We start from the raw sequence: 55,042 nt of genomic DNA on the forward strand, positions 1-55,042 counted from the left end.
AGCCACAACAGGCGCCGCTCGGGGATACGGCGCCTGCGGCGCCTCGCCTTCAGCTTGTCGCTGCCGATTGCGAATAAAGTCAGGCCGTTGACGGCCCACAGATAAATCACTGCGATCCACATGCCTGACGCTAACCGAACAACGGTGTGCACCCAAGTGAAAAAACGCTTGGAAATTTCACCGACTCAGGCCATCGTGAAAAAGTTACGAATAATTTCACGACAACCCCGGAGCGGCCAGTGAACAGCCAAGCCCCGCACAGTGCGACCCTCGGAGCGGACATCCGCGCCCTGCGCAAAGCCCGTGGGCTGACGCTGACCGAAATTGCCGCGCGGCTGGACCGGTCTGTCGGATGGCTCAGCCAGGTCGAGCGGGATATGTCCGATCCCTCGATTTCCGATCTGCGCCAGATCGCCGAATGTCTGGGCGTGCCGATGTCGATGCTGTTTGCGCATTCTGCCGCTCCGGCGGATGAGCAGGGCTATGTGGTGCGCGCAGGCTCGCGCCGACCAATGGGGTCGGGCGAGGAAGGCTTGATCGAGGAACTGCTATCGCCGGACCTGACCGATGATTTCGAGATGGTGCATTCGACCTTCGAGCCGCGATCGAAAATGCAGACCCCGGCGGATCGTCCGACGCAGGAGGTCGGGTATGTGGTCTCCGGCCGGCTGGACCTGACCATCGGCGGGCGCAGGTTCTCGGTCGGACCGGGGGACAGTTTCCGCATCAAGCATGAACCCTATCAATGGGCAAACCCTTATGATGAGCCCGCCGTAGCCATCTGGGTGATTGCCCCGCCGGTGTATTGATGAGTTTCGAGGGCTGGACCATATTCGCGCTGTTCTGGGTGGTCTTCGTGACCACGCCGGGCCCGAATGCAGTCAACTGCATCTCGAATGGAATGAGCCTGCCGTTTCCCAGGGCGATGTTGGGGGTGCTGGCGATCCTGACGCAAGCCGGCGCGTTTCTGGTCCTGTCGGCATTGGGTGTGACGGCGCTGATCGCCGCCTCGCCAACCGGGTTCTTCATCGCCAAGCTGATGGGGGCCGGGTTCCTGATCTGGTTGGGTATCCGTGGCTGGATGAATGCCGCAAAACCCGCACCGGCGTCCGAGCGTCCTGCGCGGCATGTCTATCTGCATGCGCTGGCGGTGGCGACGATCAATCCAAAAAGCGTCGCCGGATACCTCGCGGCCTTTTCGCAATTCGTGCAGCCCGATGTGCCGATCTGGCAGCAGATGGGGGTGATCATACCCACCGCGCTGATCATCACAACGCTCAGCTATACCGGGTTCACCCTGTTGGGCGCACTGATGGGCCGGGCCGCGCTGGGCGCTGTTTTCAACATCTGGGTGCGCCGCGTGATGGCGGCCTGTTTCATCATCTACGGCGTGGCGCTGGGCACCAGCACCGCGCCCGCAGCAAGGGGGTAATCACATGCATACCGGTTCCTGCCTGTGTGGCGGCGTCGCGTTCAGCATTGACGGGGAGTTGTCTGCGCCTTCGGCCTGCCATTGCGGCCAGTGCCGCAGGCAATCGGGCCATGTCTGGGCGTCGACTTCGACCCATAAGGACAACCTGAGCTTTGCGGCCAGTGACACGCTGAACTGGTATCGCGCCTCGGATATCGCCCGCCGTGGGTTTTGCGGCGCATGCGGCTCGTTTCTGTTCTGGCAGCATAAGGACGAGGACACGATTTCGATTTCCATGGGCGCGCTGGATGCGCCCACGGGGCTGCGCCTAAGCCGGCACATCTTTGTGGCGGACAAGGGCGATTACTATGACATCACGGACGACCTGCCCCAACGGGCACAGTAACAGGGATCAAGACAGATGAGCGATTTTCCGACAAAAGCCCGCGTGGTTATCATCGGTGGCGGCGTGGTGGGGGCCTCTTCGCTGTACCACCTTGCCAAGAAGGGCTGGACCGATTGCATCCTGCTGGAAAAGAACGAACTGACCGCCGGTTCGACATGGCACGCAGCGGGCAACGTGCCGACTTTCTCGACCTCCTGGGCGATCATGAACATGCAGCGCTATTCGACCGAGCTCTATGCACGGCTGGGGGATGAGGTCGATTACCCGATGAACTACCATGTCTCGGGTTCGATCCGGCTGGCGCATAACAAAGAACGAATGCAGGAGTTCGAGCGCGCCTGTTCCATGGGCCGCTATCAGGGCATCCCGATGGAGATGTGGACCCCGGAAGAAGCCAGGGAACGTTATCCGTTTCTGGAAACCCACGATCTGGAAGGGGTGCTTTACGATCCCACCGACGGCGATATCGACCCGGCACAGCTGACGCAGGCGCTGGCCAAGGGCGCGCGCGATCTGGGGCAGAAGATCCTGCGCTTTACCCCGGCCACCGGTGTGACCCAGCACGACGACGGCACCTGGACCGTGCATACTGAAAAAGGCGACATCGCCTGTGACTATGTGGTGAATGCCGCCGGGTATTATGCCCAGCGCGTCGGGGAATGGTTCAAGCCCTTTGGTGGCCGCACCGTGCCTGCGATGGTGATGAGCCATCAATACCTGCTGACCGACGAAATCCCCGAGATCGAGGCATGGTCCAAGGAACACGGCGGCAAGCTGCCGCTGCTGCGCGACGTTGATGTCTCCTATTACCTGCGGCAGGAGAAGAATGGCTTCAACCTCGGCCCGTATGAGCCCAACTGCAAGGGCCACTGGATGACCGAGGACGACCCGATGCCCGAGGATTTCAGCTTCCAGCTGTGGAACGACGATCTGGACCGGATCGAGGATATCGTCACCGACGCGATGGAGCGGGTGCCGCTGATGGCAACCTCGGGCGTGGGCCGGGTGATCAACGGTCCGATCCCCTATGCGCCGGATGGTCTGCCGCTGATTGGCCCGATGCCCGGTGTGAAAAACGCATTCGAGGCGCACACCTTCACTTTCGGCATCGCGCAGGGTGGCGGGGCTGGCAAAGTGCTGGCTGAATGGATCGTCGATGGCGCGACCGAGTGGGATATGTGGGCCGTCGATCCCCGCCGCTATACCGATTACACCGATCAGGATTACTGCAATCAGAAGGGCATGGAAGTGTACGGCAACGAATACGCCATGCACTTCCCGCACCATGAATGGCCCGCCGCACGCGATAAGAAGCTGTCGCCTGTCCATGAAAAGGTCAAAGCGCAGGGCGGTGTGATGGGTGCTTACAACGGATGGGAGCGCGCCAACTGGTTCGCCAAGCCGGGTGATGACACCTCGCTTGAGGCGACCCATACCTGGGGGCGTTCCGGCCCGTGGGAACAGCGTATCCAGGAGGAATGCGAGGCCGTGCGCGACCATTGCGGTGTACTCGATCTGCCGGGCTTCTCGCGCTTTATCGTCAAGGGCGAAGGCGCGGCAGAGGCGCTGCGCGGCCTTGCGACCGGCGGTTTGCCGAAAGTTGGCCGGATGAACCTGATCTATGTCTCAGACGACCGTGGCCGCATCCTGACGGAAATGTCCTGCATCCGTCTGGGCGAGGATGAATTCATCATGATCACCGCCGCAACCGCGCAATGGCATGACCGCGACATTCTGGTGAACGCGATGCCCGCCGGTGTTTCGGTCGAGGATGTGACCACCACGCGCGACACGCTGATCGTCACCGGTCCGAAATCGCGTGAGATCCTGTCGGGACTGACCGATGCCGATCTGACCGCCGGGTGGCTGACTCACCAGTCCGCCACCGTTGCGGGCCAGCCCGCCTTTCTGATCCGCGTTTCCTTCGCTGGAGAACTGGGATGGGAGGTTCATGCCCTGAACGAACATATGCCTGCGATTTATGACGCGATCATCGACGCCGGGGCAACACCGTTTGGGATGTATGCGCTGAATTCACTGCGCATCGAGAAAGGCTATCGCGCCTGGAAGGGCGACCTGTCGACCGACTACTCGCTACTGGAAGGCGGGCTGGAGCGGTTCGTCAAATTGGACAAGCAGCAGGACTTCCCCGGCAAGGCTGCAATTCTAAATGAAAAGCAGCAGGGCGTGAAAAAGGCTTTTGTCACCATGACGGTGGAGGCTGGTGACTGCGACGCGCCCTATATGTCCTGCATCTGGCAGAATGGCGAGATCGTGGGTGAAACCACCTCGGGCGCGTGGGGCTACCGCGTCGGGAAATCCATCGCGCTGGGCATGATCAAGGCCGAACTTGCCAACCCCGGCACTGAGCTTGAAGTGGAAATCTACGGCCAAAAGTGCCGCGCTGTGGTAGAGCAGGATCAGCCGCTCTGGGATCCCGAGAACGAGCGGTTGCGCGCTTAACTTCTCACGGAGACTGCCATGAGCAAACGATACGCCAAATTGGGGCCCGGTGAGGGTCCCAACTATGACTGGGAAAACGACCATACCTTTGTGAAGGTTTCCGGTCAGGACACCGCCGGCGCATACACGCTCATGGAAGACAATCTGAAGGCCAGCTTTGCACTTGGCCTTCATCGCCACGATAGCCATGCCGAGACCTTCTATTTTCTCGAAGGCGCGGTGGATTTCTATGTCGATGGCGATTGGCATCGCTGCACGACGGGTACGACAATGCATGTGCCGCCCGGTGTACCCCACGCCTGTCGTGTGGCCGAAGGCGCACCCGCCAGAATGTTGATGATCTTTCAGCCCTCGGGGTTTGACGGTTTTCTTGCCGAACTGGCAACGATGGATGAGGCAGACTTCGCGAATGAGGCGAAGATGGCCGAGCTGAACGCCCGTTATGACATTGTGCCGATGGGGCCGGTTCCAGCCCGTCCGGATGATCAGAATTAAAGGGGCGTAAATGGCTGTTCCTGCAACCATGTCTGGCGTTTACCTGACCGGCCACGGCGGGCCGGAGGTGCTGGAGTGGCGCGAGGATATTCCGGTGCCAGAACCAGGGCCGGGACAGGTTCTGGTTCGCGTGGCGGCGGCGGGGGTCAACAACACCGACATCAACACGCGCGTCGGCTGGTATTCTTCGGATGTGACCGGTGCGACGGGTGATGTCGATCAGGATGTCGACGCCGGTGGCTGGGGCGGCGCACTGAAATTTCCACGCATTCAGGGCGGTGATCTGTGCGGCATTGTGGAATCCGCCGGACCCCGAACCGGGTTTCGGCCGGGACAGCGCGTGACATGCCCGATCAACCTGCCGCGCCCGCGGCCGGGAAACCCGTCCGGCTTCGTCGCGCTGGGTTCGGAACTGGACGGGGCGTTTGCCCAGTACTGTCTGGTCGAGGCTGATGATCTTTACGATGTGTCGTCCTCGCCCCTGTCGGATGTGGAAATCGCCGCCATCCCCTGCGCCTTCGGCACCGCTGAAAACCTGCTGACCCGCGCAGGTGTGACATCTGGCCAAAAGGTTCTTGTCACGGGCGCGTCCGGGGGTGTCGGGCTTGCCGCCGTGCAACTGGCGAACCTGCGCGGCGCGACGGTCTGGGGGGTAACCAGCCCGGCCAAATCCGATGTGGTGATTGGGCAGGGTGCGACCGCCACCTTTGACCGCAACGCCCCGTTGCCGGCCGATATGTTCGATGTGGTGATCGATGTTGTGGGCGGCCCCGCTTGGCCGGGGCTGATCCTGGCGCTGAAACCTGGCGGCTACTATGCCGTCTCGGGCGCGATTGCCGGCCCAATCGTTCAGGCCGACCTGCGCGACATCTACCTGCGTGACATCACCATCCACGGCTGCACCCATCAGAGCCTTGACGTGTTCGGACGGCTGGTCGAGTTGATGAATGCGGGCTGGATCAGGCCGCTGATCTCGAAATCCTACGCGTTGAGGGACATTGCGACCGCGCAGGAGGATTTTCAATCGAAGGCATTTCCGGGGAAACTCGTGCTGATACCCTGAGGAGGCTGGAACATGGCAGATATTATACTTCTGGATGGCTCCGTCGGGCAGGAACTGGTCAGGCGCAGCGGCAAGAAGCCGACCCCACTGTGGTCGACTCAGGTGATGATCGACCACCCGGAACTGGTGGGCGACGTGCATGACGAATATTTCCGCCGCGGCGCGACCATTGCGACAACGAACACCTATGCCGTGCACCGCTCGCGGCTTGAGCGTGTGGGCATGGAGGACCGGCTTGCCGATCTGGTCGATGCGGCCCTGTCGCAGGCGGAACGGGCGCGTCTGGCTTCCGGCGGCCGGATCGCGGGGGCGCTTGGCCCGTTGCTGGCGACATACCGCCCCGACCTGAACCCGGATGTGGAGGAAGCGGCCGGGAAGTTTGCCGAACTCGCGCGCCTGATGGCGGACCGGATCGACCTGTTTCTGATTGAAACCGTGTCTTCGGTGCAGGAGGCCGAAGGCGCACTCCGGGGAACGGCTACAGAGGACAAACCCATATGGCTGGCGCTGTCTGTGATGGATGACGATGGCACCCGCCTGCGCTCGGGCGAGCCTTTGTCCGATATCGCGCTGGTGGTCGATCGCTTCACACCCGAGGCCGTTCTGATCAATTGCACCCGCCCCGAGGCCGTCGAACCCGCGCTGCAAATCATAGCGACGCTTGGGCGGCCTTTCGGGGCCTATGCCAACGGATTTACCGAAATCTCGCACGGGTTTCTCGAAGACGCGCCAACCGTCGACGCGTTGCAGCAGCGTCAGGATATGGGGCCAGAGGTCTATGCCGATCATGCGATGGCCTGGGTCGCGCAAGGGGCAACGATTGTCGGCGGATGCTGCGAGGTCGGACCGGATCACATCGAAGCACTGGCCAACCGGCTGCGCACGGCCGGTCACCGGATCGTCTGAGGGGATGGGTATGCACAAAGGGCGAAACCTGGAAACCCCTTCAGACAAGGCGCAAGTTCACTTCGATATCGTTGTCGCGCCCGGCTACGTATTGCTGGAACTGGCGTCGCTGGTCGAAGTGTTGCGTCTGACCAACCGGGTTTGCCCGCATCCGCCCTTTACCTACACCTACCGGTCGCTCAAAGGCGGCCCGGTCAACAGCAGCAGCGACGCGTTGATTCAGACCGAGCCTGTTTCACGCAACCCGCGCGCCGACTATCTGTTCGTGATCGGCAATTCTGACCCCGATCACCCCGACCTGTCGCTGGGCCGGGTGGTGTCCGACTATACATTTCGGGGCGCGCAAGTCTTTCTGCTGGCCGAGGCGGCCAGCCGTTACATCGACGAACATGGCACGGCCGATATGGCAACTCATTGGGAAAACGCGTCTTTCCTGCGCGAACGCGGCGCACGGTTCGAGGCCAAGCTGTCGATTGCAACACAGCAGGGGGCGGTGGTGACCTGCGCGGGGATGGAGGCAACGACCGATGTGGCGCTGTCGGTGATCGGGCGTCATGTCTCGGGCCCGGCCAAGATGACGGTCGCCGATATCATGCTGCACGAAAACATCCGCGACTTCTCCTCGATGCAGCCGTTTTCCGGCGCACAGCTGACGGCGACGGGGGATGCCAAGCTGGACCAGTGCATCAAGCTGATGCAGGCCAATATCGAAGACCCGCTGCCGATTCACCAGATCGTCGAGGCCCTGCATCTGTCGAACCGGTCTCTGGAGCGTAAGTTCAAGACGTTCTTCGGAACCACACCCAACGGGTTCTATCGCGAGATGCGGCTGGCCAAAGCCAACAACCTGTTGCTGAACACCACAATGAGCGTCCGCGAAATCGGTCTGGCCTGCGGTTTTCCCAACGGGTTTTCCTCGGTCTACAAAAGTTTCTTCGGCGTCACGCCCTTTGTTCTGAGGCGGGAAAAGCGGGCGTCTTCACATCGGTGATTTTTGCGGATGCCCTGACGTTTTTGGCGCATTTGTTGTCGATCTTCCGTGGCAATTTGGCGCAAAACCTGACACAGCGGAGATTTCAGGATGGTTGATCTTCCCAGCAAGGCCCGAGTGGTCATCATCGGCGGCGGCGTCATCGGATGCTCGGTCGCCTATCACCTGACCAAGAAGGGTTGGAAAGATGTCGTGCTGCTGGAGCGCAAGCAACTGACCAGCGGCACCACTTGGCACGCGGCGGGCCTGATTGCGCAGCTGCGTGCGACGGCGAACATGACCAAGCTGGCGAAATACAGTCAGGAACTTTATGGCTCGCTTGAAGAAGAAACAGGCGTAGCCACCGGGTTCAAGCGCTGCGGCTCGATCACCGTGGCCCTGACCGACGAACGCAGGGAAGAGATCTATCGCCAGGCCGCGATGGCGCGCGCCTTTGGGGTCGAGGTGGAAGAGATTTCCAATGAGCGGGTGCACGAGCTGTATCCGCACCTGAACGTCGACGGCGTCAAGGGCGCCGTTTATCTGCCGCTCGACGGGCAGGGTGATCCGGCAAATATCGCACTGGCGCTGGCCAAGGGTGCCCGACAGCGCGGTGGTATCGCCAAGGAACGGGTGAAAGTTACCGACATCGTCAAACAGGGCCGGAAGGTGACCGGCGTGGACTGGGTTGCCGATGACGGCAGTGCTTCAGGCCATATTGAATGCGACATGGTCGTCAACTGTGCCGGCATGTGGGGGCACGAGGTCGGCCGGATGGCCGGTGTGAACGTGCCGCTGCACGCCTGTGAGCACTTCTACATCGTCACCGAAGGCATTGACGGGCTGACCCAACTGCCGGTGCTGCGCGTGCCGGACGAATGCGCCTACTACAAGGAAGACGCGGGTAAAATCCTGTTGGGGGCATTTGAGCCGAACGCCAAGCCTTGGGCGATGAATGGCATCCCGGACAGTTTCGAGTTCGACCAGTTGCCCGAAGATTTCGACCATTTCGAGCCGATCCTCGAGGCGGCGGTGAACCGGATGCCGATGCTGGCCGAAGCCGGTATCCACACCTTCTTCAACGGGCCTGAATCCTTCACCCCCGACGATGCCTACCATCTGGGTCTGGCGCCTGAGATGGACAATGTCTGGGTCGCGGCGGGGTTCAACTCGATCGGAATCCAGTCGGCAGGTGGCGCGGGCATGGCGCTGGCCGAGTGGATGGACACGGGCGAGAAGCCCTTCGATCTGGGCGATGTGGACATCAGCCGGATGCAGCCTTTTCAGGGCAACAAGCAGTACCTCTTCGAACGGTCCAAAGAGACGCTGGGCCTACTCTATGCCGACCACTACCCTTATCGTCAGAAGGCCACCGCGCGCGGTGTGCGCCGGACGCCGTTCCACCACCACCTGCTGGAACAGGGCGCGGTCATGGGTGAACTGGCCGGGTGGGAGCGCGCCAACTGGTTCGCCAACGAAGGGCAGGAGCGCGAATACCAGTATAGCTGGAAACGCCAGAACTGGTTCGAGAACTCGGCTGCTGAACACCGCGCCGTGCGCGAGAATGTCGGCATGTATGACATGTCGTCCTTCGGCAAGATCCGGGTTGAAGGCCCCGATGCCGAAGCGTTCATGAACTATATCGGCGGCGGCGATTATTCGGTGCCGGAGGGCAAGATCGTCTATACCCAGTTCCTCAATCGCGCGGGTGGGATCGAGGCGGACGTGACCGTCACCCGCCTATCCGAAACCGCCTATCTGGTCGTCACCCCCGCCGCCACTCGGCTGGCCGATCAGACCTGGATGCAGCGCCATGTGGGTGATTTCCGCGTCGTTATCACCGACGTGACCGCGGGCGAAGGCGTGCTGGCCGTGATGGGCCCGAATGCGCGCGCGCTGCTGGAAAAGGTCTCTCCGGCGGATTTCTCGAACGCCTCTAACCCGTTCGGCACCGCGCAACAGATCGAGATCGGCATGGGCCTCGCCCGCGCCCATCGCGTGACTTATGTGGGCGAACTGGGCTGGGAGGTCTATGTCTCCTCGGAAATGGCCGGACACGTGTTCGAAACGCTGCATGCGGCGGGTCAGGACATGGGGCTCAAGCTCTGCGGCATGCACATGATGGACAGTTGCCGAATCGAAAAGGGTTTCCGCCATTTCGGCCACGACATCACCTGCGAGGATCACGTCGTTGACGCGGGCCTTGGCTTTGCGGTCAAGACCGACAAGGGTTGCGATTTCATCGGACGCGAGGCGGTGATCGCGCGGAAAGAGAGCGGGCCAAAGTCGCGCCTGGTCCAGTTCCGGCTGACCGATCCGGAACCGCTGCTGTTCCACAATGAACCCATTGTGCGCGACGGCGAATATGTGGGCTACCTGAGCTCAGGCAATTACGGGCACACGCTGGGCGGCGCGATTGGCATGGGTTACGTGCCCTGCGCCGGAGAAAAACCCGCCGATGTGCTGGGTTCGACTTACGAGATCGACGTGTGCGGCGTGAAGGTCCGGGCCGAGGCGTCGCTGAAGCCGATGTATGATCCGAAATCCGAACGCGTTAAGGTCTGATCCAATTGCCGGGGCGCCAAAGCGCCCCGGCTCTGTCTTCAACGGGGACAGATGCAGAGCGTGACATATCAGAAATCCTGATACCGCACTTCACAGTTTTCGCAGTTCCCTACCCGGTCGGATTTGCCGTAAAGAAAAGCGGTATCAGCCGGAGACCCGCTATGGCAGACGTAAACACATCCGCGCAGAATGCGGACACTCCGAAAGGGCTGGCTCTGGCGGTCACTGCCTATGTGCTATGGGGGTTCCTGCCGCTTTACATGAAGGCGATGGCCCATATCGGACCGGTCGAGATCGTGGCCCATCGGATCATCTGGTCGGTGCCGGTGGCAGGCTTGTTGTTGATCGCCCTTGGCCGCACGCGCGACCTGAAGGCGGCGCTGCGGAACCCGCGGATGCTGGGCATGGCCTGCCTGACCGCAGCGCTGATTTCGGTGAACTGGGCGATCTATGTCTGGGCGATTGCCAGCGGCAACGCGCTGGATGCGGCACTGGGTTACTACATAAACCCGCTGTTCAGCATCGCGCTGGGCGCGGTTCTGCTGCGAGAGCCGCTGAACAGAACCCAGTTGGTTGCCGTTGGTCTGGCCGCGGCAGGGGTGCTGGTTCTGGTGTTTGAGGCCGGAAGCCTGCCCTGGGCGGCGCTGGGGCTGATGGTCAGCTGGGGGTTTTATGCTTTCTTCAAGCGGTCGCTGCCCATCGGGCCCAATCAGGGGTTTCTGCTTGAGGTTCTGATCCTGCTGATCCCCGCGCTGGCTTATGTCACCTGGCTGGGCGCGCAGGGCACCGGGCATTTCGGGCTGGCGGCCCAGGACACTCTGCTGCTGGCCGGTGCCGGGATCGTGACGGCCATTCCGCTGCTGGTCTATGCCAACGGGGCCAAGCTGGTGCGGCTGTCGACGATGGGGATACTGCAATACATCGCGCCGACCATGATTTTCATCACCGCCATCACCGTATTCGGCGAAGAGATCGACCGCGGCCGCATGGTTGCGTTCCCGCTGATCTGGGCGGCCCTTGTGGTGTATTCGATCCCGATGATCCGGCAGATGCGGGCTCAGGCTTGACGCAGCAGGCGGGCGGCCTGATCGGCCCAGATAGCATAGGTTTTCGGGCTGGGGTGATACCCGTCCGGCGCGGCAAGCGCGGGGTCGTCCGGCAGGTTGAGCGTCAGGTGACGCGCCTGCGGGAACTGGGAAACGACCTGTCGCAGCCCGCTGTCCAGACGCGCGGCCTGCTGCCCCAGCACCCAGGCCAGCGGTTGCGGCAGCGCCGGAAACCTGCCCATCTGCGGCACGCAGGTGACAACGACCCGCCGAACCCCCAGCGATCCGGTCAGCAGGGACAGCAGCCGGGTTTGCCTGTCGATGAATTTCCGGCGGGTGACGCCGCGGGTGACATCATTGACGCCCAGCGCCGTGACCGCCATGTCAAACCGGCCCTCCAGCTTGCTCAGCCGGTCGATCGTGTCCTTCGTTGTGTGGCCCGTCACCGCTTCGAGAAGCCATTCAACTGTATAGTGTTTTCCCAGCGCGCGAACGAGTTGCCCAGCAAGCGCCTGCGCCTGTGTGCCCGCGCCGACCCCGGCCGCGGAACTGTCGCCGGCGATCAGCAGACGCCGCCCGGGTCCGCGCCCGTCGCGCCCGTTGCGCGGGCCGGTCGGCTCGGGCAGCAGTTGTGCGTTGCGGCGCACCGAAAGACCCTGCGCCGCCAGAACCGGCAGCAGGGGCAGGCGCAATATCTGATCGGCGGCGATCGGGGCGGGCATGATCAGCTCAGCGCGTTTTTGAATTCCAGAAATCGTGCGTCGGTCATTACCCGCGCCATCATCGCCTCGCGCAGGGCGCCGATGGTCTTGTAGGGGCGCATGACAACCTCGAACTCTTGGATAAGGCCAGCGTCGTTCAGGGTGATCAGGTCGACGCCCACCGCATCCAGATCACCGACCTTGCACTGGAACTCCAGCGCCCAGTCCTTGCTGTCGCCCATGATCCGGCGGTATCGGAAATCCGAGAAGACCTGACCGACATGCCCCAGCACCGCCGCCACGGGCGCGCGCCCGGTCCAGGTGCTGTAATAGGTCGGCGGCGAAAACCGCACATCTTCGGCCAGCAATTCGTGGATCAGGCTTTCATCGCCCTTGGCGACAACTTCTTGCATGCGCGCGATTGTGGGATGCATGGTTTCTCCTCGGCTTTGGTCCAAGATTTGCTGAACTGTTCCGTTCAGGCAAGGCCGACGTTGCGGGAGGTTGCGCCGTGCGGTAGGCAGGCGCGCATGAGCGAAACCTATGATCCCCCGACAACGCCCCTGGACGTGCTGCACGAAGACGCGCAGTTGATTGTGGTGAACAAGCCGTCTGGCCTGTTGTCCGTACCGGGGCGGGGCGCGCATCTAGCGGATTGCCTGCTGTCCCGCGTACAGGCGGCGTTTCCGCAGGCCCTGTTGGTGCATCGGCTGGATCGGGACACATCCGGCGTCATGGTATTTGCCCAGACGCCGCATGCGCAGCGGCATCTGAGCATGCAGTTCGAGAACCGCCAGACGCGGAAAACCTATCTTGCACGGGTCTGGGGAACGCTTGAGCCGAAAACCGGGACCGTCGATTTGCCGCTGATCGTGGATTGGCCGAACCGACCGCGTCAGATGGTGTGTCACGAAACCGGCAAACCTGCTATCACCGACTGGCGCGTGGTCAAGCATGAAGGCGAAACCACCCGTGTTCGCCTGTTTCCCAAGACGGGTCGGTCGCATCAGTTGCGCGTGCACATGAAGGCGCTGGGCCACCCGATACTTGGCGACCCTTTTTACGCCGAAGGTGCGGCGCGGGATTTCCCGCGCCTGATGCTGCATTCCGAGGAACTGCGGCTGAAAAGCCCCGAGGGCGGCGTTTCGATGAAATTCCGCGCCCCGGCGGATTTCTGCGCTTAGGCGGTACTGGTCCAGAACATTTTCAGATTGCCCAGTGAAAACCGTTTCATCCTTTTGCGCGGGGCGCAGGGCTGTCGGGCGGCCATGATCTCGCGCTCGATTTCAAAGGCGCGCAGGGTGTGATCCTGCGACCAGCGATCCAGTTTCAGTGTCATCATTACGTGATTGTCGCGGCTTGGCATGTGAATTCTCCTGTCTGCTGGGGCTCAACCTGACGCATCACTGCTGACACCACCCTGTCAGTGGGGTGTGCTAGAGTGTCAGCAGATCATCCCGGAGACCCCCATGCGCCGCTCGACCCGCCTGTTCGAAATCATCCAGATCCTGCGTGCCGCCGAAGCACCGGTGACGGCCGAGATGCTGGCCGACAAGCTCGAAGTGTCCGCGCGCACGGTCTACAGAGACATCGCCGCCCTTCAGGCGCAGCGAACCCCGATCGAGGGCGAAGCAGGCGTTGGGTATCTGATGCGGCGCGGCTATGACCTGCCGCCGCTGAATTTCGATGCCGAAGAGGTCGAGGCCCTTTGGGTCGGCCTGTCCATGCTGGCGCGCACCGGTGACAGCACACTGCAACAGGCTGCCGACCGGGTGTGCCGCAAAATCGATGCGCTGCGTGCGCCGGCCGATTGGTTGCAGGTCGCGCCATGGGGCGCGCCGATGGACGACCCGGCCAAGGGCTGCGTGCCTGTCGTGAATTATCGCGAAGCCATTCGCGACGAACGCAAGATTCGCATCACCTATGTCAATTCCGGCGGCGAGCGGACCGAGCGGATCGTGCGGCCCGTCGCGCTGATCTATCACATCGAATGCACGATGCTGGCGGCGTGGTGCGAACTGCGGAACGGGTTTCGCCATTTCCGCACGGACCGCGTCTGGGCCTGCGACCTGACGGACGAGCATTTTTGCGGGCAGGGTCAGCCATTGCGGGCGATCTGGCAGGAACAGAACCACTGGGACGCATCCTCGGGCGCCCATTGAACGGCAGTAAATTGCCGACTTCACCGGATTGTTGCTTGTGACTGCGTGCAACCGGCGCGATAAACTGTGCCTAACAAAGCGTACCCGGTGAACGGGTGCCTGAGCAGAAGGTAAGTCCATGACGATTTCCAAGTTTGTTTTATCCGCCGGGTTGTGTTCGGCCATGGTTTTGGGGGCCTGTACGGACCCCGGCACGCTGAACCTGCCTGCCGATCCCAACCAGAACACCAAGCAAGGCGCGATTCTGGGCGGTCTGGTCGGGGCTGGCGTTGGCGCGATTGCCAATGATTCCGACCCGTTGCTGGGTGCGCTGGCCGGGGGTGCCATCGGCGCAGCCGGGGGCGGCCTGATCGGCAACCAGCTGGACCGCCAGGCGGCCGAACTGCGTCAGCAACTGGCCAATGACGGCATCACCATCGTCAATGCCGGGGATCGTCTGATCGTTACCGTGCCAAACGACATCACCTTTGACACCGACAGCTCGACCGTGCGTCCGCCACTGCGGGCCGATCTGGTGCGGGTGGGCCAGAACCTGGTGCGCTATCCCAACTCGAACGTTCAGGTCATCGGGCATACCGACAGCGATGGCGAGGCGTCCTATAACCAGGCTCTGTCCGAACGTCGTGCCCGGTCGGTGGCGGATATCCTGCAGGCCAACGGTGTGAACGGCGCGCGGATCACCACTATCGGGCTGGGCGAAAACCGGCCCGCCGCATCGAACCTGACACCCGCGGGCAAGGCGCAAAACCGCCGGGTCGATATCGAGATCATCCCCAGCGGACGCACATAAAATGTCGGGGGGCGCCTGCAGGTGCCCCTTAATGCACATTGACCGTGCGTCACCTGGGCTTTGGCGGACGCACGACTTGGGCTAGCTATTGGGAACCATCATGACGGAGTTCCCAGATGTCCGAACCGATCCTTCTGAGCCTGTCGGGCTCGTTGCGCCAAAATGCCACCAACCGAAAGTTGCTGCGCGAGGCGGCGCGGTTGTTCGACCCCGGCACCCATATCGAGGCCGATCTGAACCTGCCGCTCTATGACGGAGACCTTGAGGAATCCGAGGGCGTTCCCCAGGCGGTGCAGGTGCTGGCCGATCAGATCGCGCAGGCGCATGCGGTGATCATCTCCACACCGGAGTACAACAAAGGCCCATCGGGCGTTCTGAAGAACGCGTTGGATTGGGTCAGCCGGACCAGCGGCCGACCCTGGGCGGACAAGCCCGTTGCCGTGATGTCGGCCGCTGCGGGACGTGCCGGTGGCGAGCGGGCGCAGATGGTCTTGCGCGGCTATATGGTGCCGTTCCAGCCGCGCATTCTGCAAGGACCCGAGATCCATCTGGCCAGCAGTTCGAACGAGTTTGACGATGACGGCAAACTGATCAGCGAACGCTATGAGACTGCGTTGAATACCCTGATGCAGAAACTGCGGTCAGAGGCGGGCTTCTGACCGCAGCGTGTGCTTGCCCCGACGGGGCGGGCTGCTACGCTGCCGCCATGGCAGAAGAAATCCAGACCGACGTGATGGACCCGGCCCGTGCGGCCGCATTTGAAACCGCGCTGGGGCGCGACGTGACGATTGCGGCAGGTGTGCCGCTGCCGCCGTTTTTTCACCAATTGTATTTCTGGTCGCCACGCGCGCCGGGCGATCTGGGCCGTGATGGTCATCCCAATGTCGGCGGTGGCCTGATCCCCGACTTGGGCCTGCCGCGCCGGATGTGGGCCGGGGGCCGGTTGAAGTTTCACGCGCCGATGATCGCAGGGACCAGTGCCCGGCGAATATCCGTTCTGGAAAGCGCGGTGTCGAAAACCGGGCGCAGCGGGCCGCTGGGGTTTGTCATGCTGCGCCACGAATTCCGACAGGGCCAGACACTGTGCCTGACTGAGTGTCAGGATCTGGTCTACCGACAGGACCCCTCAGCCGATGAGGTCAAACCCGAACCGCCTTTGGCCCCGACGGATGAAACGGACAGGCGCGAGACTGCGTTCGATTCCACCCTGCTGTTTCGCTATTCGGCACTGACGTTCAACGGTCACCGTATCCACTATGACCTCGACTATGCACGCGATGTCGAAGGCTATGCCGGGCTGGTTGTGCACGGCCCGCTGCTGGCGCAACATCTGATGCTGTTTGCCGAGGACCTGATGGGACCGCTGGAACAGTTCTCGTTCCGTGCATCCTCACCTTTGATGCATTTCGAAACGGCAACCCTGTGTCGCAAGGGCAAGGCGATGTGGGTGCGCGGCCCGGACGGGCGGCAATGCATGGCGGCCGAGGCCGAACCGCGCTCAGAGTGACGCTTCGGGCCGGAACGCGTCCGGAATGGCGTCGCGCCCGTCCAGAACCAGATCAGCCATGACCTTGGCCACTTTGGGCGCCATGCCAAAGCCGATCTTGAAGCCGCCATTGGCGATGAACTGACCCTTGTGCAGCGGATGCGCGCCCAGCATCGGCGCGCGGCTCTTGCTGCGGGGGCGTACGCCAGCCCACCTTTCGATCACTTCCGCACCGTGCAGCAGGGGAACAGCCTGCATGGCGCGGTCCAGCACGTCATCCAGGGCGGTGTCGGTGCTGGTCGGGTCGTCGTAGTCACGCTCTGACGTCGACCCGATCGCCAGCGTGCCGTCGGCATGGGGAACGATGTGAACGGCATCTGCAAAAAGCTGCGGGACTTCGCCCGCATCGAACCGAAGCAGCGCGGCCTGCCCCTTGACACCATTGCCCACCGTTCTGCCAAACGCTGCGCTAAGTTCCTGCAACCCGGCGAGCCCCGTCGCGTGGATGACCCGCCCCTTGTCCGCTGCCTCGGTCTGAACCCCGACCCCCATCACCGCCAGCGCGGAGACCAGAGCGGCACAGGCTCGGCGCGGGTGCATCCGCGCGCTCAGCGTGTCGTGGATCACGAAGCCGGTCGGGCTGGGCGGGCACCACGCGCCGATTTCGGCGGTTTCGACAACCCGCCAGTCGGCCCGCCCCTGCCACAGTTCTGCCGCCGAAACCGCACGTGCACGCGCCAGCGCCAGCGCGGCTGAATCCGGGATGGGCTGCAGTCGGCCCAGACGCGCATATCCGGGCGAGACGCCGCCGGTGGTCTCGACCTGTTTCCAGAACGGCTCGGCCAGGATCAGACTGTCGAACTGAAACGCTTTCTTGGCATTCCAGTTCTCGGGCACATGCGGGGCCAGCGCGCCGACCAGCCCGCCACTGGACCCTGAACCGGGACCAAAGGGATCGACGACCTGCACCTTTGCGCCGCGCCGGGCGCAGGTCCAGGCGATGGACAGGCCGAATATCCCCGCGCCGCGCACCGTCACATCGACCATTGCCATTCCCCTTTTCCTTGTTCAGTGTCGCGCCGCTTAGCTACAGGATTCCCCGATGGCAGACCAGCGTGCCGAACTGACATGGACCGAGGATCAGATTCCGGTCTCGGATCGTTTCGACGACCCGTATTACTCGTTGCAGAACGGGTTGGAGGAAACGCGGCACGTATTTCTGGCGGGCAACGATTTGCCGGCGCGGTTCGCACCGGGTTTTCACATTGCCGAGCTGGGTTTTGGCACCGGTCTGAACATGCTGACCGTGTGGTCCGAATGGGAGAAATCCGGCCAGACCGCGCCCCTGTCCTTCACCAGCTTCGAGGCTTTTTCGATGGCGCCTGCGGATATGTCCCGCGCGCTGGCCGCCTTTCCCGAGCTTGCCCAGTGGAGCGCGCGTTTCCTTGACAGCTGGCGGGGCGGAACCTGCGATCTGGGCACCTTGCGGCTGGAGGTGGTCGAAGGCGACGCCCGCCAGACCTTGCACAGGTGGGCCGGCGCTGCGGACGCGTGGTTTCTCGACGGTTTCTCTCCGGCGAAGAACCCGGAACTGTGGGGGGGCGATCTGATGCAGCAGGTTGCGGATCATACGGTCAGGGGGGGAACAGCGGCCACCTATACCGCCGCCGGTTTCGTGCGGCGCGGGCTGGAAGAGGCGGGGTTTACCGTCACCCGCGCGCCCGGTTATGGCCGCAAACGCCATATGACCCGGGCGGTCAAACCATGACTCAGCAAAACAACGCGCGGGCGGGGATCGGCCTGATGATCGCGGCGACCATCGTCTTTGCGCTGCAGGACGGTATCTCTCGCCATCTGGCCGGGACGTATAACACCTATATGGTGGTGATGATCCGCTATTGGTTCTTTGCGGCGTTTGTCATCGCGCTGGCCGCGCGTGCGCCCGGGGGCCTGAGGGCCGCGACGCGAACCAGCCAACTGGGGTTGCAGGTGTTTCGCGGCATATTGCTGGCGGCAGAGATCTGTGTTGCTGTTTTCGCCTTCACGGTCTTGGGCCTGATCGACACGATGGCGGTGTTCATTTGCTATCCGCTGCTGGTCGCCGCGCTCAGCGGGCCGGTTCTGGGTGAGCAGGTCGGATGGCGGCGCTGGTCGGCCATCGGGGTCGGTTGCATCGGGGTTCTCGTCATCCTGCAACCGGGGGTCGGCGTCTTTAACCCATGGGCCATCATTCCGCTGATTTCCGCACTGATGTTCGCGCTTTATGGGTTGCTGACCCGCTATGCGGCCCGCAAAGACAGTGCGGCGACCAGCTTTTTCTGGACCGGTGTCGCCGGGGCCGTTGCCATGACACTGGTCGGGATGTGGTTCTGGGAGCCGATGGCGCGCGCGGACTGGGCCTGGATGGCGTTGCTCTGCGTCAGCGGCGTTCTGGGCCATTGGCTGCTGATCAAATGCTATGAAATGGCCGAGGCTAGCGCCGTACAGCCCTTCGCCTATTTCCACCTGGTCTGGAGCGCGATCCTGGGCATTTCGATCTTTGGGGAATCGCTGCGCCCCGAGGTCGTGATAGGCGCAGCCCTGGTTGTGGCCGCCGGGCTGTTCACCCTATGGCGCGAAAGACGCCAGGGTTGACCCGACCAGCTCCTGCGAGAACGGGATCGGCAGTGCAGGCTGACCCAGCCGTGCGCGATAGACCGGCAGGCTTTCCGCCACCCGCATCACATAGTTGCGGGTCTCGCTGAACGGGATCATCTCGATCCAGTCGACCATGTCGATCTCACCTGCGCGCGGATCGCCGTACCGGTCCATCCACGAAATCGGCCGGCGTGGCCCGGCATTGTACCCGGCGGCCATCATCACGATATTGCCGTTGAAATCGGCCGCCAGACCGGACAGGTAATTGGCGCCCAGTTTGGCGTTATACTGCCAGTCCGAGGTCAGCTTGATCGTCTTGTGACCGCTGAGAATGCCCAGTTCCTTGGCCACCAGTTTGGCGGTGGCCGGCATCACCTGCATCAACCCGCGCGCACCCGCGCCGCTGATCACCACCGGGTCGAACTCGCTTTCGCGGCGGGCGATGGCCAGCGTCATCTCTTTAGCCATGGGCAGGCCGATATCGGCCACTGGGTGCACCGGGTAATAGGCGGCGGGCAGGACGATGCCGGTTGTCGCCGCGCGTTTGGCGATCATCACCGCCAGATGCGGCTCTTTCAGTTCGATCACCAGATCGCCCAGCTGCGTCGCCTGCACCTGATCCAGCTCTTCGACCAGATGCGTCAGGAACCGCTCGGACAGGTTGTCCTCACCCGCACGCAACAGCAGCAACCCGGCCTCCAGCACGCTGGACTCGGCAAAATCGGCCTGTTTCCAATGCGGCGCGCGCCGGGGATTCGCCAGTTCACCGTCAAAGGGCCGCCCGATCCGTTCGGCTGCCAGCAGCCCATAGAACGAGGTCTGGTAATCCGCGCCCATCGCATAAGCCTCATGGGCTTTTTCCGCGTCGCCCAGCGCGGCATAGGCCCGACCCAGCCAATAGCCGCCGCGCCCTTTGGAAATCGGCGACTGCACCGCGCCCGAGAAGTTCTGGAAATGCCGGACAGCGGTGGCCGGATCGTTCAGCCTGCGCAGGGCCAGAAACCCGGCCAGCCATTCCAGATCGGCATAGCCATAGCCCATTTCCGGCGTCATGTGGTGGTTGGCAGCGATCGCATAGGCGCGGTTTGCATCGCCATTGCGCATCTCAAGCCGGGCCAGACGGCGGCGGCCTTCGGCCCATTTGTCCGGCTCACCCAGCGCATCGGGCCCGGTGGACCGCGCCAGCATCAGGTCGATGGCACTGTCGTCCAGTTCCTTCCTGTCGCGCCAGACGAACCGGTCGAAGGCGAGGCCGGGCGAGTCGGCCAGAGATTTCGGAACCGCCGCAACCTTGCCGTCGACACCGGGCTGGCGTTTTTGCAGGGCGATCCGTGCTTCGGCCAGCTTGCGCTGATCGGTGCCGACCAGCGGCAGCATCTGTCCGGCGCTGATCAGGTGATTGTCCCACAGCATCCGGTCCAGCCGGGCCGCGTGATGGGGTTTCAGCAAATTGCCGAAGTTTTCAAGGTAATCCTTTTGCAGACCCGACCCCATCGGCATCGTGCGCCAGGCGGTGACGATATCCGCCTCGGCATCGCCGGGCCGCCCCCTGGCCTTCAGGGCGACAGCATGGTTCAGCGCGCCCTCGGCGGTTTGCGGCGGTGCGTCGGCGTAAAATCTCAGCACGCGATCAGGATCGGCGCCGGTAAAGGCCGGCTCGCTTTTGCGCCGCAGCCAGGCCAGACCGGGCCAGTCCGGACGACGGTCCAGAAACACCAGCACATCGCCGGAACTGCCAAACCCTTCGCGCAGCCAGTGCCAGACGATGATGTCGCGGGACACCGACCCGCGCGCGCCCGACTTGCGCAGCGCGGCGTTCCAGTCGCCCTTGCGCATCTCGCTCATACCGGCACGCAGATCACCGACCGCGTCGGCCTGCGCCTGTGTGAAAAACCCCAGAAACACCGCTATCAAAAGCGCCCGAACGCGTGTCATCCCTTGCATTTCCCAACCAACCAAGGATAGAGCCAATCAGGATAAACCTTGCACCGCCGGGATCAACTCACAAAGCCCAAATCGGGATGGTCTGTGGCGAAAAAATTACCACTGCACTCTAAGGAGCGTGCCATGTTCAAAGGCTCTATGCCAGCCCTCGTCACCCCGTTCAGCAACGGCGAGTTGGACCTGGACACGCTCAAACATCTGGTGGAATGGCAGATTCAGGTAGGATCGACCGGGCTGGTCCCCGTCGGCACCACCGGCGAAAGCCCGACCCTGAGCCATGAAGAGCACGAGACTGTCGTCGAAGAAGTCGTCAAAGCGGCTGCCGGGCGGGTGCCGGTCATCGCCGGAGCCGGGTCCAACAACACCGTCGAGGCGATCCGCTTTGTGCGATTCGCCCAAAAGGTCGGGGCGGACGCCGCGCTGGTTGTGACGCCCTATTACAACAAGCCGACCCAAAAGGGTTTGGTGACCCATTTTCGCGCGCTCCACGACTGCGCCGATATTCCGATCATCATCTACAATATTCCCGGCCGGTCGGTCATCGACATGACGCCCGCGACCATGGGCGAACTTGCAAAGCTGCCGCGCATCGTCGGTGTCAAGGACGCCACGGGCGATCTGGCCCGGGTCAGCCAGCAACGCGCGGCCTGCGGTGCCGATTTCTGCCAGCTATCGGGCGAAGACGCGACTGCGCTGGGCTTCAACGCCCATGGCGGCGTGGGCTGTATCTCGGTTACTGCAAATGTCGCGCCGAAACTGTGCGCCGAATTCCAGCAGGCCACATTGACGGGCGACTACGCCAAGGCGCTTGAGTACCAGGATCGCCTGATGCCGCTGCACGAAGCGATCTTTATCGAACCGGGTCTGGTCGGTGCCAAATACGCGCTCAGCAAACTGGGTCTGTGCAGCCCCGAAGTCCGCTCGCCCCTGACCACGCTGGACAGCGGCACCAAGGACGCTATCGATGCAGCGATGGCCCATGCTGGCCTGATCTGAACCGGAACCGATCTTCGGCCGGGCGCTGCCCGGTCCGTTCCGGAATCCGGCTTCATCTGGCTAAAAATACCTCGGGGGAGGCGCGGCATGCCGCGGCGGGGGCAGAGCCCCCTCATCGTTTGCCGTAGTACAGCCCGACGACATGTTCTGCCTGGGCGAAGAACAGCCAGCGCGAAATCGCGACGCCGGTCAGGTGCGACAGAACCGCAAACAGCGCGAAAAAGTGGTTGAAGGGCAGGAACAGCAGGATAACCGGGACGAAAAACGCCAGCAGAAACGAGATGACCCGCAGCTTTTCCGCGTGTTTGCGGCCAACCACGTGTACAAATTCCCGCAGCAGATAGTTGGTGCCGGTATGAGGCGGCTCAAACGCCCGGACCGCGCCCCGCTGCCCCAGGCCCGTTGCGGTTCCCAGCGATGTCCCGGATTTTTCGAACGCCTTGTCGCCCTGCCACCAGTAAAGCGCCTGTACAGTTGCGGCGATCAGCAAAAGCGGAAGGGCGGCGCCGACCTGTCCGGCCAACAGCGCGCCGCCGGCCAGGCTGTAGCTGAGAAACATGGCCGGGGTCAGTTTCATGTTCCAGCGCGGAATGGTCCTGAGCTGTGTGTAGATCATGGACGTGGTGAACACCGTGGCCAACGCAAACAGAGCGCCAATACCGCCGAGGATCCCCCAGTGCTGGCCGAAAAACACCGCGCCGATGGCATAAAGCCCCATGACCACCAGGGCAATTACCGCGCACCAGCCTTCCCGGCTGAGCCAGCTTGATTTCCACTGCGTGAAGGCTTTCCACGCCCGCTCGGGATGCCCCAGATGGAAGGTCGAGGCCATCAGGCCGCCGACGGACAGTCCATAGGCGATGACGTAGAACGCGAAGGCCACCCAGCCCGAGACGTCCGGCAAGCCAAGCCCCAGAAAGAACAGCAGGCCAAAGCCCAGACCGGACAGGGTTGTGAAGATGATGACGGAAGGGGCGGGATGCATCAGAGCTTCTCCAATGTCTTGTCGAGCCAGCCTAGAAAGCCCTTGGGTTCTTCGGCGACCGGAGCCAGCAGCGGCGCCAGAATGTCGATCTGGTCTTCGATCTGATCCTTGGGCCGCGGCGGCAGGTATTTGTTGACGGGTTTGGTGCCCAGTTCAGGCATCAGGTCCATGCCCTCGCGTTCGGCGACCAGTTTACTGACATCGCTGTCGGGGTCACCCAGATCGCCGAAATGCCGCGCGCCTGCGGGGCAGGTGCGGACACAGGACGGGACGCGGTCCACCTCGGGCAGGTTTTCGTTGTAGATGCGATCGACGCAGAGGGTGCATTTCTTCATTACGCCTTCGGCCATATCCATTTCGCGCGCGCCGTAAGGGCAGGACCAGGCGCACAGGCCGCAGCCGATGCAGTCGCTTTCATTGACCAGAACAATGCCGTCCTCGACCCGTTTGTAGCTGGCCCCTGTGGGGCAGACGGTGACGCAAGGCGCGTCCTCGCAATGCAGGCAGGACTTGGGGAAGTGGATGAGTTGGGCGTGGCCGTCTTCGGGCTGCACCTCATAGGAATGCACCCGGTTCAGGAATGTGCCCGAAGGGTTGCCGCCATAAGCGTCCTGATCCGACAGGGGCGCACCATAGTTTTCGGTGTTCCAGCCTTTGCAGGAGATCACGCAGGCATGGCAGCCGACGCAGGTATCAAGGTCGATGACCAGGCCCATCTTGCGCTCGGTGGATTGGGGAAGCTGGGTCATGTCAGGGCAACTCCGCTTTGGTGGGCGGGGCAGGGGGCCAGCCCCCTCTTGAGCCTGCGGCTCAATTCACCCCCGAGGTATTTCCGGCCAGATGAAGTGCGGATCCGGATCATTTGCCCACCTTCCACGCCAGATCCTTCGGACCGGTGCCCACGGGTGATTTGATCGCACCGAATTCGGGCTGGCTTTCGGCGTCTGCCGGAGGGGCGGCTTTTTCGATTTTCACCTTGAGGTCAAACCACGCGGCCTGCCCGGTCACCGGGTCTGAGTTTGCCCAGCGCATTCCGTCGCCCTTGGGCGGCAGAAGTTCGTGGATCAGGTGGTTGAGCAGGAAACCCTTGGTGGCTTCGGGGGCGTCTTCCTGCAGGGCCCAGGCGCCTTTGCGTTTGCCGATGGCGTTCCAGGTCCAGACGGTGTTTTCATTCAGCGCGGCCATTTCCATCACCGGCACGGTGATCGACCCGTGCGGAGAGCTGACCCTGGCCCAATCGCCGTCCTGCAGCCCATGCTCGCGCATCAGCTTGGTCGGAACATAGAGCGGGTTGCGCCCGTGCAACTGTCGCAGCCAGGCGTTCTGGGTGCCCCAGCTGTGATACATCGCCATCGGGCGCTGGGTCAGGGCGTTGATCGTGTACCCGTCGTTGCCCTGCTGATCGGTTTCGTACCAGATCGGCAGCGGGTCCATCGTGTCTTTGATCCGTTGGCGCAGGCGGTCAGGCGGTTGGCGGTCGCCGTGGCCTTCGGCGGCCAGTTGGAACTTGCGCATCGGCTCGGAATAGAGCTGGAACAGGTAGGGTTGCGGGCTGTCATAGATGCCCATGCCGACCGCCCAGTCCTGATAGGCCACGTTCCAGGGTTTGTAGTAATCCGCACCTTCGGGGATATGTGCGACGTAGAAGCCGCCGTTTTCGATATAACGGTTGAGCTGGTCGGGGTTGACCTCTCCGCGCCCTTCCATGTCGCCGTCCGCGCCCCGGAACCCGGCCAGCGGTCCAACGCCCGGGCGGCGTTCGTGGTTGACGATATAGTCGGCATAGTCCTTCCACTTGGCGCTGCCGTCTTCGTTGGTGAAGCCCGGCAGGCTCATGCGGTTGGCCAGTTCGATCAGCACCGACTGGAACCCGCGCACGTCGCGGTCGGGTTCGATCACCGGCCAGCGGATGGCGTCGGCGGCGGCGTCGGCCTCGCAGATCGGGCGGTCCAGAAGCGAGATACAGTCGTGCCGTTCCAGATAGGTGGTGTCGGGCAGGATCAGATCGGCATAAGCCACCATTTCCGAGGAATAAGCATCGGAATAGATGATATTGGGAATGACATAATTGCCGTCGTCGTCGCGGGCCGTCAGCATCTCCATCACGCCCCTGGTGTTCATGGAGGAATTCCACGACATGTTCGCCATGTACATGAACAGCGTGTCGATCTTGTAGGGATCACCGGCGGCTGCGTTTGAGATCACCATATGCATCAGCCCGTGGGCCGACATCGGGTTTTCCCATGTAAACGCCTTGTCGATGCGAATGGGGTTTCCGTCATCGTCCAGCAGCAGATCGTCGGGGCCGCGGGGGAAGCCCAGATGCGGCCCGTTCAGCGGGCGGCCCGGTCGGCGGTCGCCATGGGGGGTCGGGTGCGCCTCGACCGGTTTCGGATAGGGCGGTTTAAAGCGGAAGCCGCCGGGAACCTCGACCGTGCCCAGCAGGATCTGCAGCACATGCAGCGCACGGCAGGTCTGGAACCCGTTTGCGTGGGCTGAAATCCCGCGCATGGAGTGGAAGCTGACCGGGCGGCCGATCATTTTCGAATGCGTCTCGCCCCGGAAATCGGTCCATTCGTGATCCAGTTCGATTGCCTCGTCAAAGGCGACGCGGGCGATTTCGGCGGCGATGGCGCGGATGCGACTGGCCGGGATGCCACAGCGCTCGGCCACGGCCTCGGGGGCGTGATCGTCGGACAGGTATTTTTCCGCCATCAGGTGGAAAACGGGGCGATGGGAGACGCCGTCTTTTTCGTAAGTGGCCGACAGATCGGGGCGGACGCCGGGTTTGTCAAAGGCGGTTGGTTCGCCAGTGACCCGGTCGATTACCAGCGGTTTACCGTCGGCATCGCGCAGGAACAGGCCCTTTTCCGGCCCTTCAGCAGAATTCACCAGCACCGGCGCGTTGGTATAGCGGCTGAGGTAGTCGAGATCGATCTTGCCTGCCTTCATCAGCACATGGATCAGTGACAGGATGAACAGACCATCGGTGCCCGGAGTAATCCCGACCCAGTCATCGGCGACAGCATTATAGCCCGAGCGGATCGGATTCACCCCGATCACCCGCGCACCGCGCGCCTTGATCTTGCCGATGCCCATCTTGATCGGGTTGCTGTCATGGTCCTCGGCGACGCCGAACAGCATGAACAGTTTCGTGTGCTCCCAGTCGGGTTGACCGAATTCCCAAAACGCACCGCCCATCGTGTAGATGCCACCCGCCGCCATGTTGACGGAACAGAACCCGCCATGGGCCGCGTAGTTCGGAGTGCCGAAATTCTGCGCCCAGAATGAGGTGAAGCTCTGGCTCTGGTCGCGGCCGGTGAAGAAAGCCAGTTTCTGTGGCGCGGTCTCGTGCAATTCGTTCAGCCAGCCGACCGCGGTGCTGATCGCCTCGTCCCATTCAATCTCGCGGAACTCGCCCGAGCCGCGCGGGCCGACGCGGCGAAGGGGCTTGCGCAGACGAGAGGGGGCGTTGACCTGCATGATCCCGGCGCTGCCCTTGGCGCAGAGCACGCCCTTGTTCACGGGGTGGTCGCGGTTGCCTTCGATATAGGCGACCTTACCGTCCTTCATATGAACGTTGATGCCACAGCGGCAGGCGCACATGTAACAGGTGGTCTTGCGGATCTCGTCCGAAACCTTGGGCGAAGTGTCGATAACTGGCTGGTTCATGTGCGCCCCTGTAGCTTGCTAACCGATCTTTCTCATATTTCGCGGAATACCGGAATATCGTTTGTTTTTTCGGTTCGGGTGAGATTTATTTCCCGGGTTCATTGTGCTGGGCCTGAACGGCCGTGACCGCGATCATGTGCAGAACATCCTCGGCAGAGCAGCCCCGCGACAGGTCGTTTGCGGGTTTGGCCAGCCCCTGCAAGACCGGTCCGATGGCTTCGACCCCGCCGATACGCTGTGCGATCTTATAGCCCAGGTTGCCGGCGTTCAGGCTGGGAAAGACAAAGACATTCGCCTCGCCTTTCAGGGGCGAATTTGTGGCCTTTTGGGCTGCGACTTCGGGAACGAAGGCGGCGTCGAACTGCAACTCACCGTCGATCAGAAGGTCAGGGTCCTTTTCGCGGGCAATCTGCGTGGCCTCGACGACCTTGGATACTTTGGGATGTTCGGCGCTTCCGGATGTGGAAAAGGACAGCATGGCCACCCGCGCCGTGTCGCCGGTCAGAGCCTGATAGGATTTGGCCGAAGCCCGGGCGATTTCCGCCATTTCCTGCGCGTCCGGGTCCACCACCAATCCGCAATCCGCAAAGATGCGGGCGCCCCTGACCGCGTGATGGTCCCGACAGAAGAGCATCAGAAAGAACGACGACACCATCGCGGCCCCGGGGGCAGTGCCGATGATCTGCAAGGCGGCCCGCACCGTGTTCGACGTGGTTTCGACCGCCCCGCCGACGGTACCGTCGGCCAGGCCCTGCTGAACCAGCAGGGCGGCATAGATCAGCCTGTTGGTGACCTGTTGCTGCGCCATCTCAGGCGTCATGCCCTTGTGCTGCCGCAACTCGAACAGGGCCTGCGCAAGCTGGGGGTTCAGAGGCGAGGTTTCTGGGTCGTGAACCTCGATCCGGTCGGGATCGAAGCCTGTATGCGCTTCAAGCAGCGCCGACACCCTGGAGGAGTTGCCGACCAGGATGATCCGCGCCACCTTCTCTTTGACGGCCATGACCGCCCCTTCGACAATACGCGGATCATCGCCCTCTGACAGGGCGATGATCTTGTCCGAAGCGGTTGCGGTTCCCAGGATGGCGCGCAGCGGCTCCACGCGTCTTACGCTCCGACCTGCGGGGCCATATCGTCCGAGGAGATCCCGGCCACAGCAACGGGCTTTTTCATCGCGTCGCGGCGGAAGGGCTCGCCCAGTTCCTGATTGATCATGGCTTCGATCAGGGTGGTTGTGCCGTTCTTCTGATCTTCGATGGCCTGGTTCAGTGCGGCGGTCAGTTCGTCCATCGTGCGGGCCACGACACCTTTCAGGCCGCAGGCCTGCGCGATGCCGGCGTAAGACACCTGAGTATCCAGCTCGGTGCCGACGAAGTTGTCATCGAACCACAGGGTCGAGTTGCGCTTTTCCGCGCCCCACTGGTAGTTGCGGAAGACGATCTGAGTTACAGCGGGCCATTCCGAGCGGCCAATCGCGGTCAGTTCGTTTACCGCGATGCCAAAGGCACCGTCGCCGGCAAAGCCAACCACAGGTACGTCCGGCTGGCCGATTTTTGCGCCGACGATGGCGGGCAGACCGTAGCCGCAAGGACCAAACAGACCCGGTGCCAGGTATTTGCGGCCCGCGTCGAAATCGGGATAGGCGTTGCCGATGGCGCAGTTGTTGCCAATGTCGGAGGAGATGATCGCCTCGCGCGGCAGGGCCTGCTGGATTGCGCGCCAGGCCATACGGGGGCTCATCCAGTCGGGCTTGGCAGCACGCGCACGTTCGTTCCAGGTGGTGCCGGGATCGTCTTGCTCATGCGTCAGCGAGGTCAGTTCCTGCGCCCATGCAGATTTCTTTTGCGCAATGGCGGCCTTACGCGTTTCGCGCCCGGCATCACCCGCGTCATCGGACAGTTGGTTCAGGATGCCATTGGCCACTTTGGCCGCGTCACCGACGATTCCGACAGTCACTTTCTTGGTCAGGCCGATACGGTCCGGGTTGATGTCCACCTGAATTACGGTGGCATCTTCGGGCCAGTAGCTCATGCCGTAACCGGGCAGGGTCGAGAATGGGTTCAAACGGGTGCCGAGTGCCAGAACAACGTCGGCTTCCTTGATCAGTTCCATCCCGGCTTTCGAGCCGTTGTAGCCCAGCGGACCAGCAAACAGAGGGTGCTTGCCCGGGAAGGCGTCATTGTGCTGGTAACCGACGCAAACTGGCGCATCCAGGCGCTCGGCCAGCGCGATCGAGGCGTCGATTCCGCCTTCGGACAGAACCACGCCTGCGCCGTTCAGGATAACCGGGTTTTTCGCGTTGGACAGGATTTCTGCCGCTTTCGCCACCGAGTTCTCACCACCCGGGCTGCGTTCGAATTCAATCGGCTCGGGGATTTCGATGTCAACGACCTGAGTCCAGAAGTCGCGCGGGATGTTCAGCTGCGCCGGGCCGGACAGGCGCTTGGCCTGACTGATCACACGGGTCAGAACCTCGGCCACGCGGGTGGGATCACGGACCTCTTCCTGATAGGCGACCATGTCCTCGAACAGCTTCATCTGCTCGACTTCCTGGAAACCTCCCTGACCGATGGTCTTGTTCGCTGCCTGGGGGGTGACCAGCAGAAGCGGGGTGTGGTTCCAGTAGGCGGTTTTCACGGCGGTCACGAAGTTGGTGATGCCGGGGCCGTTCTGCGCGATCATCATCGACATCTTGCCGGTCGCGCGGGTGTAGCCGTCGGCCATCATCCCGGCGCTGCCTTCATGGGCACAGTCCCAGAACATGATGCCCGCCTTCGGGAACAGATCCGAAATCGGCATCATCGCCGATCCGATGATCCCGAACGCATGTTCGATCCCGTGCATCTGCAGAACCTTAACAAAAGCCTCTTCCGTGGTCATTTTCATCTGACTGTTCTCCGCGCATGTGTGGAATGGCCGGGCCCGGTGCCCCGCCTTTGCCTACGGTTTTGACCCATGGGACAGGGCGGCGTTAGGGCCAGAACGCTTCGCGGAATAGGTCCAGAGTTGCGCTAATAGGCGCGAATGGCATCTGCGATCAGCTTCACACCCGGCGCGATGCGGTCCGCGGTGATCGAAGAGTAGCCGAGGCGATAGAAATTCCGGGGCTGATCCGGGCCTGAAAAGAAGGGCGCGCCCGGTTCGATATGGACGCTCTGGTCCTGAAGCGTTCTGGCCAACCGGGTCGTGTCGACATGATCCGGGGCGGACATCCAGAGAGAGGACCCACCCAATATGCCGCGCCCCGCCACGTTCAGCTCATGCTGTTCCACCGCCTGGTCCAATGCCTCGCGCCGCTGCGCCAGCGCCTTGGACATGCGCCGGATTTGCGCGTCGTAATGGCCCAGTGACAGGAAATACGCCGCCGTGCGCTGGATATGCCCCGGCGGATGGCGCAGCACCAGCGACCGCAAGGCCCGCGCCTCGCGGATGAAGGGTTCGGATCCGACCATGTAGCCCAGCCGCAAACCCGGGAAGAGCGATTTCGAAAAGCTGCCCACATAGATTACGCGGCCATCCCGATCCATGGACTTCAGCGCCGGAGACGGCGCCCCGAGAAACGCCATTTCGAATTCATAGTCATCCTCGACCACCATTGCGTCCAGTTCGCGCGCCCGTTCAAGCAACCGGTGACGGCGATCCACCGGCATGGTCGCGGTTGTCGGGCTCTGGTGGCTGGGGGTGGTGAAGATGACATCGGTGTCGTCCGGCAACGCATCCGGCGGCAGCCCGTCACGATCAACGCTCAGCGGGGTTACGTCGCAATCCCAGTGGTCCAGAAGACTGCGCAGGGCGTAGTAACAGGGGTTTTCGATGACGGCGGTACGGTTGTGGGTCAGCAGGATGCGCGACGCCAGCCACAGCGCGTTCTGCGCGCCCATCGTGATCAATATCTCTTCGGGGCGTGCGGCGATGCCCCGGCGCGGCAAAGTGTGGCGGGCGATAAACTCGACCAGCAGCGGGTCGTCCTGATCCACGTAATCGCCGGTCAGCGAGTCGAAATCCTTGTGCCCCAGTGCGCGCACCGCGCATAGGCGCCAATTGGCATGGTCGAACAGAGCCCGGTCGGCCTGACCGTAGATGAACGGATAGCGATAATCGCGCCAGTCGCTGGGCTTTGACAGGACGTCTCCGTCCGAGAACCGGCGCGCAAGGGCCTTATCCCAGTCCACGGTTTCATTGCCGCGCTGAACGGGTGAATATTTCGGCGGCACCGGTGCGTTCTGCGACACGTAATAACCGGACCTGCCCTTGGCGGTCAGGTAGTCATTTGCCAGCAATTCCGTATAGGCCAGCGTCACTGTGATCCGGCTGACACCCAGATGCGCGGCGAGTTTGCGCGACGATGGCAGCTTTTCCCCGACATGAAACCGGCCCGACAGAATGCCTTCGGCGATCATCTGCTGGATCTGCGCCTGCAGCGTGCCCTGTCCGTTCAGTTCAAGAAAGAAAGTGTCGACCGATATTCCCATAGGGCCTTATAGGGTGGACTTATGAGGCGGGCAATCTGGACTTAGCGGCAGTGTGAAAAATTCTGACACATACGGTTGACCGCGCGAACTTATTGAACTAAATAACCAGAAATCTAGTTTAATGGAGTATATGAGATGTGGGAAACCGCAGCAGCAGGATTTTCGGCGATGGGGTCCGAGGCCCGGCTGAAGGTTCTGAAAACTCTGGTCCGTGCCGGACAGGCGGGTCTGACCGTCGGCGAGATCCAGGATCGGACCGGGATCGCCCCGTCGACCCTGGCCCATCATCTGCGGTTTCTGGCCGCGGGCGGGGTCGTCGAACAGGAAAGGATCGGGCGCACGACGATCAACCGCGCCAATTACGACGAACTCAGAAATCTGGCGCAGTTCATTCTCAGCGAATGCTGCGCCGACGAAGTGGGAAAGGCCGCCAACGATGGCTGAATTGACGCAAAACCCCAGGGTTCCGGCCAAAGCCGCCCTGGATTGGATCAAAACGCCATGGGCGGTGATTGTGGTCATCCTTGCTGCCGTGGCGGTTCTGGACCCCGGCAACTGGACCGAGGTCGTGACCTTTGCGGGCAAGGCACTGGTGCATACCGGGCAGTATATCTTGTTCGCCGTTCTGTTGTTGTCTTACCTCAAGGCCACCGGGGCCGAGGTGATGGTGGCGCGCGCCTTCGAAGGCCGCGAGACGCGGATGATCCTGCTGGCGGCCCTGTTCGGCGGGTTGGCACCGTTCTGTTCCTGCGAGGTCATCCCCTTCATCGCCGGATTACTGGCGCTGGGCGCGCCGTTGTCCGCGGTGATGGCATTCTGGTTAAGCTCGCCGCTGATCGACCCGCCGACCCTGCTGATTACGGCGGGTGCTCTGGGCTGGCCGTTTGCCATCGGCAAAGCCGCGGCCGCAGTTGCGCTGGGCCTGTTCGGCGGGTTCGTTGTGCGAGCCCTGATGCGCGGCGGAGCCTTTGCGCAGCCGCTGCGGGAATACAAGCCGGCCGGGTGCTGCGGCTGCGGACCAAAGCAGGATGACAAACCGGTCTGGCGGTTCTGGCAGGAGCCCGAGCGCCGCGTGCGGTTCCGGTCGGAATTCGTCCACAACGGGTTGTTCCTGCTGAAATGGCTGGCGCTGGCCTATGTGCTTGAGGCGCTGCTTGTCAGCTATGTTCCCGCCGATCTGATCGCCCGCGTGGTAGGGGGCGAGGGCATCGTTCCCATCGTGATCGCCGCGCTGGTCGGGATGCCCGCCTATCTGAATTCCTACGTCGCGCCGCCGCTTTTGGCAGGGCTGACGGAACAGGGCATGAGCGCCGGGGCGGCCATGTCGTTCATGATCGCGGGGGCGGTCAGTTCGATCCCGGCCATGGCTGCGGTCTGGTCACTGGTTAAACCGCGGGTCTTTGCCACCTATCTGGGGCTTGGGATCACAGGCGCGATTATCGCCGGCGTCCTGTTTCAGATGGTCTGAAGAAAAAACCGCCCGGTGGTCTCACCGGGCGGTTATTTCGTTCAGCCTGCCTCGCAATAGCGCGGCAGTTTGAAGCGATACCTTGGCTCGCCGCTTTCCACGTAGACACGTTTTTCGATACAGGCGCTGGCTCCAACGGTTTGCGAGATCGGCGCCTCGGTCGAAGTGATCGACGTCGCAGAGCCATCGGGCAGCCGAACCGAAGCGATCACACCGTTCTTGAGATCTCCATTGATCGCCGTGGCCGACAGGACCGGCACTGTCATGAACGAGTGGTGCTTGTGTTCCCCGCTGTCATTGAGCAGCAGCAGAGCGGCCGCAACCACGATGACACCGACGCCGCCCGCAACGGGAAGGCCCCAGGTCTTCAGAAACGCATAGATCGAAACGGCGCGGTGCGGGCCAAATAGTGCGGACAGAACGGTAAGCATGGGATTCCCGTAAAAAGCCCCGGCCAGTTCGGACCGGGGCCAAATGGCGCATCAGGGGCGCAGATCGTCTTCGTCTTCTTCCTCGGCCCCGCCTTTGGGCAGGTTGAAGAAGCTGTCGGCGTCGATGACCGGCTCTTCCTCTTTCTCTACCGCAGGTTCATCGGACAGCGAGAAGGTTTCCAGACCTTCAATCGCGGTCGGGATCTTCGGCACGGCGTCCATTTCCAGCGACTGCTCGGTCGAAACCAGCTTGCGGCGCTCGTCATCGCTCATGACGCCGCCTTCTGCGGCTTTCTTGGCGGCGGCCTTCTGCACGATCGCATCCAGTTCCGACTGTTTGCACAGGCCCAGCGCGACCGGGTCGATCGGCTGCATGTTGGAGATGTTCCAGTGCGTGCGCTCGCGGATCGACTGGATGGTCGGCTTGGTGGTGCCGACCAGCTTGGCGATCTGACCATCGCTGAGTTCGGGGTGGAACTTGACCAGCCACAGGATCGAGTTCGGGCGGTCCTGCCGTTTCGACAGCGGGGTATACCGCGGGCCGCGACGCTTTTCCTCGCCGGTGGCGGCGGGGTTGAACTTGAGCTTCAGCTTGTGCAGCGGGTTGTTCTGTGCGGTGTCGATCTCTTCCTGGGTCAGCTGGTTGTTGGCGATCGGGTCGAACCCTTTGACGCCAGCGGCCACATCGCCATCTGCGATGCCCTGCACCTCAAGCTCGTGCATGCCCACGAAATCCGCGATCTGCTTGAAGCTGATCGTGGTGTTGTCCACCAGCCATACGGCTGTTGCCTTGGCCATCAGGGGTTTTGCCATCAGCCCGTCTCCTTTGAATACATCTGTCCCGTCGCCGGAATTCGGCGGCCCCTTGGGTTTGGGGCAGGTTTCCGTTGTCGGGGAACTTGGGCTGTATATAGTCGCGCTAAGGCGAGAAGGGAAGAGGCGAATGCGTTGGCTGATCTGGTGGCCAGTTCTGTGGGCGTTCGGCGCGATGGCGGCGCTGGCCGACGGAGAAAAGGCGGGTGAATTCGACTATTACGTGCTGGCGCTCAGCTGGTCGCCCAACTGGTGCGCGCGCGAAGGTGACGCGCGCGGATCAGACCAGTGCGATGCGCGCCATGATCACGGCTGGATCCTGCACGGGCTTTGGCCGCAATATCATCAGGGCTGGCCCGCCTATTGCCGCACGCCCGAGGCCCCGCCATCGCGCGCCATGACCCGCGAAATGGAAGATATTCAGGGCAGTTCCGGGCTGGCCTGGCACCAGTGGAAGAAACACGGCACCTGTTCGGGCCTCAGCGCGCGCGACTATTTCGCCCTGTCGCGGCAGGCATATGGTGCGGTTGAACGGCCTGCAGTGTTTCGGCAACTGGACGCATCGGTCAAGCTGCCCGCCTCGGTCATCGAAGAGGCGTTTCTGAAAGCCAACCCGGCGCTGAACCGCGACATGATCACCGTCACCTGCAATCAGGGTTACATCGAAGAGGTCCGGCTGTGCCTGTCCCGCGACCTTGAACCCGTTCCCTGTGGACGCGACGTGATCCGTGACTGCACCGCCAGGGATGCGCTGTTCGATCCGATTCGTTAGAGTTTCTTATTCTGGCAGTCCCGCGCATATTCCAGCGCCTTGGCCGTGCCTTTCAGATCAATCGCCATGACCGTTTCGCCCGCCGGGTTGTACACCGTCATCGTCCGGTTCTGCGCGATGGCATTGACGAAATTCCGGTCGGTGAAGAACACCGTCGCGCCCGGGACGCCGTCCTGCCTGAACCCGGTGGCAGTGGCGTCAAAGCTCTTGCCATCCAACTCGAACCGGATGGGATAGCTTTTGCCCGGCTCAATCTGGCCCCAGGCCTTGTTGAAGACCGTGAAATAGCCGCGATTGTTCAGCGCGTCATAGCCCAGCCGCACCACCGACAGATCCTGATAGATCGTCTGGATCAGGCACCCGTTGCCCAGCGCCGGGTCCATCATGATGTTCCAGCCTTCGGCAAAGCCTTTGTCGATCAGGTCCTGTGACCAGGCGGAGGTGGCGGTGGATAACGCGAAGATCAGCGTGAAAAAGCGGGTCATGATACGAACCAAAAGCTGTGTTTCCTGTGGGTTGCGATCCACGTTACCGCGACTTTGAGGCGCGCCAAAGGTCTTTTTCCACTGGATTTTTCCGACAAAATACCCGAGTTGATCCGATATGCGCGGTCAGGCTTTGTCCGCACTCCTACGCCTGCGCCCTGACGGTGGCGCTGTTTCGGTCAGGCCGAGACGAGAAGCCCGGCCTCGAATTTGCGCAAGACACGCGCGGCCACGGGTTTGGAGCGGGCAGCAGGTGCGTGACGCAACTCGGGAAACAACGACAGTATATCATCGCGCGCGTCCTGCCCGACGCTGCTGAGCGCGATGTCACCGGGATGCAGGCTTTCGCTTTCCGCACCGTTTGAAATGACGATCTCGTGCCCGTCGAACAGAAAGTGGTAGTAGGTCACTTCCCGAGGGCGCGTGTCCTGCGTCACGCCGGCCATGGTGACGAGGTGTTTGGCGGGCACAAGTACCGAGAATGCGCCAAACAGAAGCTCGTTTTCCGGGCGAGAGATCAGCACGCGATGATTGGGCGAAACCAACAGGTCTGCCGCAGGTACGTTCAGCGACAATGCCCCTTGCGCGATCCTGACCGGGTTCAGCCGCCTTGCGCTGTCGTCATCGGTTTGGACGGTTTTGCAGCCAATCCACCGGATCGGGCAAACCCTTCCATCGGGCATCTGCACCAGATCGCCGACCTCAAGCTCTTCGATCGGCACATCTCCGCGAGGGGTTCGGATGCAGGTTCCCTTTACGAAGCACGGCACATCCACAAGCGCATCGGGGTCCGAGGTGTCGGGGGCCGTGATGCCAATGACGTTCTGGATTGCAAAGGTGTAGACCGTGCCGGGTTCCAGCGGTTCGGAGGTGATGTATCCGACATTTGTTCCGAAAAAGCCGGGACCATCAATTTCCACCCTGTAGAGGTCAATGGTTCCGCCCTGGGGATCGGTCAGAACGTATTGTTCCTCCAGATAGATGGGGCCGCTGGCGATCTGCGTTGTCCCGTCAAGGCTGGTGACAACGCCGGTCTGGGTTAAATCCTCGCCCTGCTCGTTTCGGAACTGGTCCCCGTCAAACGTGGTCCCGGTGTCGGGTTGCCCCGCCGCGGTGGTGCCGCCGGGGTCATCCGTCACGTTGAACACACGACGGTCCGAACCCGGATCGAAAGACGCCGAGAGCGTGACCGTATTACCGGAGAATGAAATGACGTCGGGCGAATAGCCGATAAACGAGTAGTTTGCCATTAGGAAAGCCTGCCAGTTTTTCATCCGGGACGGCGACCGAGCGCGGCGGAAACCCGTTGAATTTGCTGGGGGTTTAGATGCGGATTCGTTGAAATGGAAGAGCGGAGAGGATCAGAAAACCGTGAACCTTACGGCACTTGCGATCAGGTGCGGGATCGAAACACTCCCTGTGCGATTTGGCGGAATACACTTTTCGCGCTCCCTTCAAAATCCTCACATCGTACTGGCGCGGTTTTGAAGACGCACTTAGTGCTCCTGTGCTGGCCAGAAAGCGCTAAACAAGGCCTAGTGAGCTTTCGGCGCTTACAAGGACGAAAAAAGCAGGCTGGTCCATGAATCGACAACAGATACGGTTTTTGCGCCGCACATGCGCTTCGGTTCAGTTGCGTCTGTCAGAGGACAGTCCCCTTTGCGGCCAGTTCGAAGCAGGCAACGAGATTTCGCTGCGCACCGACGGGTCGATCTTCCCGCATATCGCGCGGCATGAAGAATGGCATTTCGGTGAAACCCGGTTCATTGCTCAGGCCTGTCCTGCGAACGCCTATCATCTGATCGACGTGGGCGCGAATGTCGGCCTGTTTTCCCGTCAGGTGATGATCAATTACCCCAGGGTCCGTTCTGCCTCTTGCTTTGAGCCAAGCCCCGAAAACGTCGAACATCTCAGGCGAAATCTCAACGCGTTCCCCACAGCAACGGTGCATAGCTTCGGTCTTGGCAGAACCGACGGGGAACTGGCCTTTTTCACCGACAGCGTGAATGGCGGGAATTTCTCGTTCAACGCAAACGCGGTCGAAGGGCGCGATCATCAGGCGACAACCGCGCCGATCAGAAAATATCTCAGGAATTTCTGGATGAATGCATGGGACCAGACGCGGCCAAGCGACGTCTGATCTTGAAATCCGATACGCAGGGGCTGGACGAAGTTCTGATGGCCGAACTGCCAGAACAGTTCTGGCAGCGCGTCGATCCGGCCATTTTCGAAGGCTGGCGCATTCCCAAACCCGCGTTCGATCCGCAGGCGTTCCGCGCTGTGCTTGAGGCATTCGACTACGTCTACCTTATGGGCAGCCGCAACAAGCGGTTGCAGCAAACAAACCCATCGGATTGCATGGAATATCTCTCGGGCACCGACCGCAGATGGGCGGACGTTTTCCTGTCACGGCAGGAGTTGCACTGAGCCGGAACTGGTTCCTTCATGGCTGCTGGTCGCCCTTGGCGAGTTCTCAGACCTGCGGAAACCCCGACCTAAACGTCCTTCCGCGCCCTCAGCGCCGCCGAAATTGTCCCGTCATCCAGATAATCCAGCTCGCCGCCGATCGGCACGCCCTGCGCGAGCGAGGTCAGTCGCACCTGCCCCTCCAGCTGATCCGCGATGTAATGGGCGGTGGTCTGGCCGTCGACCGTGGCGTTCAGCGCCAGAATGACTTCGGTGATGCGCTCGGCCATCACCCGGTCCTTGAGCCGCGGGATACGCAACACGTCCGGGCCAACCCCGTCCAGTGCGGAAAGGGTGCCGCCCAGTACGTGGTAGCGGCCTTTGAAAACCCCCGCCCGCTCCATCGCCCACAGGTCGGCCACATCCTCGACCACGCATAACTCGCCGGTCGCGCGGCCTTCGTTGTCGCAGATGTCACAGATATCGGTGGTACCTACATTGCCGCAGTTCAGGCATTCGCGGGCGGTGGCGGCCACCTGCTGCATCGCGTCAGCCAGAGGCGTCAGCAACAAGGCGCGTTTGCGGATTAGGTGCAGTACCGCGCGGCGGGCCGAGCGGGGGCCGAGGCCCGGCAGCTTGGCCATCAGGTCGATCAGATTGTCGATGTCGCTGTTCGAACTCACCGCGCGTGCTCCTGCAAAAGGGCCGGGCAAGGGTGCCCGGCCGGTATTCCGTCAGGAGTGTCTATCAGAACGGCAGCTTGATGTCTGCGGGCAGGCCCATGCTTTCGGTCAGCTTGGCCATCTCTGCCTGAGAGCGCTCGGCCGCTTTGGTCTGCGCGTCCTTGATGGCGGCCAGGATCAGGTCCTCGACCACTTCCTTGTCGTCGCCGTTGAAGATCGACGGGTCGATGTCCAGACCTTTCAGTTCGCCTTTTGCGGTTGCGGTGGCCTTGACCAGCCCGGCACCGGATTCGCCGACAACCATGATGGTGTTCAGCTGTTCCTGCATATCCGTCATTTTGGTCTGCAAATCCTGCGCGGATTTCATCATCTTGGCCATGTCGCCCAGACCGCCGAGTCCTTTGAGCATCTTATTTCTCCTGCAAATCGGTTTGCCGCCTAAATACGGGCGGTGTCCACGCGGCACAAGGGGCCAGACTGCTCCCGCCTGTCGTCAAGGTCTTTGGCAACACCTTTCCTCCCGTTGGGCCCGGCAGCGCGGGCTTTGCCCGCGCTGCCGGGCCCAAGGCCGCTCAGGGGTATCGGCGTCAGCCGATGGCCCGTGGCGGGCGCGGGAGTGTTCCGGGATTTGGGCAGGCTGGCGTCAGTCTTCCTCGAACGGGTCCCATTCGTCTTCGACCTCGGGCAGCGCTTCGGTTTCGACCTTGGCGGCGCGTTGTTCCGGCGTTTCGATCCGCTTTATGCGGGCCTTGGGAAACTGTGTCAGTACGGCCTGCACCAGAGGGTGCGCTTCCGCCTGCGCCCTGAGCGCCAGATCGGCGGCATCCCGAACCTCGGCGATGGTCGCGGCCTCTCCGTCGGCGACGATTGACACGGCCCATCGGTTTCCTGTCCAACGCTGCAGCGCCGAACCCAGCCTTTGGGCCAGATCGGTCGGCGCGTTAACCGTCGGTGTAAATTCGATCCGCCCCGGCTGGTAGGAGACAAGGCGAACTCCGTTTTCAACCTCGACCAGCAGTTTGACGTCCCGGTTCGAACGGATCAGTTCGACGACGTGGTCAAATGTCGGATAGCGCGCCAGCGCGCTCTGAACCTCCTGCGCCAGCGCTGCTGTTGGTGCCCCGGCAGGCCCGCGCTGGGCTGGCATATAGGCGGCTGAAACCGTCTGCGTGGGGGCCTGCGTCGGCACTGCAATACCTCCGCCGGGCCCGCCGTTTGGCGCAGGCGGCGGCGTGTCCTGCAACCGTTTGATCAGTTCCTCGGGGCTGGGCAGATCGGCCACATGGGTCAGGCGAATGACCGCCATTTCAGCCGCCATCATGGCGTTGGGCGCGGCCGAGACCTCCTCAAGCGCCTTCAGCAACATCTGCCACATCCGGGTCAGAACGCGCATGGGAAGCGCCCCGGCCATCTGCTGACCGCGCGCGCGTTCGTCCGGCGAAACGGTCGGGTCTTCGGCGGCATCGGGCGTGATCTTCACCACGGACACCCAATGTGTGATCTCGGCCAGATCGCGCAGCACAGCCAGCGGATCCGCGCCTTCGGCATATTGCCCGCTCAGTTCCGTCAGGGCTCCGGCGGCGTCCCCGCGCAGGATCATGTCCATCAGGTCCAGCACCCGACCCCGATCCGCAAGTCCCAGCATCGCCCGCACCTGATCAGCGCTGGTTTCCCCGGCCCCGTGCGAGATCGCCTGATCCAGCAGCGAGGTTGCATCCCGCGCCGAGCCTTCCGCAGCGCGGGTGATCAGCGCCAAGGCGTCATCCGCGATCTGGGCGTTTTCCGCCGCGGCGATCTTGCTGAGCAATCCGATCATGTCTTCGGGTTCGATCCGGCGCAGGTCAAACCGCTGACACCGGGACAAAACCGTCACCGGAACCTTGCGGATTTCCGTTGTCGCGAAAATGAACTTCACATGTTCCGGCGGTTCTTCCAGGGTTTTGAGCAGCGCGTTGAACGCACTGGTCGACAGCATGTGAACTTCGTCGATGATGTAGATCTTGTAGCGCGCGCTGGCGGCGCGATAGCGGACACTGTCGATGATCTCGCGGATATCGTTCACACCGGTCCGGCTGGCGGCGTCCATCTCCATCACGTCGACATGGCGGCCCTCCATGATCGCCACGCAGTGCTCGCACTGCCCGCAGGGTTCGGTCGTGGGACCGCCTTCGCCATCGGGGCCGATGCAGTTCATGCCTTTGGCGATGATCCGCGCGGTGGTGGTCTTACCAGTGCCGCGAATGCCGGTCATGATGAAGGCCTGCGCGATCCGGTCCGCTTCGAACGCGTTTTTCAGCGTGCGCACCATTGCGTCCTGTCCCACCAGATCGGCAAAGGTTTCGGGGCGGTACTTGCGGGCGAGAACCTGATAGGCGGGGCTGGGCGTGTCGGTCATGTCTGCTCTGTCGGATTCGGTTCAGGGATGCAGCGTAGTGACCCCCGCCGCCCGCGTCCACAGCGCGCTTGCGAAATTCGGTTTGCAATGCGGCTTGCGCGTCATAGAAGTGCGGAAGTTGTTGAAAGAACGGTTTTCCGGAAAGGACGCGTCTTATGCCTCGGTTCGCTATCCATGCCTTGCCGGTGGAAAACGGATTGGTTGCGCTGACGCAGATGCCGGGGCGCGACGGAACCTATGCGCGCGATCTTGAGATGATCCGCGAATGGCGGCCCGATCTGGTGATCTCCATGACAACCGAACGCGAAATGGCGCAGGGCGGAGCCGGCGGATTTGGTCGGGACCTGCGGGACCAAGCGATAAGATGGGTGCATTTGCCGGTTGAAGATTTCGGTGCGCCGACATTGCGAACCCAGATGTTGTGGGAAGAGGTCGGCGCATCCGTCAAACAGATTCTGTCCCGCGGCGGCAGGGTTCTGGCGCATTGCCGCGGCGGATGCGGCCGGTCCGGCATGATTGCTTTGCGCATCATGGTCGAAATGGGCGAACCCCCCGAAACCGCATTGAAACGCCTGCGCGCCGTGCGGCCTTGTGCCGTCGAAACGGATGGCCAGTTGGACTGGGCCGCGCAGGCAGCCCTGCCTTGATTCCGGCCCGGCCTCAGAGCGCGATCTGCCCGGCGGTTTGGGCGACCGGTCGCGGTGCCAGTGCCGACACTTCGAGCATGGCGCAGGGCGGGTTGGCCATGAGTGCCGCAGGAAGCGCAGGAACTGCGGTGCCGAACATCATCTCGGCGTAGTCATCCAACGTTTCGATCGGGGTGTCGGCATCTGTGTCGCAGAACACCCTGATTTGTTTTGCCCGCGCCCGGAACCGGGCGTTGCAGCCTTGCGCGCAGTGGGTCAGTTCGCTGCTGCCTTCGATCTCAAAATCCGGCGTCGTCGCTGGTGCGGCACTTTCCATCGCTTGCGCAATGGCCCGGGCCATGCGGGCCAGCGCCGGGCAGGTCTGGCCGGTTCGCTGACACACGGTTGCGGTGTATTCGTGCGTTTTTGTCTTCCACATCATGTTGCGCCCTCCGCGCGTGGGACGGGGGGCGTGGGTCAGGAATGACAGCGTGCTGACGGCCTGTCCCGGACACCCCGCCCGAGTTTCGGTTTCGGTTCGATGGCAGGTCTCCTGACTTGCGGGTCATCGCTTTGCCGACCTTCCCAGCCTTTCGGCCAGTGGTGTTCCGGCATTGCTCACCGCTTACAGTTGCGGGGGCAGTCGCGGCCTTGGTCCGTACCGGTTGTCCGGGCAGAACCGCACCGTGTTCCCTTTTCATCCCGCCCCGTGACCGGGGACGAGAACCATCACGTCATCGCTAGCGGGTGCCGGCGGGTCGAGTCAAGCGGGCTGTGCCAGGGATCAGGCGGACGCAGGGTCATCCTTGATCGGTCTTGACTCGCCGGGGGAAAAGATGCCGACTGAATTTGCTGAACTGAACGGTTCAGATCGTGGATGAGGGCACCATGTTAGACAACTCGCAAGCTGTGTTGACCGAGGATTTTCAGTTTCCCGCTGGCCCGGCCATGCTGTCGGCGCGGTTGTACCTGCCGGTGGCCGAACCCAGTGTGGCGGTCGTCATCCATGGCGCGACGGGCGTGCCGCGGGACTATTACAAGCATTTTGCTCATTGGCTGGCGGCCGAACAGGGCATGGCCTGCCTGACCTACGATTACCGCGATTTTGGCCATTCGCTGCGCGGACCGTTGAACAAGGCGCAGGCAACGATGGCGGACTGGGCTTTGACCGACATGCCTGCCGCCCGGGCCGAGATGCGGCGCAGGTTCCCGGATGCGCAGCAATGGAGCATTGGTCATTCCGTTGGCGGGATGCTGGGGCCGGTTCAGCCGGATATTGACCAGATCGACCGCATGATCTGCGTCTGTTCCGGTGCGGTGACGGTTTCGGATCACCCCTGGCCCTATCGCGCGCTGGCAATGCTGTTTTGGTACGGTCACGTGCCGTTGGCGGTGAAGTATCTGGGCTACCTGCCCGGCAAGGCGGTGGGATTCGGGGCAGACCTGCCTGCCAGCGTCTATTGGCAATGGCGCAGGTGGTGCACCGCACCCACCAACTACCTGCCCGAGATTGGTGCGACCTTGCCCGAAGCCCGTTGGGCGCAATCGAACACGCCCGTTGATCTGTTCACCTTTGAGGATGACGATGTGGTTCCGCCCGAGGCTGTCTGGCGGCTGGCCGATCTCTATGGGCCGAATGCGCGCCGACACCAGTTGTCCCCAGCTGAATTCGGCCTGTCCGAAGTCGGTCACATCGGCGCTTTTGCCCGCCGCAGCGCAGCCGTCTGGCCGCAGCTGATCGAGTAGGGCGCCGGAACCCGGCGCCCCGAAGGTCAGAACCTTTTTCGGGATTTCCTGTCCTGCATCACGGACCGCACCATTTTCCCGAAAGCCTTGTCGCGCGCCCGGGATTGCGCCACGGTTTCCGAATTCCGCGCATCCTCGCGCCGCAACTTGCGCCACCGCTCCAGCCGTTGTTGATCAAGCGTTTCGGCCTCTATAGCCTCTTGTACCGCGCAGCCGGGTTCCGAAATATGCTGGCAATCGGAAAACCGGCACTGGTCCGCCAGGTCAAGAATGTCGGAAAACACTTCATCCACACCATCCTGCGCGTCCAGCAGGCGCAGGGCCCGCATCCCCGGCGTGTCGATCAGCCATCCGCCGTTTCGCATCCGGTGCAGCGCGCGCGCCGTGGTGGTGTGACGGCCGCGGGCGTCATCTTCCCGGATGCCCGCTGTCGCGGCATCATCACCGGTCATTGCGTTGGCCAGCGTCGTTTTGCCTACGCCGGACGATCCGACCAGCGCACCCGTCTGTCCGGCGGGGCACCAGGCCAGAACCTGATCCACCGCTGCCGCGTCCAGCGCGTTGATCGTCAGAACGGTCAGAAACGGTGCCACAGATTGGGCCTGTATTTCATAATCTCGGGGATCGTCGCACCTGTCTGCCTTGGTCAGCAGCACAACCGGATAGCATCCGGACTGATGAGCCAGCGCCAGATAACGCTCCAGCCGGGGCAGGCTGAAGTCAGCGTTGCACGAACTGACAATAAAAAGCACGTCGACATTCGCCGCGATCAGCTGCGTCTGGGCACCTGTTCCAGCCGCCCGGCGCTGCAACAGGCTGCGGCGATCGAGAAGGTGAAGAACGCGCATTTGCTCATCAGCGAGCACCCAGTCGCCCACCGCAAAAGCACCGGTGCTTTTGTCCGGCGTCAACAGCGGCGCTTCTCCTTGCGGGTTCAGGCCAATCAACCGGTCGCGGTGAACGGCTGTAATGCGATAAGGGTCAAAGGGGCATTCCGCCGCGGTCTGCGCGGCAAAGTGAGAGGACCATCCGAGGTCCGAAAAACTAAGGGTCATTGATCTGCCTGTGTTCAGGTACAGCGAACCGCACAGATGGCAATCGCGCATCTGCCGGGTACGAGTTCAGGCAGTGACGGAATGTTTGCGTTTCAGAACCGCGCTGCCCGAAGGGAAATTACTACAATCATAAAAGCCCTCCTTCGGCATGGGTTCAAAGTGAGAGGTTGGACATCGACCCAAGCGGGGCTCGTTGTGGCTGCTTCCTTCCGGACCTGACCAGGTTGGCGAGGCGCTCGCCCGCGCCAACCTCTCAGGGCTTGATATAGGCAATGATCCGGGGAAAGACAACCCGTCAGAGGGTCAGGCGAACCTGCAGAAACCCGGCATCGTCCTCGCCAATCACCAGGGGGTCGTATTCCTCAAGTTCTTTAAGATGTTGCCGGGCCTTTACCCCGGTCCTCAGGATTGCCGATGCGCCGGGCAGGGGGGCAAGCCGAAAGGGGCGCGGCGCGTGTTCCAGCGGGTCTTCGGGCAGATCTCCGGACAGGTAGTCCTGAATCACCTGCTGGATGGGCAGCATTGGCAGGACAATCGGTTCCGCGTTCCCGACAAACGGAAAATGCCCGCCGCCACTGGCGCGATAGGTGTTCAGGGCAACCACAAACATCTGGTCGTCATTGATCGGGCGCCCCCTGAACCGGATATCCGCGACCCGGCGCCGGGCCGGGTCGTTCAGCCGCCCCTTCGCGTCATATCGCGGCGGTCCCGACAGATCGAACAGACAGCTTAGCCCCAAAATCACGTCGAAATTGTGCCCCGCGCGGTTCGGGTCGATCAGATCGGCGTTTGTGCCGGGTGTGATCCGGTTGAATACCCCGGCGGACATTTCAAGCCAGTCCCGCAACTGGCCGCCCGTGACGGCCAGCGCCTGCAATTCGTTGGGAAAAACATGCAGATCCGAGACATGGTGCCGGCGAACCTCACCCACCGGAACGTCCGTAAAGAACCGAGGTCCGGCACGACCGCCGAATTTGGTGGGCGACACCGCGGACAGGACGGGCAAGTCCGCAAATCGCGTTTCCCGAATGTGTGGGCGCAGCGCCGCCGCCTGAGCGGCCGCGACCAGATCCAGCCCGCGGTCCCGGGCGCAAAAGCTGAAATAGCTGTGAAGATGCCGCTCGGTTTGCCCGACGGGTTCTGCCGTTCGCCTGCGGGTTTCACCATGACCCCGGGCAATAAGGCGCAGAACCTCGGGGTCTTCTGCAACCGGCTCCGGCGGGTGCCCGGGTATTGCGCGGCAGACAGGGCGAAGTTCGTTGCGGTGATCCGCAACCGACCATCTTCCGTCGTCGGACAGGTTCAGCGTCAAGTCCATGACACCCAGATGCGACCCGGCCGAACCCGGCATCACTACGGGTTTGCCATGCACACGCCCCCGCAAGGCATCGACATGCAGTATACCGTCATGCACTTTGCCGGGCAGGGTCAGATGCGAATGCCCGGCGATCAGCGCGTCGATTCCTTCGATTGCCGCCAATGGCAGAATCGCGTTTTCAAGATCGGGCTCGGCCTCCGCCGGTCCCAGCCCGGTATGCGCAAGGGCAAGAACCAGATCGCAGCCCCGCGCCCGAAGGTCCGGCACCGCTTCCTGCGCGCAATTCAGCATGTCGTCGATGACGACCCTGCCCGCCAGTCGATGCGCTTCCCATCTGGCGGTTTGGGGTGGCAAGACAGAGAAGACGCCGATCTTTAGGGGAATGTGACCCGCATGCGTCGGCAATGTCCGGGTCAGGATCAGACGATCCCGCCAGGCAGCTGCGGCGTCCCGGCAGTACGCGTTGCTGCACAGAACGGGGCAAGGCGCATCCGCAATGATGCGTTCCAGCGTATCCAGCCCAAAGCCGAAATCGTGATTGCCCAGCCCGATCGCGTCATAGCCCAGAGTGGCGAAAGCCCGCATCAGAATATGCGGTGCATTGGCCTCTTCGGCTGCCCACTCGCCAATCGGGGTGCCCTGAAGGGAATCTCCGTTGTCGAACAGCAAGACTTGCACGCCTTCGGCCTCGGCTTCATTGCGTGCAGACCGGATCAGGCTGGCGGTTCGCGCAAAGCCAATTGTCGGTTCCGGCGCATCAGTTAAGTAATCGAAGCCGCCAAGATTCATGTGCAGATCCGACGTTGCCAGTATGCGTATCTGCAAGGAGGGTGGCGAGGCAGCAGGGGGAGGTTTCAAATTTCTACTTCTGGCAGTTTTATATTAATCACTTTCAACAAAAAGAGCAGTCATTGCAATCTGTAAGGTGCACTTGCCGCCATTCGAGCGCATCGAGTGATGCACGTTGTCAGGAATTGTCGTTGCAACGGGTCGATTGCCGTGGCAGCCCTGTGCGGGGGACCCAAAGGAATTCCGATGAAAAACGCAGAAACTGTGACGTTTGGTGGCTCGGGCCTGGATCGCGCCGCGCATTTTCGTGGCAGCGCCGGGGACATTTTGCGCATGCGGGCGGATCCGCAGGCAAAATGCCTGCTGCTGTGGCGCGGCAAGGTGCTGGTTCAGGGCGCAGCGCTGGATCGGCTGGGATTGGTCCCGATGGCGCATGGTCTGGTCACCGACGGGCCGGGCGGCCGGGTGGAAGAACCCGTCTTTCTGGGCCTCTCGGACGATGCGCCTGTGTTTGCCGTCGATATTTCGGACTGGTCCGCCGAGGGTCTGGATCTGTCGCAGGTCGGCGCGTTTCTCGACCGGTCAGAACAGCAGCATCCGGATCTTCCGCAGGGCCACGTCTTTGCCGAACTGCGCCGCGTGATGACACGGCTGTCGGCGCGGGATGCCGAACTTGCGGCGGCGGCCAAGGCTGTGATCGGGTGGCATGAGATTCACCGGTTTTGCGCGCGCTGCGGCGCACCCAGCGTATTGGCGCAGGCTGGGTGGCAACGCGGCTGCCCGGCCTGCGGGGGTCAGCACTTTCCGCGTACCGATCCGGTGGTGATCATGTTGATCACGCACGCAGACTCGGTCCTGATGGGGCGATCGCCGGGCTGGCCTGAGGGGATGTATTCCCTGCTTGCCGGATTCGTCGAACCGGGCGAAACGCTGGAGGCCGCGGTCAGGCGCGAAGTCATGGAAGAGGCTGGCGTGCCCGTCGGAGCCGTCTCGTACCTGTCCAGCCAGCCCTGGCCCTTCCCGGCCTCGCTGATGTTCGGCTGCGCGGGCGAGGCATTGTCGCGCGATATCACCATTGATCCGGTTGAAATCGAGAACGCAATCTGGGTCAGCAAATCCGAGATGTTGCAGGCATTTGCAGGCGAACATCCGACCCTGCTGCCCGCCCGCAAGGGCGCCATCGCGCATTTTCTGCTGCAAAACTGGCTTGCGGATACGCTCGACTGACAAAATACTGGGTGAAAGTCCAAGAGAACCAAGAGCCGACATGCAGTTTACAGCGCGCGAAGATATCGAAGCCCCCATCAATGCGGTGTTCGATATGGTTGCCGATTTCGAACGGTTCGAACGGATGGCAATGCGCCGTGGTATCGAGGTGCGCCGCCTGTCCGGTCACATGGCTGTGGTGCCCGGGACCCAGTGGGAAACCGAGTTCAAGCTGCGCGGCAAGCCGCGTCAGGTCGCGATTGAGATGGCCGAATGCGATCCGCCGTCGCACATGCGTTTCGTTGCAAAAAGCAAGGGAATGAACGGTGTTACGCTGGTTGAGTTCCTGGCCTTGTCACAACGAAGAACGCGTCTGAGCGTGGAGATGTCGCTTGCGGCCAGATCCCTGCCGGCGCGGCTGTTGCTTCAATCGCTCAGGCTGGGTCAATCGCGGTTCCGCCGCCAGTTTCAGGTGCGCCTGCGGGAATTCGCCCGCGAAATGGAAGAGCGCCATTTGCACGGCAGTTAACGGGCGCTGTGCGTCAATCGGATCGGGGGTGTGATGGACAATGTAACGATCCGCAAAGTAGACCCGGATGACGCCGTCGGAATCTCCAAGGTGCTGCAGGACATCGCGGCGGCAGGCAAACGCACCAAGCCAACCGATGCCGCATTCGCGCAGGCGCGCTACGTGGCGCATCCCGACCGGGTGCAATGCTCGGTAGCGCAAGACAAAAGTGGCAGAATTCTGGGGTTCCAATCGCTGATACGGGCGGTCGACAACAACGCCTATGACGTGGCTGTCGGCTGGGGCATCATCGGTACGCATATCCGCCCCTCAGCGGCGCGTCGCGGAGTTGGGCGTGCCCTGTTCCGGGCAACGCTGAATGCGGCGCATGCCGCCGGAATTCCAGCTATTGATGCGACGATTTCCGCAACCAACGCCGAGGGGCTGGCCTACTACGACGCAATGGGGTTCCTCGACTACAAGTGGCACAGCGGTGCCGTGTCGAAAAAATTCGTCCTGCGATGACCTTTGTAAACCTGCCGGGTGTCAGCCGCGGGGCCGGGCCGCCGGGTAGACGCCCAGAACTTCGACATTGGTGGTGAAATGCTCAAGCTCTTCCATGGCCAGCTTCACACTCCGGTCGTCCGGATGCCCGACGATATCGGCATAGAACTGGGTCGCGGTGAAGGATCCGTCGACCATGTAGCTTTCCAGCTTGGTCATGTTGATGCCATTGGTCGCAAAGCCGCCCATCGCCTTGTACAGCGCCGCTGGAATGTTGCGGACCTGAAACACGAAGCTGGTGATCATGCCGTGTTCGCCTCGCCGTGACATATCCGCCTGCCGCGACATCACCAGAAACCGGGTGGTGTTGTTGTCGCGGTCCTCGATATGGCGGGCCAGAACGTTCAGCCCGTAGATTTCGCCGGCCAGTTCGCTGGCCAGAGCCGCCGAGTGCAGCTCACCCTGTTCCGAAACCTCGCGCGCGGCGCGGGCGTTGTCGGGGCTGACCCGGCCGCGGATGTCATGTTTCTTCAGGAACCCCGCGCATTGTGGCAGCAGGACCAGATGCGAATGCGCCTCGGTGACATCCGCCAGCGTTGCACCGGGCACCGCCAGCAGGTTGATGTGAACACGGACGAACGCCTCGTCGATGATATGCAGCCCGCTATGGGGCAGCAGACGGTGAATATCGGCCACCCGTCCATAGGTCGTGTTTTCGACCGGCAGCATCGCCAGATCGGCGTCACCGGCGCGGACCGATTCGATCACATCCTCGAAAGTGCGGCAGGGCAAGGCCTCCATATCGGGGCGGGCATTGCGGCAGGCCTCGTGGCTATAGGCGCCGGGTTCCCCCTGAAATGCGATACGTTTGGTCATTTGGTCGATTCCGTGCAACAAGTTCTTGAATTGGGCGTTTAGTCGCGGTGTCTATACCTTGCCTCTTGTCAGGGGAAGCCTTAGACACCCCGCAGACAGCTGAAATGGACTCGCGATCAATGTTCGACACGATGACAGTTACCAAGGCCGCAGCAGGCCTGTTTGGCACCTTCCTGGTGCTGCTTTTGGCCAAATGGGGTGCCGAGGCTCTCTACCACGCCGATGGGCATGGCGAGACGGCCTCTTACATCATCGAAACCGAGAGCGCGGGCGAAAGCGCCGACGGCGAAGAGGTGGTGTTCGAAGATATGCTGGCAGCGGCGGATCCCGAAAAGGGCGCCCGCGTGTTCCGCAAATGCACCGCCTGCCACAAGCTGGAAGATGGCGCCAACGGCACCGGTCCGTACCTGTATGGTGTGGTTGACCGCCCGGTTGCGTCGGCCAAAGGCTTCGGCGGGTATTCGGCGGCCATGCAGGCGCATGGCGGCAACTGGACGCCCGAAGCGCTGGACGCGTTCCTGGAACGCCCAAGCGCCTATATCTCGGGCACATCGATGAGCTTTGCCGGCCTGAAAAAGCCGCAGGAACGGGCCGATCTGATTGCCTATCTGCAGACCATCGGCAACTGATCCGGCGATCACGCGCGCAAAATTCAAAGCCGCTGCCAAGTGCAGCGGCTTTATTTTTTGTCTAAGTATAACTTCACAAAGCGTTCACGCATTCTAAACTTGCAACTGTCAGTGCTGGTCTTTTAGCTGGCGCGGGCAAGATAAAGGTTAATGCGAACCGCAGGAGAGGCAGTTATGGCGAAAAATGAGTCCCGGACCTTCAGGTTCGACATGAACCGCAGAACCACCTTGCAACTGCTGGGGGCCAGCGCGCTGACAACAAGCCTGCCCGCCCTTCCCGGATTTGCCGCTGGCGTTGAAGAGGAAGAGGTTATCCGGGCGCATGGTTATTCGTTTTTCGGCGACCTGAAATACCCCTCGGATTATACGCATTTCGACTACGTAAACCCGGATGCGCCGGTCGGGGGCGAGATTTCGGTCAGCACGCGCGGCACGTTCGATGGCATGAACCGGTTCAACTGGCAGGGCAAGGCCGGGCTGTATTCCGGGCTGATCGCCGAGGGCATGTTCGGGGACGGACCTTTTGGCACCTCGACCCCGGCCGACAGCATTACCGAGCAATATTGCCTGATCGCCGAGGCGGTGGAATATCCGGTCAGCAAGACCTGGTGCGTCTTCCATATGCGCCCCGAAGCCCGGTTCGCTGATGGCACCGCGCTGACGGCGCATGACGCCGCCTTCACCCACGATCTGTTTCTGGAACAGGCGATCCGCAGCTATTCCCGCGCCGTCAAGCAACGCATCAAGGGTTACGAGATCATTGATGATCACACCATCAAGTACAATTTCGTCGATGGCATATCCCGCCGATCGCTGATTTCGCAGGTCGGCAATACACCGGTCTTTTCGAAGGATTGGTACGAAAGAACGGGTGAAAGGCTGGACAAGCAGAGTTGGAACACCCCGATGGGCAGCGGGCCTTACGTGGTCGACAGCTATGAGGCCAACCGGTTCATCGTCTATAAACGCAACCCGGATTACTGGGGTTGGCATCTGCCGATCAACAAGGGGCGGCATAACTTCGAGCGGGTCCGCGTCGAGTATTTTGCGGATGACGCCGCCGAGTTTGAGGCGTTCAAAGCGGGTCTTTATACGTTCCGGGCCGAAGGCAGCACCAAGAAATGGGCGACCGGGTATAATTTCCCCGCCGTCGAGAAAGGGTATGTCAAGCTTGAGACGCTGCCCGACATGACGCCGCCGGCGGCTTCCGGGTTCGTGTTCAATTTCCTGCGTGAACCCTTCACGGATATCAAAGTCCGTGAGGCGCTGGGACTGGCATTCAATTTCGACTGGACCTCGGCCTCGCTGCAATATGGGCTGACGACGCAGCGCCACTCGTTCTCGGAAAATTCCGAAGTTCAGGCTTTTGGCGTGCCCGAAGGGGCAGAGAAGGCGTTTCTGGAAGGCCTGGGCGATGTCGTACCGGCCGAGCTGATGACGGAAGAGGCGGTATTGGCCCATTCGTCCAACCCGGCCCGACCAACGGACCGTCGCAACAAACGCCGCGCGCTGAAACTGTTCGAAGAGGCGGGCTGGACCGTGGATGGAAGCGGCAAGCTGCGCAATGCGGATGGCGATCTGATGCAGTTCAAGATCATGCTGTCGGGTGCGTCCTCCGATACTGTCGAAGCGATCATTACAACCTATGTCGAAACCCTGCGGAATTTCGGCGTGTCCGTCGAGGCCGAGAAAGTGGACACCGCCCAGTACACCCAACGCTACTACGACAAGGACTGGGACATGATGTTCTTCCGGAACCAGCCCTTTGAGGTGGCCAGCACCGCGCTGAAACAGGCTTATGGGTCTGAAACCGCTGTCGTGTCGTCGTATAACCCACAATCGCTGCAGGACCCGCTGATCGACGCGATCATCGAGCAATCCCTGCACACCAAATCGCGCGAAGAAGAGATCGCGGCCCTGCAGGCGCTGGATCGCGCCCTGCGGTTCCGGCGCATTCAGATCCCCGCCGGATATGTCGCCGAACACTGGGTTGCCTATTACGACATGTACGAGCACCCGGAAGAATTGCCGCCAAGGGGGCTTGGCTATCTGGATTTTTGGTGGTTCAACGAAGAAAAATACGAGGCCCTGAAGGCCGCTGGTGCGTTGAGGTAGCAAACCCTTGGGAGCATACATTCTCAGACGCCTGCTGTTGGTGATACCAACATTGCTGGGCATCATGATCGTCAATTTCACTTTGGTGCAGTTCGTTCCCGGCGGACCGATCGAACAAATTCTCGCGCAGATGCAGGGCGAAGGCGATGTCTTTGCCGGTTTCGCAGGGGGCGAAGGGGCCACCAACGAAGAGACATTTGGCTCTGACAGCGAATACATAGGTGCGCGCGGACTGCCGAAAGAGTTCATCGAAGATCTGGAAAAGGAATTCGGATTCGACAAACCGCCGGTCGAACGGTTCCTGACGATGATGGGGAATTACCTGGTTCTGGATTTTGGAGAGAGCTATTTCCGCTCGATCAGCGTTATCGATCTGGTGCTTGAGAAGATGCCGGTTTCAATCTCGCTGGGCCTGTGGTCGACCCTGATCGCCTATCTGGTGTCGATCCCGCTGGGTATCCGCAAGGCGGTGAAGGACGGATCGAAATTCGACACCTGGACCAGCGGAACGATCATCGTGGCCTATGCCATCCCCGGTTTCCTGTTTGCGATCCTGCTGCTGGTTCTGTTCGCCGGCGGGTCCTACTGGCAGATTTTCCCGCTGCGCGGGCTGACATCGGATAACTGGGAAAGCCTCAGCCTGTTCGGCAAGATCGCGGATTATTTCTGGCACATCACGCTGCCCATCATTGCGCTGACCATTTCGGCCTTTGCGACGCTGACACTGCTGACCAAGAACTCGTTTCTGGACGAGATCAAGAAACAATATGTCATGACCGCCCGCGCCAAGGGGCTGAGCGAGGGCAAGGTTCTCTATGGGCACGTATTCCGCAACGCGATGCTGATCGTCATCGCCGGTTTTCCGGCCGTGTTCATCGGCGTGTTCTTTGGCGGTTCGATCATTATCGAAACGATATTCTCGCTGGACGGGCTGGGCCGTCTGGGGTTCGAGGCCGCCGTGGCCCGCGATTACCCGGTGATTTTCGGCACGCTGTTCATCTTTGGCCTGATGGGTCTGGTTGTCGGGATCATAAGCGACCTGATGTATGTGCTGGTGGACCCGCGCATCGACTTCGAAAAGCGGGAGGGGTAGATGTCGCTTTCCCCGCTGAACCAGCGCCGCTGGCGCAATTTCCGACGCAATGGCCGGGCGTTCTGGTCCCTGATCATCTTCTCGGTGTTGTTCGGCCTGTCGTTGTTTGCCGAGTTTATTGCCAACGACAAGCCGATCCTGGTGAAATACCGGGGTGAGTTCTACACCCCGATCTTCAATTTCTATGCCGAGACCGAGTTCGGCGGCGATTTCCAGACCGAGGCGATCTATAGCGACCCCGAGGTGAAATGCCTGATCGACAGCGGTGGGCTGGAACAGTGTTTCGACGACCCCGAAGGGATTGTCGACCAGATCAGGGCCGGGACGTATGAGGCCGAAGGCTTTGAGCGCGGCTGGGCCATCTGGCCGCTGATCCCCTATTCCTACAACACCAGCGTGGATCGTCCCGGCGCGGCCCCCCTGCCGCCCAACGGGCAGAACCTGCTGGGCACCGACGACACCAAGCGCGATGTTCTGGCGCGGGTGATCTATGGTTTCCGGCTGTCGATCCTGTTCACGCTGCTGGTGACCGGCGCGGCCAGTCTGATCGGAATATTCGCCGGGGCCATTCAGGGCTTTTTCGGCGGCTGGCTGGACCTGATCTTTCAGCGGATCATTGAAATCTGGTCCGCCACGCCGTCGCTTTATGTGATCATCATCATGTTTGCCATTCTGGGACGAAGTTTCTGGCTTTTGGTGGCGCTGATGATCCTGTTCGGCTGGACGGGTCTGGTGGGCGTCGTGCGCGCCGAATTCCTGCGCGCGCGGAACCTTGAATATGTGCGCGCCGCGCGGGCGCTGGGCGTGGGCAACATGACCATCATGTTCCGCCACATGCTGCCCAACGCCATGGTGGCCACGCTGACCTTTATGCCCTTTATAGTGACTGGCACAATCGGCGGTCTGGCCAGTCTCGATTTCCTTGGCTTTGGTTTGCCGTCTTCGGCCCCGTCACTGGGCGAACTTACGCTGCAGGCGAAACAGAACCTGCAGGCGCCATGGCTGGCATTCACCGCGTTCTTCACCTTTGCCATCATGCTGTCGCTGCTGGTCTTCATCTTCGAAGGCGTCCGCGATGCGTTTGACCCCAGAAAGACCTTTTCATGAGCCTGCTCGACGTGAACAACCTCAAGGTCTCGTTCCGGCAGGACGGACAGGTTTCGGCGGCGGTCAGGGGCGTGTCCTTCACCGTGGACCGCGGCGAGACCGTCGCGCTGGTTGGTGAATCGGGATCGGGCAAGTCGGTAACGGCCCTGTCCACCGTGTCCTTGCTGGGCGACAGCGCATTGGTCGAGGGCTCGGTCCGGTATGACGGGCAGGAGATGATTGGCGCATCCGAGGACAGGCTGATGGATGTGCGCGGCAACGACATCAGCTTTATCTTTCAGGAGCCGATGACGTCGCTCAACCCGCTGCACACGATCCACAAGCAGATGGCCGAGTCGCTGGCCCTGCATCAGGGGCTGAAAGGCGACGCGGCCCGCGACCGGATCGTCGAACTGCTGACCAAGGTGGGCATCCGTGATCCGCATGAGCGGCTGGACAGCTATCCGCACCAACTGTCCGGTGGGCAGCGCCAGCGGGTCATGATCGCGATGGCGCTGGCCAACAAGCCGGACATTCTGATCGCTGATGAACCGACGACTGCACTGGACGTCACCATTCAGGCTCAGATACTGGAACTGCTGGCCGAACTGCAGAAATCCGAGAATATGGGAATGCTGTTCATCACCCACGATCTGGGCATCGTGCGCCGCATTGCCGACCGGGTCTGCGTGATGAAGGACGGCGAGATTGTCGAGACCGGTGCCACCGCGAAAATTTTCGACAACCCGCAACACCCCTATACGCGCAAGCTGCTGGCGGCTGAACCCTCGGGTCATCCCGACCCGGTGGCGACAGATGCCGAAGAGGTTGCGCGCACCGATCACCTCAAGGTCTGGTTCCCGATCCAGCG

Annotated in this window: 56 protein-coding genes, 1 other RNA gene and 1 riboswitch (2 of these 58 cut by a window edge); of the genes, 33 read left to right on the forward strand and 24 right to left on the reverse strand. The window is 61.9% G+C overall.

Annotation, left to right across the window (positions count from 1 at the left end; genetic code table 11):
• On the reverse strand, positions 1-122 hold the 5' portion of the coding sequence (locus ACR0D8_RS19115; RefSeq protein WP_480648912.1) for a DUF1294 domain-containing protein. The gene continues 160 nt to the left of window position 1, outside the view; 122 of the gene's 282 nt are visible here — the first part of the coding sequence; it begins with the start codon at positions 120-122; the stop codon falls past the left edge of the window.
• 117 nt (positions 123-239) lie between these two features.
• Between ACR0D8_RS19115 and ACR0D8_RS19120 the strand changes: the two genes are divergently transcribed.
• The 10 genes from ACR0D8_RS19120 (at position 240) to rarD (ending at position 11,346) form a co-directional block, all read left to right on the forward strand.
• The gene (locus ACR0D8_RS19120; protein WP_480648914.1) at positions 240-809 is read left to right on the forward strand and encodes a helix-turn-helix domain-containing protein; all 570 of its coding nucleotides are present in this window, start codon (positions 240-242) and stop codon (positions 807-809) included.
• Complete coding sequence (locus ACR0D8_RS19125) at positions 809-1,432, forward strand: LysE family translocator (RefSeq protein WP_480648916.1); 624 nt, start codon at positions 809-811, stop codon at positions 1,430-1,432. Before ACR0D8_RS19120 ends, ACR0D8_RS19125 begins: the two co-directional genes overlap by 1 nt.
• Before the next feature lie 4 nt (positions 1,433-1,436).
• Positions 1,437-1,817, forward strand: coding sequence for a GFA family protein (locus ACR0D8_RS19130; protein ID WP_480648918.1), 381 nt, complete (start codon positions 1,437-1,439; stop codon positions 1,815-1,817).
• A gap of 15 nt (positions 1,818-1,832) precedes the next feature.
• Entirely contained in the window at positions 1,833-4,280 is a 2,448-nt protein-coding gene (locus tag ACR0D8_RS19135) for a GcvT family protein (protein ID WP_480648920.1), read from the forward strand.
• A gap of 18 nt (positions 4,281-4,298) precedes the next feature.
• Positions 4,299-4,775, forward strand: coding sequence for a cupin domain-containing protein (locus tag ACR0D8_RS19140; RefSeq protein WP_480648922.1), 477 nt, complete (start codon positions 4,299-4,301; stop codon positions 4,773-4,775).
• A gap of 10 nt (positions 4,776-4,785) precedes the next feature.
• A complete protein-coding gene (locus tag ACR0D8_RS19145; protein WP_480648924.1) occupies positions 4,786-5,838 on the forward strand; it encodes an alcohol dehydrogenase catalytic domain-containing protein in 1,053 nt (350 codons plus the stop codon).
• Between the two features lie 12 nt (positions 5,839-5,850).
• Complete coding sequence (locus tag ACR0D8_RS19150) at positions 5,851-6,744, forward strand: homocysteine S-methyltransferase family protein (RefSeq protein ID WP_480648926.1); 894 nt, start codon at positions 5,851-5,853, stop codon at positions 6,742-6,744.
• A gap of 10 nt (positions 6,745-6,754) precedes the next feature.
• The gene (locus ACR0D8_RS19155; RefSeq protein WP_480648928.1) at positions 6,755-7,735 is read left to right on the forward strand and encodes a GlxA family transcriptional regulator; all 981 of its coding nucleotides are present in this window, start codon (positions 6,755-6,757) and stop codon (positions 7,733-7,735) included.
• A gap of 90 nt (positions 7,736-7,825) precedes the next feature.
• Positions 7,826-10,279 (forward strand): GcvT family protein, encoded by a 2,454-nt coding sequence (locus ACR0D8_RS19160; protein WP_480648930.1) that lies wholly within the window; start codon positions 7,826-7,828, stop codon positions 10,277-10,279.
• Positions 10,280-10,440: 161 nt separating this feature from the next.
• Positions 10,441-11,346 carry an EamA family transporter RarD gene (gene rarD / locus ACR0D8_RS19165; protein ID WP_480648932.1) on the forward strand — a complete coding sequence of 302 codons (906 nt, stop codon included), beginning with the start codon at positions 10,441-10,443 and terminating at the stop codon, positions 11,344-11,346.
• Here the strand turns inward: rarD and ACR0D8_RS19170 are convergent.
• Both ACR0D8_RS19170 and ACR0D8_RS19175 read right to left on the reverse strand, forming a co-directional pair.
• A complete protein-coding gene (locus ACR0D8_RS19170) occupies positions 11,337-12,047 on the reverse strand; it encodes an SGNH/GDSL hydrolase family protein (RefSeq protein WP_480648934.1) in 711 nt (236 codons plus the stop codon). The genes rarD and ACR0D8_RS19170 overlap by 10 nt on opposite strands.
• 2 nt (positions 12,048-12,049) lie before the next feature.
• The gene (locus ACR0D8_RS19175; RefSeq protein WP_480648936.1) at positions 12,050-12,460 is read right to left on the reverse strand and encodes a nuclear transport factor 2 family protein; all 411 of its coding nucleotides are present in this window, start codon (positions 12,458-12,460) and stop codon (positions 12,050-12,052) included.
• A 96-nt stretch (positions 12,461-12,556) separates the two neighbouring features.
• On the opposite strand from ACR0D8_RS19175, the gene ACR0D8_RS19180 reads away from it, so the two are divergent.
• Complete coding sequence (locus ACR0D8_RS19180) at positions 12,557-13,210, forward strand: RluA family pseudouridine synthase (RefSeq protein ID WP_480648938.1); 654 nt, start codon at positions 12,557-12,559, stop codon at positions 13,208-13,210.
• Here the strand turns inward: ACR0D8_RS19180 and ACR0D8_RS19185 are convergent.
• Positions 13,207-13,392, reverse strand: coding sequence for a hypothetical protein (locus tag ACR0D8_RS19185; protein ID WP_475157663.1), 186 nt, complete (start codon positions 13,390-13,392; stop codon positions 13,207-13,209). The two genes, ACR0D8_RS19180 and ACR0D8_RS19185, sit on opposite strands and share 4 nt — an antisense overlap.
• Before the next feature lie 103 nt (positions 13,393-13,495).
• Between ACR0D8_RS19185 and ACR0D8_RS19190 the strand changes: the two genes are divergently transcribed.
• The 4 genes from ACR0D8_RS19190 (at position 13,496) to ACR0D8_RS19205 (ending at position 16,485) form a co-directional block, all read left to right on the forward strand.
• On the forward strand, positions 13,496-14,188 hold the full coding sequence (locus ACR0D8_RS19190) for a helix-turn-helix transcriptional regulator (protein ID WP_480648940.1): 693 nt from the start codon (positions 13,496-13,498) through the stop codon (positions 14,186-14,188).
• A 118-nt stretch (positions 14,189-14,306) separates the two neighbouring features.
• Positions 14,307-14,978: a YiaD family glycine zipper/OmpA-like lipoprotein gene (locus ACR0D8_RS19195; protein WP_480648942.1), complete on the forward strand. Its 672-nt coding sequence runs from the start codon at positions 14,307-14,309 to the stop codon at positions 14,976-14,978.
• 116 nt (positions 14,979-15,094) lie between these two features.
• A complete protein-coding gene (locus ACR0D8_RS19200) occupies positions 15,095-15,637 on the forward strand; it encodes an NADPH-dependent FMN reductase (RefSeq protein ID WP_480648944.1) in 543 nt (180 codons plus the stop codon).
• 47 nt (positions 15,638-15,684) lie between these two features.
• A complete protein-coding gene (locus ACR0D8_RS19205) occupies positions 15,685-16,485 on the forward strand; it encodes an HTD2 family dehydratase (RefSeq protein ID WP_480648946.1) in 801 nt (266 codons plus the stop codon).
• Here ACR0D8_RS19205 and ACR0D8_RS19210 read toward each other — a convergent pair.
• Positions 16,477-17,517 carry an NAD(P)/FAD-dependent oxidoreductase gene (locus ACR0D8_RS19210; protein WP_480648948.1) on the reverse strand — a complete coding sequence of 347 codons (1,041 nt, stop codon included), beginning with the start codon at positions 17,515-17,517 and terminating at the stop codon, positions 16,477-16,479. The genes ACR0D8_RS19205 and ACR0D8_RS19210 overlap by 9 nt on opposite strands.
• A gap of 49 nt (positions 17,518-17,566) precedes the next feature.
• On the opposite strand from ACR0D8_RS19210, the gene mnmC2 reads away from it, so the two are divergent.
• Entirely contained in the window at positions 17,567-18,232 is a 666-nt protein-coding gene (mnmC2, locus tag ACR0D8_RS19215; RefSeq protein ID WP_480648950.1) for a tRNA (5-methylaminomethyl-2-thiouridine)(34)-methyltransferase MnmC2, read from the forward strand.
• Entirely contained in the window at positions 18,229-19,098 is an 870-nt protein-coding gene (locus ACR0D8_RS19220) for a DMT family transporter (RefSeq protein WP_480648952.1), read from the forward strand. The genes mnmC2 and ACR0D8_RS19220 overlap by 4 nt, the downstream gene beginning before the upstream one ends.
• On the opposite strand, the gene ACR0D8_RS19225 is transcribed toward ACR0D8_RS19220, so the two are convergent.
• Positions 19,072-21,036 (reverse strand): lytic transglycosylase domain-containing protein, encoded by a 1,965-nt coding sequence (locus tag ACR0D8_RS19225; protein ID WP_480648954.1) that lies wholly within the window; start codon positions 21,034-21,036, stop codon positions 19,072-19,074. The genes ACR0D8_RS19220 and ACR0D8_RS19225 overlap by 27 nt on opposite strands.
• Before the next feature lie 132 nt (positions 21,037-21,168).
• On the opposite strand from ACR0D8_RS19225, the gene dapA reads away from it, so the two are divergent.
• Positions 21,169-22,041: a 4-hydroxy-tetrahydrodipicolinate synthase gene (gene dapA, locus ACR0D8_RS19230; RefSeq protein WP_480648956.1), complete on the forward strand. Its 873-nt coding sequence runs from the start codon at positions 21,169-21,171 to the stop codon at positions 22,039-22,041.
• Positions 22,042-22,153: 112 nt separating this feature from the next.
• Here the strand turns inward: dapA and ACR0D8_RS19235 are convergent, their stop codons facing one another.
• The 6 genes from ACR0D8_RS19235 to pdxR form a co-directional block, all read right to left on the reverse strand.
• Positions 22,154-23,026 (reverse strand): dimethyl sulfoxide reductase anchor subunit family protein, encoded by an 873-nt coding sequence (locus ACR0D8_RS19235; RefSeq protein ID WP_480648958.1) that lies wholly within the window; start codon positions 23,024-23,026, stop codon positions 22,154-22,156.
• Positions 23,026-23,775: a 4Fe-4S dicluster domain-containing protein gene (locus ACR0D8_RS19240; protein ID WP_480648960.1), complete on the reverse strand. Its 750-nt coding sequence runs from the start codon at positions 23,773-23,775 to the stop codon at positions 23,026-23,028. Before ACR0D8_RS19240 ends, ACR0D8_RS19235 begins: the two co-directional genes overlap by 1 nt.
• A 109-nt stretch (positions 23,776-23,884) precedes the next feature.
• Positions 23,885-26,698, reverse strand: a complete 2,814-nt coding sequence (locus tag ACR0D8_RS19245; RefSeq protein ID WP_480648961.1) for a molybdopterin oxidoreductase family protein — start codon at positions 26,696-26,698, stop codon at positions 23,885-23,887.
• 85 nt (positions 26,699-26,783) lie between these two features.
• A complete protein-coding gene (gene pta / locus ACR0D8_RS19250) occupies positions 26,784-27,797 on the reverse strand; it encodes a phosphate acetyltransferase (protein WP_480648963.1) in 1,014 nt (337 codons plus the stop codon).
• 5 nt (positions 27,798-27,802) lie between these two features.
• On the reverse strand, positions 27,803-29,581 hold the full coding sequence (gene xsc / locus ACR0D8_RS19255) for a sulfoacetaldehyde acetyltransferase (protein ID WP_475157703.1): 1,779 nt from the start codon (positions 29,579-29,581) through the stop codon (positions 27,803-27,805).
• 125 nt (positions 29,582-29,706) lie between these two features.
• Positions 29,707-31,167, reverse strand: coding sequence for a MocR-like pyridoxine biosynthesis transcription factor PdxR (gene pdxR / locus ACR0D8_RS19260; RefSeq protein WP_480648965.1), 1,461 nt, complete (start codon positions 31,165-31,167; stop codon positions 29,707-29,709).
• A 135-nt stretch (positions 31,168-31,302) separates the two neighbouring features.
• Between pdxR and ACR0D8_RS19265 the strand changes: the two genes are divergently transcribed.
• Entirely contained in the window at positions 31,303-31,611 is a 309-nt protein-coding gene (locus ACR0D8_RS19265; RefSeq protein ID WP_480648966.1) for an ArsR/SmtB family transcription factor, read from the forward strand.
• Positions 31,604-32,635: a permease gene (locus ACR0D8_RS19270; RefSeq protein WP_480648968.1), complete on the forward strand. Its 1,032-nt coding sequence runs from the start codon at positions 31,604-31,606 to the stop codon at positions 32,633-32,635. Before ACR0D8_RS19265 ends, ACR0D8_RS19270 begins: the two co-directional genes overlap by 8 nt.
• A 41-nt stretch (positions 32,636-32,676) precedes the next feature.
• On the opposite strand, the gene ACR0D8_RS19275 is transcribed toward ACR0D8_RS19270, so the two are convergent.
• Both ACR0D8_RS19275 and ACR0D8_RS19280 read right to left on the reverse strand, forming a co-directional pair.
• Positions 32,677-33,066 (reverse strand): hypothetical protein, encoded by a 390-nt coding sequence (locus ACR0D8_RS19275; protein ID WP_480648970.1) that lies wholly within the window; start codon positions 33,064-33,066, stop codon positions 32,677-32,679.
• Positions 33,067-33,117: 51 nt separating this feature from the next.
• On the reverse strand, positions 33,118-33,879 hold the full coding sequence (locus ACR0D8_RS19280) for a DUF1013 domain-containing protein (RefSeq protein WP_480648972.1): 762 nt from the start codon (positions 33,877-33,879) through the stop codon (positions 33,118-33,120).
• Between the two features lie 130 nt (positions 33,880-34,009).
• On the opposite strand from ACR0D8_RS19280, the gene ACR0D8_RS19285 reads away from it, so the two are divergent.
• On the forward strand, positions 34,010-34,651 hold the full coding sequence (locus ACR0D8_RS19285) for a ribonuclease T2 family protein (RefSeq protein WP_480648974.1): 642 nt from the start codon (positions 34,010-34,012) through the stop codon (positions 34,649-34,651).
• On the opposite strand, the gene ACR0D8_RS19290 is transcribed toward ACR0D8_RS19285, so the two are convergent.
• Together ACR0D8_RS19290 and ACR0D8_RS19295 are read right to left on the reverse strand one after the other, a co-directional pair.
• Complete coding sequence (locus ACR0D8_RS19290; protein WP_480648976.1) at positions 34,648-35,136, reverse strand: hypothetical protein; 489 nt, start codon at positions 35,134-35,136, stop codon at positions 34,648-34,650. The genes ACR0D8_RS19285 and ACR0D8_RS19290 overlap by 4 nt on opposite strands.
• A gap of 179 nt (positions 35,137-35,315) precedes the next feature.
• Positions 35,316-36,386, reverse strand: a complete 1,071-nt coding sequence (locus ACR0D8_RS19295) for a Hint domain-containing protein (RefSeq protein ID WP_480648978.1) — start codon at positions 36,384-36,386, stop codon at positions 35,316-35,318.
• Positions 36,387-36,718: 332 nt separating this feature from the next.
• On the opposite strand from ACR0D8_RS19295, the gene ACR0D8_RS19300 reads away from it, so the two are divergent.
• Positions 36,719-37,276 carry an FkbM family methyltransferase gene (locus ACR0D8_RS19300; RefSeq protein WP_480648980.1) on the forward strand — a complete coding sequence of 186 codons (558 nt, stop codon included), beginning with the start codon at positions 36,719-36,721 and terminating at the stop codon, positions 37,274-37,276.
• On the forward strand, positions 37,246-37,563 hold the full coding sequence (locus ACR0D8_RS19305; RefSeq protein ID WP_480648982.1) for a hypothetical protein: 318 nt from the start codon (positions 37,246-37,248) through the stop codon (positions 37,561-37,563). The genes ACR0D8_RS19300 and ACR0D8_RS19305 overlap by 31 nt, the downstream gene beginning before the upstream one ends.
• Positions 37,564-37,631: 68 nt before the next feature.
• Here ACR0D8_RS19305 and recR read toward each other — a convergent pair whose 3' ends face one another.
• From recR to ACR0D8_RS19320, 3 genes are all read right to left on the reverse strand, one after another.
• Complete coding sequence (recR, locus tag ACR0D8_RS19310) at positions 37,632-38,225, reverse strand: recombination mediator RecR (protein ID WP_480648983.1); 594 nt, start codon at positions 38,223-38,225, stop codon at positions 37,632-37,634.
• A gap of 64 nt (positions 38,226-38,289) precedes the next feature.
• On the reverse strand, positions 38,290-38,634 hold the full coding sequence (locus ACR0D8_RS19315) for a YbaB/EbfC family nucleoid-associated protein (RefSeq protein WP_480648985.1): 345 nt from the start codon (positions 38,632-38,634) through the stop codon (positions 38,290-38,292).
• A gap of 234 nt (positions 38,635-38,868) precedes the next feature.
• Complete coding sequence (locus ACR0D8_RS19320) at positions 38,869-40,620, reverse strand: DNA polymerase III subunit gamma/tau (protein WP_480648987.1); 1,752 nt, start codon at positions 40,618-40,620, stop codon at positions 38,869-38,871.
• A gap of 155 nt (positions 40,621-40,775) precedes the next feature.
• On the opposite strand from ACR0D8_RS19320, the gene ACR0D8_RS19325 reads away from it, so the two are divergent.
• Positions 40,776-41,267, forward strand: a complete 492-nt coding sequence (locus ACR0D8_RS19325; RefSeq protein ID WP_480648989.1) for a protein-tyrosine phosphatase family protein — start codon at positions 40,776-40,778, stop codon at positions 41,265-41,267.
• Positions 41,268-41,280: 13 nt separating this feature from the next.
• On the opposite strand, the gene ACR0D8_RS19330 is transcribed toward ACR0D8_RS19325, so the two are convergent.
• Positions 41,281-41,688 carry a hypothetical protein gene (locus ACR0D8_RS19330; protein ID WP_480648991.1) on the reverse strand — a complete coding sequence of 136 codons (408 nt, stop codon included), beginning with the start codon at positions 41,686-41,688 and terminating at the stop codon, positions 41,281-41,283.
• Positions 41,689-41,772: 84 nt separating this feature from the next.
• A riboswitch (cobalamin riboswitch) is annotated at positions 41,773-41,992 on the reverse strand.
• Between the two features lie 142 nt (positions 41,993-42,134).
• On the opposite strand from ACR0D8_RS19330, the gene ACR0D8_RS19335 reads away from it, so the two are divergent.
• Positions 42,135-42,992 (forward strand): alpha/beta hydrolase family protein, encoded by an 858-nt coding sequence (locus ACR0D8_RS19335; RefSeq protein ID WP_480648993.1) that lies wholly within the window; start codon positions 42,135-42,137, stop codon positions 42,990-42,992.
• Positions 42,993-43,018: 26 nt separating this feature from the next.
• Here the strand turns inward: ACR0D8_RS19335 and rsgA are convergent, their stop codons facing one another.
• From rsgA to ACR0D8_RS19350, 3 genes are all read right to left on the reverse strand, one after another.
• On the reverse strand, positions 43,019-44,047 hold the full coding sequence (gene rsgA / locus ACR0D8_RS19340) for a ribosome small subunit-dependent GTPase A (RefSeq protein ID WP_480648995.1): 1,029 nt from the start codon (positions 44,045-44,047) through the stop codon (positions 43,019-43,021).
• 157 nt (positions 44,048-44,204) lie between these two features.
• Positions 44,205-44,303, reverse strand: an RNA gene (gene ffs, locus ACR0D8_RS19345) — signal recognition particle sRNA small type.
• Between the two features lie 39 nt (positions 44,304-44,342).
• Entirely contained in the window at positions 44,343-46,223 is a 1,881-nt protein-coding gene (locus ACR0D8_RS19350; protein ID WP_480648997.1) for a 5'-nucleotidase C-terminal domain-containing protein, read from the reverse strand.
• A 177-nt stretch (positions 46,224-46,400) separates the two neighbouring features.
• Here ACR0D8_RS19350 and nudC point away from each other — a divergent pair, with 177 nt between their 5' ends.
• From nudC to ACR0D8_RS19365, 3 genes are read left to right on the forward strand one after another with little or no spacing between them, the layout of a single operon-like run.
• Positions 46,401-47,381, forward strand: coding sequence for an NAD(+) diphosphatase (gene nudC / locus ACR0D8_RS19355; RefSeq protein ID WP_480648999.1), 981 nt, complete (start codon positions 46,401-46,403; stop codon positions 47,379-47,381).
• A 40-nt stretch (positions 47,382-47,421) separates the two neighbouring features.
• On the forward strand, positions 47,422-47,889 hold the full coding sequence (locus ACR0D8_RS19360; RefSeq protein WP_475157739.1) for an SRPBCC family protein: 468 nt from the start codon (positions 47,422-47,424) through the stop codon (positions 47,887-47,889).
• Positions 47,890-47,922: 33 nt separating this feature from the next.
• Positions 47,923-48,393 (forward strand): N-acetyltransferase family protein, encoded by a 471-nt coding sequence (locus ACR0D8_RS19365; RefSeq protein ID WP_480649001.1) that lies wholly within the window; start codon positions 47,923-47,925, stop codon positions 48,391-48,393.
• 21 nt (positions 48,394-48,414) lie between these two features.
• Here the strand turns inward: ACR0D8_RS19365 and ACR0D8_RS19370 are convergent, their stop codons facing one another.
• Positions 48,415-49,248 carry a prephenate dehydratase gene (locus ACR0D8_RS19370; protein WP_480649003.1) on the reverse strand — a complete coding sequence of 278 codons (834 nt, stop codon included), beginning with the start codon at positions 49,246-49,248 and terminating at the stop codon, positions 48,415-48,417.
• 119 nt (positions 49,249-49,367) lie between these two features.
• Between ACR0D8_RS19370 and ACR0D8_RS19375 the strand changes: the two genes are divergently transcribed.
• The 5 genes from ACR0D8_RS19375 to ACR0D8_RS19395 form a co-directional block, all read left to right on the forward strand.
• On the forward strand, positions 49,368-49,877 hold the full coding sequence (locus ACR0D8_RS19375; RefSeq protein WP_475163378.1) for a c-type cytochrome: 510 nt from the start codon (positions 49,368-49,370) through the stop codon (positions 49,875-49,877).
• A 174-nt stretch (positions 49,878-50,051) separates the two neighbouring features.
• On the forward strand, positions 50,052-51,992 hold the full coding sequence (locus ACR0D8_RS19380; protein WP_475157744.1) for an extracellular solute-binding protein: 1,941 nt from the start codon (positions 50,052-50,054) through the stop codon (positions 51,990-51,992).
• A 7-nt stretch (positions 51,993-51,999) separates the two neighbouring features.
• Complete coding sequence (locus tag ACR0D8_RS19385; RefSeq protein ID WP_475157746.1) at positions 52,000-53,085, forward strand: microcin C ABC transporter permease YejB; 1,086 nt, start codon at positions 52,000-52,002, stop codon at positions 53,083-53,085.
• Positions 53,086-54,192 carry an ABC transporter permease gene (locus tag ACR0D8_RS19390; RefSeq protein ID WP_480649005.1) on the forward strand — a complete coding sequence of 369 codons (1,107 nt, stop codon included), beginning with the start codon at positions 53,086-53,088 and terminating at the stop codon, positions 54,190-54,192.
• Positions 54,189-55,042: the 5' portion of an ABC transporter ATP-binding protein gene (locus tag ACR0D8_RS19395; protein WP_480649007.1), read on the forward strand. Its footprint extends 724 nt past the window's final position; the window shows 854 of its 1,578 coding nt (coding positions 1-854); its start codon is at positions 54,189-54,191; its stop codon lies off the right edge, out of view. Before ACR0D8_RS19390 ends, ACR0D8_RS19395 begins: the two co-directional genes overlap by 4 nt.

The sequence above is a fragment of the Ruegeria sp. BG10 genome, assembly GCF_056538575.1.

What these genes read in the sequence shown, in the direction of transcription:
- ACR0D8_RS19360 (WP_475157739.1), top strand. Translation starts at nt 47,422, where the DNA reads ATGCAGTTTACAGCGCGCGAAGATATCGAAGCCCCCATCAATGCGGTG.
- ACR0D8_RS19200 (WP_480648944.1), top strand. Translation starts at nt 15,095, where the DNA reads ATGTCCGAACCGATCCTTCTGAGCCTGTCGGGCTCGTTGCGCCAAAAT.
- ACR0D8_RS19155 (WP_480648928.1), top strand. Translation starts at nt 6,755, where the DNA reads ATGCACAAAGGGCGAAACCTGGAAACCCCTTCAGACAAGGCGCAAGTT.
- nudC (WP_480648999.1), top strand. Translation starts at nt 46,401, where the DNA reads ATGAAAAACGCAGAAACTGTGACGTTTGGTGGCTCGGGCCTGGATCGC.
- ACR0D8_RS19145 (WP_480648924.1), top strand. Translation starts at nt 4,786, where the DNA reads ATGGCTGTTCCTGCAACCATGTCTGGCGTTTACCTGACCGGCCACGGC.
- ACR0D8_RS19380 (WP_475157744.1), top strand. Translation starts at nt 50,052, where the DNA reads ATGGCGAAAAATGAGTCCCGGACCTTCAGGTTCGACATGAACCGCAGA.
- rarD (WP_480648932.1), top strand. Translation starts at nt 10,441, where the DNA reads ATGGCAGACGTAAACACATCCGCGCAGAATGCGGACACTCCGAAAGGG.
- ACR0D8_RS19365 (WP_480649001.1), top strand. Translation starts at nt 47,923, where the DNA reads ATGGACAATGTAACGATCCGCAAAGTAGACCCGGATGACGCCGTCGGA.
- ACR0D8_RS19185 (WP_475157663.1), bottom strand. Translation starts at nt 13,392, where the DNA reads ATGCCAAGCCGCGACAATCACGTAATGATGACACTGAAACTGGATCGC.
- ACR0D8_RS19370 (WP_480649003.1), bottom strand. Translation starts at nt 49,248, where the DNA reads ATGACCAAACGTATCGCATTTCAGGGGGAACCCGGCGCCTATAGCCAC.
- ACR0D8_RS19175 (WP_480648936.1), bottom strand. Translation starts at nt 12,460, where the DNA reads ATGCATCCCACAATCGCGCGCATGCAAGAAGTTGTCGCCAAGGGCGAT.
- ACR0D8_RS19275 (WP_480648970.1), bottom strand. Translation starts at nt 33,066, where the DNA reads ATGCTTACCGTTCTGTCCGCACTATTTGGCCCGCACCGCGCCGTTTCG.
- ACR0D8_RS19390 (WP_480649005.1), top strand. Translation starts at nt 53,086, where the DNA reads ATGTCGCTTTCCCCGCTGAACCAGCGCCGCTGGCGCAATTTCCGACGC.
- ACR0D8_RS19235 (WP_480648958.1), bottom strand. Translation starts at nt 23,026, where the DNA reads ATGCATCCCGCCCCTTCCGTCATCATCTTCACAACCCTGTCCGGTCTG.
- ACR0D8_RS19290 (WP_480648976.1), bottom strand. Translation starts at nt 35,136, where the DNA reads ATGACCCGCTTTTTCACGCTGATCTTCGCGTTATCCACCGCCACCTCC.
- ACR0D8_RS19205 (WP_480648946.1), top strand. Translation starts at nt 15,685, where the DNA reads ATGGCAGAAGAAATCCAGACCGACGTGATGGACCCGGCCCGTGCGGCC.
- ACR0D8_RS19245 (WP_480648961.1), bottom strand. Translation starts at nt 26,698, where the DNA reads ATGAACCAGCCAGTTATCGACACTTCGCCCAAGGTTTCGGACGAGATC.
- rsgA (WP_480648995.1), bottom strand. Translation starts at nt 44,047, where the DNA reads ATGACCCTTAGTTTTTCGGACCTCGGATGGTCCTCTCACTTTGCCGCG.
- ACR0D8_RS19305 (WP_480648982.1), top strand. Translation starts at nt 37,246, where the DNA reads ATGGGACCAGACGCGGCCAAGCGACGTCTGATCTTGAAATCCGATACG.
- ACR0D8_RS19130 (WP_480648918.1), top strand. Translation starts at nt 1,437, where the DNA reads ATGCATACCGGTTCCTGCCTGTGTGGCGGCGTCGCGTTCAGCATTGAC.
- ACR0D8_RS19375 (WP_475163378.1), top strand. Translation starts at nt 49,368, where the DNA reads ATGTTCGACACGATGACAGTTACCAAGGCCGCAGCAGGCCTGTTTGGC.
- ACR0D8_RS19210 (WP_480648948.1), bottom strand. Translation starts at nt 17,517, where the DNA reads ATGGCAATGGTCGATGTGACGGTGCGCGGCGCGGGGATATTCGGCCTG.
- ACR0D8_RS19135 (WP_480648920.1), top strand. Translation starts at nt 1,833, where the DNA reads ATGAGCGATTTTCCGACAAAAGCCCGCGTGGTTATCATCGGTGGCGGC.
- ACR0D8_RS19280 (WP_480648972.1), bottom strand. Translation starts at nt 33,879, where the DNA reads ATGGCAAAACCCCTGATGGCCAAGGCAACAGCCGTATGGCTGGTGGAC.
- ACR0D8_RS19240 (WP_480648960.1), bottom strand. Translation starts at nt 23,775, where the DNA reads ATGACCCAGCTTCCCCAATCCACCGAGCGCAAGATGGGCCTGGTCATC.
- ACR0D8_RS19300 (WP_480648980.1), top strand. Translation starts at nt 36,719, where the DNA reads ATGAATCGACAACAGATACGGTTTTTGCGCCGCACATGCGCTTCGGTT.
- xsc (WP_475157703.1), bottom strand. Translation starts at nt 29,581, where the DNA reads ATGAAAATGACCACGGAAGAGGCTTTTGTTAAGGTTCTGCAGATGCAC.
- ACR0D8_RS19180 (WP_480648938.1), top strand. Translation starts at nt 12,557, where the DNA reads ATGAGCGAAACCTATGATCCCCCGACAACGCCCCTGGACGTGCTGCAC.
- mnmC2 (WP_480648950.1), top strand. Translation starts at nt 17,567, where the DNA reads ATGGCAGACCAGCGTGCCGAACTGACATGGACCGAGGATCAGATTCCG.
- dapA (WP_480648956.1), top strand. Translation starts at nt 21,169, where the DNA reads ATGTTCAAAGGCTCTATGCCAGCCCTCGTCACCCCGTTCAGCAACGGC.
- ACR0D8_RS19265 (WP_480648966.1), top strand. Translation starts at nt 31,303, where the DNA reads ATGTGGGAAACCGCAGCAGCAGGATTTTCGGCGATGGGGTCCGAGGCC.
- ACR0D8_RS19315 (WP_480648985.1), bottom strand. Translation starts at nt 38,634, where the DNA reads ATGCTCAAAGGACTCGGCGGTCTGGGCGACATGGCCAAGATGATGAAA.
- ACR0D8_RS19285 (WP_480648974.1), top strand. Translation starts at nt 34,010, where the DNA reads ATGCGTTGGCTGATCTGGTGGCCAGTTCTGTGGGCGTTCGGCGCGATG.
- ACR0D8_RS19170 (WP_480648934.1), bottom strand. Translation starts at nt 12,047, where the DNA reads ATGCCCGCCCCGATCGCCGCCGATCAGATATTGCGCCTGCCCCTGCTG.
- ACR0D8_RS19295 (WP_480648978.1), bottom strand. Translation starts at nt 36,386, where the DNA reads ATGGCAAACTACTCGTTTATCGGCTATTCGCCCGACGTCATTTCATTC.
- ACR0D8_RS19335 (WP_480648993.1), top strand. Translation starts at nt 42,135, where the DNA reads ATGTTAGACAACTCGCAAGCTGTGTTGACCGAGGATTTTCAGTTTCCC.
- ACR0D8_RS19325 (WP_480648989.1), top strand. Translation starts at nt 40,776, where the DNA reads ATGCCTCGGTTCGCTATCCATGCCTTGCCGGTGGAAAACGGATTGGTT.
- ACR0D8_RS19140 (WP_480648922.1), top strand. Translation starts at nt 4,299, where the DNA reads ATGAGCAAACGATACGCCAAATTGGGGCCCGGTGAGGGTCCCAACTAT.
- ACR0D8_RS19190 (WP_480648940.1), top strand. Translation starts at nt 13,496, where the DNA reads ATGCGCCGCTCGACCCGCCTGTTCGAAATCATCCAGATCCTGCGTGCC.
- ACR0D8_RS19125 (WP_480648916.1), top strand. Translation starts at nt 809, where the DNA reads ATGAGTTTCGAGGGCTGGACCATATTCGCGCTGTTCTGGGTGGTCTTC.
- ACR0D8_RS19320 (WP_480648987.1), bottom strand. Translation starts at nt 40,620, where the DNA reads ATGACCGACACGCCCAGCCCCGCCTATCAGGTTCTCGCCCGCAAGTAC.
- ACR0D8_RS19330 (WP_480648991.1), bottom strand. Translation starts at nt 41,688, where the DNA reads ATGATGTGGAAGACAAAAACGCACGAATACACCGCAACCGTGTGTCAG.
- ACR0D8_RS19195 (WP_480648942.1), top strand. Translation starts at nt 14,307, where the DNA reads ATGACGATTTCCAAGTTTGTTTTATCCGCCGGGTTGTGTTCGGCCATG.
- ACR0D8_RS19150 (WP_480648926.1), top strand. Translation starts at nt 5,851, where the DNA reads ATGGCAGATATTATACTTCTGGATGGCTCCGTCGGGCAGGAACTGGTC.
- ACR0D8_RS19220 (WP_480648952.1), top strand. Translation starts at nt 18,229, where the DNA reads ATGACTCAGCAAAACAACGCGCGGGCGGGGATCGGCCTGATGATCGCG.
- pdxR (WP_480648965.1), bottom strand. Translation starts at nt 31,167, where the DNA reads ATGGGAATATCGGTCGACACTTTCTTTCTTGAACTGAACGGACAGGGC.
- ACR0D8_RS19225 (WP_480648954.1), bottom strand. Translation starts at nt 21,036, where the DNA reads ATGACACGCGTTCGGGCGCTTTTGATAGCGGTGTTTCTGGGGTTTTTC.
- ACR0D8_RS19270 (WP_480648968.1), top strand. Translation starts at nt 31,604, where the DNA reads ATGGCTGAATTGACGCAAAACCCCAGGGTTCCGGCCAAAGCCGCCCTG.
- ACR0D8_RS19160 (WP_480648930.1), top strand. Translation starts at nt 7,826, where the DNA reads ATGGTTGATCTTCCCAGCAAGGCCCGAGTGGTCATCATCGGCGGCGGC.